This window comes from Phenylobacterium sp. Root700, from assembly GCF_001429025.1.
Taxonomy (GTDB): Bacteria; Pseudomonadota; Alphaproteobacteria; order Caulobacterales; family Caulobacteraceae; genus Phenylobacterium.
The window spans coordinates 36,706-92,688 of the sequence record NZ_LMHT01000032.1; the positions used below are offsets into that span (position 1 = coordinate 36,706).

General features: G+C 67.7%; 54 protein-coding genes and 1 pseudogene. 32 read left to right on the forward strand and 23 right to left on the reverse strand.

The genetic code is table 11. The annotated features are described in order from the left end of the window. Window positions 1–448 (reverse strand): Lrp/AsnC family transcriptional regulator (locus tag ASE02_RS16775; RefSeq protein ID WP_082602162.1); only part of this gene is annotated, 448 nt, incomplete at its 3' end. A 140-nt stretch (window positions 449–588) separates the two neighbouring features. Between ASE02_RS16775 and ASE02_RS16780 the strand changes: the two genes are divergently transcribed. From ASE02_RS16780 to ASE02_RS16790, 4 genes and pseudogenes are all read left to right on the forward strand, one after another. Continuing rightward, window positions 589–1,602 carry an arginine N-succinyltransferase gene (locus tag ASE02_RS16780; RefSeq protein ID WP_056735687.1) on the forward strand — a complete coding sequence of 338 codons (1,014 nt, stop codon included), beginning with the start codon at window positions 589–591 and terminating at the stop codon, window positions 1,600–1,602. Continuing rightward, the coding region (locus ASE02_RS23045; protein WP_235536730.1) for an aldehyde dehydrogenase family protein at window positions 1,589–2,219 on the forward strand (631 nt) is incomplete at its 3' end. The genes ASE02_RS16780 and ASE02_RS23045, both read left to right, overlap by 14 nt. Before the next feature lies 1 nt (window position 2,220). Further along, window positions 2,221–2,935: pseudogene (locus ASE02_RS23050) on the forward strand (aldehyde dehydrogenase family protein); the annotation flags it as partial. Beyond that, the gene (locus tag ASE02_RS16790; RefSeq protein WP_056735689.1) at window positions 2,932–4,212 is read left to right on the forward strand and encodes an N-succinylarginine dihydrolase; all 1,281 of its coding nucleotides are present in this window, start codon (window positions 2,932–2,934) and stop codon (window positions 4,210–4,212) included. The pseudogene ASE02_RS23050 and the gene ASE02_RS16790, both read left to right, overlap by 4 nt. Window positions 4,213–4,487: 275 nt before the next feature. On the opposite strand, the gene ASE02_RS16795 is transcribed toward ASE02_RS16790, so the two are convergent. Then, the gene (locus ASE02_RS16795; protein ID WP_235536731.1) at window positions 4,488–5,495 is read right to left on the reverse strand and encodes a YeiH family protein; all 1,008 of its coding nucleotides are present in this window, start codon (window positions 5,493–5,495) and stop codon (window positions 4,488–4,490) included. Next, window positions 5,492–5,737: a DUF6356 family protein gene (locus tag ASE02_RS16800; protein WP_056735690.1), complete on the reverse strand. Its 246-nt coding sequence runs from the start codon at window positions 5,735–5,737 to the stop codon at window positions 5,492–5,494. Before ASE02_RS16800 ends, ASE02_RS16795 begins: the two co-directional genes overlap by 4 nt. A 120-nt stretch (window positions 5,738–5,857) precedes the next feature. Here ASE02_RS16800 and ASE02_RS16805 point away from each other — a divergent pair, with 120 nt between their 5' ends. Genes ASE02_RS16805 through ASE02_RS16815 form a run of 3 tightly spaced genes read left to right on the forward strand, consistent with a single transcriptional unit; the run spans window position 5,858 to window position 8,684 of the window. Continuing rightward, entirely contained in the window at window positions 5,858–6,322 is a 465-nt protein-coding gene (locus ASE02_RS16805; protein ID WP_056735691.1) for an Lrp/AsnC family transcriptional regulator, read from the forward strand. A 6-nt stretch (window positions 6,323–6,328) separates the two neighbouring features. Beyond that, window positions 6,329–7,723, forward strand: coding sequence for an AMP-binding protein (locus ASE02_RS16810; protein ID WP_056735692.1), 1,395 nt, complete (start codon window positions 6,329–6,331; stop codon window positions 7,721–7,723). 1 nt (window position 7,724) lies between these two features. Next, window positions 7,725–8,684, forward strand: a complete 960-nt coding sequence (locus ASE02_RS16815; protein ID WP_056735693.1) for an ornithine cyclodeaminase family protein — start codon at window positions 7,725–7,727, stop codon at window positions 8,682–8,684. Here ASE02_RS16815 and ASE02_RS16820 read toward each other — a convergent pair. After that, window positions 8,675–9,442: a helix-turn-helix domain-containing protein gene (locus ASE02_RS16820; RefSeq protein ID WP_056735694.1), complete on the reverse strand. Its 768-nt coding sequence runs from the start codon at window positions 9,440–9,442 to the stop codon at window positions 8,675–8,677. The two genes, ASE02_RS16815 and ASE02_RS16820, sit on opposite strands and share 10 nt — an antisense overlap. Before the next feature lie 88 nt (window positions 9,443–9,530). Here ASE02_RS16820 and ASE02_RS16825 point away from each other — a divergent pair, with 88 nt between their 5' ends. Next, the gene (locus tag ASE02_RS16825; RefSeq protein WP_056735695.1) at window positions 9,531–10,784 is read left to right on the forward strand and encodes an MFS transporter; all 1,254 of its coding nucleotides are present in this window, start codon (window positions 9,531–9,533) and stop codon (window positions 10,782–10,784) included. Here the strand turns inward: ASE02_RS16825 and ASE02_RS16830 are convergent. Beyond that, window positions 10,781–11,578: a DUF1295 domain-containing protein gene (locus ASE02_RS16830; protein WP_056735696.1), complete on the reverse strand. Its 798-nt coding sequence runs from the start codon at window positions 11,576–11,578 to the stop codon at window positions 10,781–10,783. The two genes, ASE02_RS16825 and ASE02_RS16830, sit on opposite strands and share 4 nt — an antisense overlap. 119 nt (window positions 11,579–11,697) lie before the next feature. Then, window positions 11,698–12,687 carry an aldo/keto reductase gene (locus ASE02_RS16835; protein WP_056735697.1) on the reverse strand — a complete coding sequence of 330 codons (990 nt, stop codon included), beginning with the start codon at window positions 12,685–12,687 and terminating at the stop codon, window positions 11,698–11,700. A 153-nt stretch (window positions 12,688–12,840) separates the two neighbouring features. Between ASE02_RS16835 and ASE02_RS16840 the strand changes: the two genes are divergently transcribed. Further along, complete coding sequence (locus ASE02_RS16840) at window positions 12,841–13,365, forward strand: GNAT family N-acetyltransferase (protein ID WP_056735758.1); 525 nt, start codon at window positions 12,841–12,843, stop codon at window positions 13,363–13,365. Here the strand turns inward: ASE02_RS16840 and ASE02_RS16845 are convergent. After that, window positions 13,362–14,171: an alpha/beta fold hydrolase gene (locus ASE02_RS16845; protein ID WP_056735698.1), complete on the reverse strand. Its 810-nt coding sequence runs from the start codon at window positions 14,169–14,171 to the stop codon at window positions 13,362–13,364. The genes ASE02_RS16840 and ASE02_RS16845 overlap by 4 nt on opposite strands. A gap of 76 nt (window positions 14,172–14,247) precedes the next feature. Next, the gene (locus ASE02_RS16850; protein WP_156406098.1) at window positions 14,248–14,853 is read right to left on the reverse strand and encodes a TetR/AcrR family transcriptional regulator; all 606 of its coding nucleotides are present in this window, start codon (window positions 14,851–14,853) and stop codon (window positions 14,248–14,250) included. Between the two features lie 72 nt (window positions 14,854–14,925). Here ASE02_RS16850 and ASE02_RS16855 point away from each other — a divergent pair, with 72 nt between their 5' ends. From ASE02_RS16855 to ASE02_RS16870, 4 genes are read left to right on the forward strand one after another with little or no spacing between them, the layout of a single operon-like run. Beyond that, on the forward strand, window positions 14,926–15,696 hold the full coding sequence (locus ASE02_RS16855; RefSeq protein ID WP_056735700.1) for an SDR family NAD(P)-dependent oxidoreductase: 771 nt from the start codon (window positions 14,926–14,928) through the stop codon (window positions 15,694–15,696). Between the two features lie 10 nt (window positions 15,697–15,706). Beyond that, entirely contained in the window at window positions 15,707–16,261 is a 555-nt protein-coding gene (locus ASE02_RS16860; RefSeq protein ID WP_056735701.1) for a hypothetical protein, read from the forward strand. Between the two features lie 52 nt (window positions 16,262–16,313). Next, window positions 16,314–16,604, forward strand: a complete 291-nt coding sequence (locus ASE02_RS16865; RefSeq protein WP_156406099.1) for a 2TM domain-containing protein — start codon at window positions 16,314–16,316, stop codon at window positions 16,602–16,604. A gap of 8 nt (window positions 16,605–16,612) precedes the next feature. Next, window positions 16,613–17,344, forward strand: a complete 732-nt coding sequence (locus ASE02_RS16870; protein ID WP_056735703.1) for a dienelactone hydrolase family protein — start codon at window positions 16,613–16,615, stop codon at window positions 17,342–17,344. 33 nt (window positions 17,345–17,377) lie between these two features. Here ASE02_RS16870 and ASE02_RS16875 read toward each other — a convergent pair whose 3' ends face one another. Both ASE02_RS16875 and ASE02_RS16880 read right to left on the reverse strand, forming a co-directional pair. Further along, window positions 17,378–18,193, reverse strand: a complete 816-nt coding sequence (locus ASE02_RS16875) for a phytanoyl-CoA dioxygenase family protein (protein ID WP_056735704.1) — start codon at window positions 18,191–18,193, stop codon at window positions 17,378–17,380. Window positions 18,194–18,354: 161 nt separating this feature from the next. Beyond that, window positions 18,355–19,611 (reverse strand): cytochrome P450, encoded by a 1,257-nt coding sequence (locus tag ASE02_RS16880; RefSeq protein WP_056735705.1) that lies wholly within the window; start codon window positions 19,609–19,611, stop codon window positions 18,355–18,357. Window positions 19,612–19,792: 181 nt separating this feature from the next. Here ASE02_RS16880 and ASE02_RS16885 point away from each other — a divergent pair, with 181 nt between their 5' ends. The 4 genes from ASE02_RS16885 (at window position 19,793) to ASE02_RS16900 (ending at window position 25,282) form a co-directional block, all read left to right on the forward strand. Then, window positions 19,793–21,142, forward strand: a complete 1,350-nt coding sequence (locus ASE02_RS16885) for an FAD/NAD(P)-binding protein (protein WP_082602163.1) — start codon at window positions 19,793–19,795, stop codon at window positions 21,140–21,142. 66 nt (window positions 21,143–21,208) lie between these two features. Next, the gene (locus tag ASE02_RS16890) at window positions 21,209–22,246 is read left to right on the forward strand and encodes a LacI family DNA-binding transcriptional regulator (protein ID WP_235536732.1); all 1,038 of its coding nucleotides are present in this window, start codon (window positions 21,209–21,211) and stop codon (window positions 22,244–22,246) included. 109 nt (window positions 22,247–22,355) lie between these two features. After that, window positions 22,356–24,476, forward strand: coding sequence for a M13 family metallopeptidase (locus tag ASE02_RS16895; protein ID WP_082602174.1), 2,121 nt, complete (start codon window positions 22,356–22,358; stop codon window positions 24,474–24,476). Between the two features lie 50 nt (window positions 24,477–24,526). Beyond that, on the forward strand, window positions 24,527–25,282 hold the full coding sequence (locus ASE02_RS16900) for an RNA methyltransferase (RefSeq protein WP_235536733.1): 756 nt from the start codon (window positions 24,527–24,529) through the stop codon (window positions 25,280–25,282). Here the strand turns inward: ASE02_RS16900 and ASE02_RS16905 are convergent. The 5 genes from ASE02_RS16905 to ASE02_RS16925 all read right to left on the reverse strand — a co-directional run bounded on the left by ASE02_RS16905 (window position 25,279) and on the right by ASE02_RS16925 (window position 27,856). Further along, complete coding sequence (locus ASE02_RS16905) at window positions 25,279–25,695, reverse strand: helix-turn-helix domain-containing protein (protein ID WP_082602164.1); 417 nt, start codon at window positions 25,693–25,695, stop codon at window positions 25,279–25,281. The two genes, ASE02_RS16900 and ASE02_RS16905, sit on opposite strands and share 4 nt — an antisense overlap. Before the next feature lie 169 nt (window positions 25,696–25,864). Beyond that, complete coding sequence (locus ASE02_RS16910) at window positions 25,865–26,128, reverse strand: hypothetical protein (protein ID WP_056735708.1); 264 nt, start codon at window positions 26,126–26,128, stop codon at window positions 25,865–25,867. Continuing rightward, entirely contained in the window at window positions 26,125–26,667 is a 543-nt protein-coding gene (locus ASE02_RS16915) for an isochorismatase family protein (RefSeq protein WP_056735709.1), read from the reverse strand. Before ASE02_RS16915 ends, ASE02_RS16910 begins: the two co-directional genes overlap by 4 nt. After that, window positions 26,664–27,296 (reverse strand): GNAT family N-acetyltransferase, encoded by a 633-nt coding sequence (locus ASE02_RS16920; RefSeq protein ID WP_200957711.1) that lies wholly within the window; start codon window positions 27,294–27,296, stop codon window positions 26,664–26,666. The genes ASE02_RS16915 and ASE02_RS16920 overlap by 4 nt, the downstream gene beginning before the upstream one ends. Beyond that, window positions 27,296–27,856 carry a hypothetical protein gene (locus tag ASE02_RS16925; RefSeq protein ID WP_156406101.1) on the reverse strand — a complete coding sequence of 187 codons (561 nt, stop codon included), beginning with the start codon at window positions 27,854–27,856 and terminating at the stop codon, window positions 27,296–27,298. Before ASE02_RS16925 ends, ASE02_RS16920 begins: the two co-directional genes overlap by 1 nt. Window positions 27,857–27,958: 102 nt before the next feature. On the opposite strand from ASE02_RS16925, the gene ASE02_RS16930 reads away from it, so the two are divergent. Beyond that, the gene (locus tag ASE02_RS16930) at window positions 27,959–28,936 is read left to right on the forward strand and encodes a LysR family transcriptional regulator (RefSeq protein WP_056735711.1); all 978 of its coding nucleotides are present in this window, start codon (window positions 27,959–27,961) and stop codon (window positions 28,934–28,936) included. A 133-nt stretch (window positions 28,937–29,069) separates the two neighbouring features. Continuing rightward, complete coding sequence (locus ASE02_RS16935) at window positions 29,070–31,448, forward strand: ATP-binding protein (RefSeq protein WP_056735712.1); 2,379 nt, start codon at window positions 29,070–29,072, stop codon at window positions 31,446–31,448. A gap of 139 nt (window positions 31,449–31,587) precedes the next feature. Here ASE02_RS16935 and ASE02_RS16940 read toward each other — a convergent pair whose 3' ends face one another. Next, a complete protein-coding gene (locus ASE02_RS16940; protein ID WP_056735713.1) occupies window positions 31,588–33,045 on the reverse strand; it encodes an NAD(P)/FAD-dependent oxidoreductase in 1,458 nt (485 codons plus the stop codon). A gap of 168 nt (window positions 33,046–33,213) precedes the next feature. On the opposite strand from ASE02_RS16940, the gene ASE02_RS23190 reads away from it, so the two are divergent. From ASE02_RS23190 to ASE02_RS16980, 8 genes are all read left to right on the forward strand, one after another. Beyond that, window positions 33,214–33,339, forward strand: a complete 126-nt coding sequence (locus ASE02_RS23190) for a hypothetical protein (protein ID WP_255354056.1) — start codon at window positions 33,214–33,216, stop codon at window positions 33,337–33,339. Beyond that, window positions 33,339–33,849 (forward strand): TetR/AcrR family transcriptional regulator (locus ASE02_RS23375; RefSeq protein WP_369818582.1); only part of this gene is annotated, 511 nt, incomplete at its 3' end. The genes ASE02_RS23190 and ASE02_RS23375, both read left to right, overlap by 1 nt. A gap of 93 nt (window positions 33,850–33,942) precedes the next feature. After that, window positions 33,943–35,073 (forward strand): ferritin-like domain-containing protein, encoded by a 1,131-nt coding sequence (locus ASE02_RS16955; protein WP_056735716.1) that lies wholly within the window; start codon window positions 33,943–33,945, stop codon window positions 35,071–35,073. Between the two features lie 310 nt (window positions 35,074–35,383). After that, a complete protein-coding gene (locus ASE02_RS16960; RefSeq protein WP_056735717.1) occupies window positions 35,384–36,364 on the forward strand; it encodes an ATP-binding cassette domain-containing protein in 981 nt (326 codons plus the stop codon). Next, a complete protein-coding gene (locus ASE02_RS16965) occupies window positions 36,330–37,169 on the forward strand; it encodes an ABC-2 family transporter protein (RefSeq protein WP_056735718.1) in 840 nt (279 codons plus the stop codon). Before ASE02_RS16960 ends, ASE02_RS16965 begins: the two co-directional genes overlap by 35 nt. After that, the gene (locus tag ASE02_RS16970) at window positions 37,166–37,942 is read left to right on the forward strand and encodes an ABC-2 family transporter protein (protein WP_056735719.1); all 777 of its coding nucleotides are present in this window, start codon (window positions 37,166–37,168) and stop codon (window positions 37,940–37,942) included. The genes ASE02_RS16965 and ASE02_RS16970 overlap by 4 nt, the downstream gene beginning before the upstream one ends. A gap of 75 nt (window positions 37,943–38,017) precedes the next feature. Then, window positions 38,018–39,052 carry an FAD-binding oxidoreductase gene (locus tag ASE02_RS16975; RefSeq protein WP_056735720.1) on the forward strand — a complete coding sequence of 345 codons (1,035 nt, stop codon included), beginning with the start codon at window positions 38,018–38,020 and terminating at the stop codon, window positions 39,050–39,052. 12 nt (window positions 39,053–39,064) lie between these two features. After that, window positions 39,065–40,234 (forward strand): acyl-CoA dehydrogenase family protein, encoded by a 1,170-nt coding sequence (locus ASE02_RS16980; RefSeq protein ID WP_056735721.1) that lies wholly within the window; start codon window positions 39,065–39,067, stop codon window positions 40,232–40,234. A gap of 15 nt (window positions 40,235–40,249) precedes the next feature. Here the strand turns inward: ASE02_RS16980 and ASE02_RS16985 are convergent, their stop codons facing one another. Then, window positions 40,250–40,933, reverse strand: a complete 684-nt coding sequence (locus ASE02_RS16985) for an energy transducer TonB (protein WP_056735722.1) — start codon at window positions 40,931–40,933, stop codon at window positions 40,250–40,252. A 244-nt stretch (window positions 40,934–41,177) separates the two neighbouring features. On the opposite strand from ASE02_RS16985, the gene ASE02_RS16990 reads away from it, so the two are divergent. After that, window positions 41,178–42,923, forward strand: a complete 1,746-nt coding sequence (locus ASE02_RS16990) for an ATP-binding protein (protein WP_235536734.1) — start codon at window positions 41,178–41,180, stop codon at window positions 42,921–42,923. A 20-nt stretch (window positions 42,924–42,943) separates the two neighbouring features. On the opposite strand, the gene ASE02_RS16995 is transcribed toward ASE02_RS16990, so the two are convergent. Then, complete coding sequence (locus ASE02_RS16995) at window positions 42,944–45,367, reverse strand: TonB-dependent receptor (RefSeq protein WP_056735724.1); 2,424 nt, start codon at window positions 45,365–45,367, stop codon at window positions 42,944–42,946. Between the two features lie 279 nt (window positions 45,368–45,646). Here ASE02_RS16995 and ASE02_RS17000 point away from each other — a divergent pair, with 279 nt between their 5' ends. Further along, window positions 45,647–46,471: a transglycosylase SLT domain-containing protein gene (locus ASE02_RS17000; protein ID WP_056735725.1), complete on the forward strand. Its 825-nt coding sequence runs from the start codon at window positions 45,647–45,649 to the stop codon at window positions 46,469–46,471. Here the strand turns inward: ASE02_RS17000 and ASE02_RS17005 are convergent. Continuing rightward, window positions 46,468–47,664: a CaiB/BaiF CoA-transferase family protein gene (locus tag ASE02_RS17005; protein WP_235536735.1), complete on the reverse strand. Its 1,197-nt coding sequence runs from the start codon at window positions 47,662–47,664 to the stop codon at window positions 46,468–46,470. The genes ASE02_RS17000 and ASE02_RS17005 overlap by 4 nt on opposite strands. Before the next feature lie 63 nt (window positions 47,665–47,727). Continuing rightward, a complete protein-coding gene (locus ASE02_RS17010; RefSeq protein ID WP_056735726.1) occupies window positions 47,728–49,533 on the reverse strand; it encodes a hybrid sensor histidine kinase/response regulator in 1,806 nt (601 codons plus the stop codon). Between the two features lie 161 nt (window positions 49,534–49,694). Here ASE02_RS17010 and ASE02_RS17015 point away from each other — a divergent pair, with 161 nt between their 5' ends. From ASE02_RS17015 to ASE02_RS17025, 3 genes are all read left to right on the forward strand, one after another. Then, a complete protein-coding gene (locus tag ASE02_RS17015) occupies window positions 49,695–50,843 on the forward strand; it encodes a DUF2336 domain-containing protein (RefSeq protein ID WP_056735727.1) in 1,149 nt (382 codons plus the stop codon). A 70-nt stretch (window positions 50,844–50,913) separates the two neighbouring features. Next, window positions 50,914–52,533, forward strand: a complete 1,620-nt coding sequence (locus tag ASE02_RS17020; RefSeq protein ID WP_056735728.1) for a hypothetical protein — start codon at window positions 50,914–50,916, stop codon at window positions 52,531–52,533. A gap of 71 nt (window positions 52,534–52,604) precedes the next feature. Next, window positions 52,605–53,375: an NUDIX hydrolase gene (locus ASE02_RS17025; protein ID WP_056735729.1), complete on the forward strand. Its 771-nt coding sequence runs from the start codon at window positions 52,605–52,607 to the stop codon at window positions 53,373–53,375. 4 nt (window positions 53,376–53,379) lie between these two features. On the opposite strand, the gene ASE02_RS17030 is transcribed toward ASE02_RS17025, so the two are convergent. The 3 genes from ASE02_RS17030 to ASE02_RS17040 all read right to left on the reverse strand — a co-directional run bounded on the left by ASE02_RS17030 (window position 53,380) and on the right by ASE02_RS17040 (window position 55,864). After that, on the reverse strand, window positions 53,380–53,850 hold the full coding sequence (locus ASE02_RS17030; protein WP_056735730.1) for a hypothetical protein: 471 nt from the start codon (window positions 53,848–53,850) through the stop codon (window positions 53,380–53,382). A gap of 76 nt (window positions 53,851–53,926) precedes the next feature. Next, window positions 53,927–54,709, reverse strand: a complete 783-nt coding sequence (locus ASE02_RS17035) for an NAD kinase (protein ID WP_056735731.1) — start codon at window positions 54,707–54,709, stop codon at window positions 53,927–53,929. Window positions 54,710–54,742: 33 nt separating this feature from the next. Beyond that, window positions 54,743–55,864, reverse strand: a complete 1,122-nt coding sequence (locus ASE02_RS17040; protein ID WP_235536736.1) for a DUF2336 domain-containing protein — start codon at window positions 55,862–55,864, stop codon at window positions 54,743–54,745. Between the last annotated feature and the right edge of the window lie 119 nt (window positions 55,865–55,983).

The following is a 55,983-nucleotide window of genomic DNA, read 5'->3' on the forward strand; positions in this document are numbered from 1 at the left end:
CGGTCGTCACCGGGGTGCCGCGATACGGTTTGGCGTCCTTCATCAGGATGTGGGACGCGATCTTGTCGACGCCCAAACCCTCCTGCAGCAGGCGGTCGGCCAGGGCGCCCCAGGCGCGGACGTCGGGCGTCACCACCTTGATCAGGTAGTCGAAGGGGCCGGAGACCTGGGCGGCCTCGACGACCTCCGGGATCTCCGACAGCACCGCCTCGAAGGCCGCCAGGTCGGCGGGGCGATGGCTCTTCAGCGTCACCTCGCCATAGATGGTGACGGTCGGGCGGATGCGTTCGATGTCGAGCCGCGCGTGGTAGCCCTGGATCAGGCCGTCGGCTTCCAGGCGTCTCACCCGGGCCAGGCAGGCGCTGGGCGACAGTGCGACCCGCTCGGCCAAGGCCTGGTTCGTGATGCGGCCGTCGACCTGCAGAATTGCCAGGATTTTCAGGTCCATTCGGTCCAGTGCAGAATATCCGTCCAAGGTCTCGTCCCGCCGCAGTTTATGCGGTGAAGGTCACAGTCTTCCGCCGCCTCTTTGGCGAAATCCCTAGCACAATAAGCTTCTAAGGCTTCGATCATTCTGCGGAGGATGTCATGATCGCCATCGGCGTCGTCGTCCGCCCTGCCGGACCCCAAGACCTGGAAGCTTTGCACGCGCTGGCGCTCACCGCTGGCCTGGGCATGACCAATCTGCCGCCTTGCCGCGAACGCTTGACCGCCTTGCTGGCCGCCAGCGCCGCGGCCCTGGCCGGCGTGCGCAAGGCCGGCAGCCAAATCCTGCTGGTCATGGAGGCCGCCGGCGAGGTGGTCGGCACCGGCTGCATCTTCCCCAGCGTCGGCGGCGACTGGCCGTTCTATTCCTACCGGATCGGGCGGCTGCGCCAGACCTCCCAGGCGCTCGGCAAGGTCGCCGAGAACACCATCCTCACCCCCGTGAACGACTATGACGGCTCGGCCGAGGTCGGGGGCCTGTTCGTGCGGCCGGGGCTGCGCGGCATGGCCGGCGGGCGGCTGATGGCGCGTAGCCGCTACCTGTTCATGGCTGAGCATCGCGACTGGTTCGGCGACCGCGTGGTGTCGGAGCTGCGCGGCTATCAGGATGTCGACGGCCGCTCGCCGTTCTGGGAGGCCGTGGGCCGCAAGTTCTACGGCCTGGAGTTCAAGGAAGCTGACCGCATCAGCGTCGGCGAGGGCAAGCAGGTGATCGCTGACCTTGGTCCGAAATACCCGATCTACCTGAACCTGCTGCCGACCGACGCGGCCCTGGCGGTGGGGCAATATCATCCGGACGGCGCGCGGGCGCATGCCTTGCTGACCGAGGAAGGCTTCCGGTTCGAGGGCTGCATCGACATCTTCGACGCCGGCCCGACCATGGTCGCCGACATCGACAGCCTCAAGGCCGTCCGCGACAGCCGGGTCTCGACCGTCACCGCCATCGGTCCCTGCGGGGATGGCCCGGAGGTCCTGGCCTGCACCGGCGCGGTGCAGAGCTTCCGCGCCTCGCGCGGTCAGGTCTGGTGGAACGACGATGAGTTCCGGGTGAGCCCCGAACTGGCCCACGCCCTGATGCTGCAGATCGGAGACCGCGTCCGTCATGTCGAATTCTGAAGTCGTCTCGACCGATCCCTGCACGAACGAGGTGGTGTGGCGCGGCCCGGCGACGTCGGCGTCCGAGTTGGACGCCGTCATGGCGCGCGCGCGCCAGGGGTTTGCGGCCTGGTCGGCCCTGTCGCTGGAGGAGCGCCACCGGATCGCCCGCACCTTCGCCGATCTGGCCAAGGCGCGGCGCGAAACCATCGCCAGGCTGATCAGCCGCGAAACCGGCAAGCCGTTCTGGGAGACCTTGACCGAGGCCGACACCGTCGCCGGCAAGGTCGAGGTGTCGATCCGCGCCCAGGCCGAACGGGCGGGGGAGCGGGTGGGCGAGGCGGCCGGCGCGCGGGCGCGGCTGGCCCACCGCCCGCACGGCGCCGTCGCGGTGATCGGGCCGTTCAATTTCCCCATGCATCTGCCGAACGGTCACATCGCGCCGGCCCTGCTGGCCGGCAATGCGGTGATCTTCAAGCCCAGCGAGAAGACCCCGGCCAGCGGCCTGTATCTGGCTGAGCTTTGGCGCGAGGCCGGCGTGCCGGACAACGTGCTGCAGGTGGTGATCGGCGCCGCTGAGATCGCCCAGGCCCTGGTCGTGCATCCCGAAACCGACGGCGTCTTCTTCACCGGCGGGGNATTGGGCGGCAACAATCCGCTGATCGCCTGGGACGTCGCCGACGCCGAGAGCGCCGCCCACCTGATCGTGCAGTCGGCCTATGTGTCGGCTGGCCAGAGGTGTTCCTGCGCGCGGCGGCTGATCGTGCCGGCTGGCGCGGCGGGCGACCAGATCATCGATGCGCTCGCCGCCCTGATCGACCGCATCAAGGTCGGCGCGCCGTTCGACGAGCCGCAGCCGTTCATGGGGCCGGTGATCGATCTGTCGAGCGCGGCCGGATTGTTGAAGGCCCAGGCTCGCCTGGGTGGACGAGCGATCCGTGAGATGCAACCGCTCAGCCCCGACCGGCCCTATCTGACGCCGGGCCTGGTCGATGTGACCGGGGTCGAGGTGGTCGACAGCGAGAACTTCGGGCCGTTGTTGCAAGTGATCCGGGCGGGCGACTGGGAGAGCGCCGTCACGGCGGCCAACGCCACGCGGTTTGGCCTGGCCGCGGGCCTGCTGTCGGATGACGAGGCGCTCTATCACCGCTTCTGGACCCAGGTCCGGGCCGGGATCGTCAATTGGAACCGGCCGACGACGGGGGCCGCGGGCACCGCGCCGTTCGGCGGGCCGGGCCTGTCGGGCAACCATCGCCCCAGCGCCTACTACGCGGCCGACTATTGCGCCTATCCGGTCGCGAGCCTGGAGGCTGACAGCGCCAGCTTCCGCATCGCCACGGGCTTGGCGGGATGAGCGCGATCGAGGTCAATTTCGACGGCCTGCCGGGACCGACCCACAATTACGCCGGCCTGTCGGTCGGCAATGTCGCGTCGCAATCCAATCTGGGCGAGGTCTCCTATCCCCGCGCGGCGGCCCTGCAAGGGTTGGCGAAGATGCGAGCGGTGATGGAGCTGGGCCTGGTCCAGGGCTTCCTGCCGCCGCCGCTGCGCCCCGCCGCCGCCGCCCTGCGGCCGTTCGGTTTCAAGGGGAGCGACGACGAGGTGCTGGCCGCCGCCGCATCGGAGGATCTGGGCCTGTTCCGCGCGGCCTGCTCGGCCTCGAGCATGTGGCGGGCCAACGCCGCCACGGTTCTAGCGGCTCCCGACACCGCCGACGGCCGCGTGCATCTGGTGAGCGCCAATCTCGCCGGCATGCTGCACCGAAGCTTCGAGGCCGACGAAACCTTCGAACTCCTGCGCCGGGTGTTTCCCGACACTGACCGGTTCTGCGTCCATGGTCCGCTGCCCAGCGCTCGCCACTTCGGCGACGAGGGCGCGGCCAACCATATGCGGCTGGCGGCCAGCCACGGCGCGCCGGGGCTCAACATCTTCGCCCATGGCGAACTTCGGGGCGGCGCCTATCCTGAACGCCAGAGCCGCCGGGCGAGCGAGGCTGTCGCCCGCCTTGCTGGGCTCGACGGCGACCGTACGCTCTACGCCCTACAGAACGAGGCGGCGGTCCAGGCCGGCGCCTTTCACAACGATGTGGTGGCGGTGGCCAACGCCAATGTGCTGCTGGCTCACCCCGAGGCCTTCGCCGATCCGGCCCGGCTCTATGGCGCTCTGCGCGAGCGGCTGCCGAACCTGCACATCGTCGAGACCTTCGGGGTCAGTCTGGCTGACGCGGTCTCGTCCTATCTGTTCAATTCCCAGCTGGTGACCCTGCCGGATGGCCACATGGCGCTGATCCTGCCGTCGGACGTCAAGGACAGCGCCGTGGCCTGGAAGGCCGTGGAGACCGTGCTCGCCGCCGACAATCCGATCAGCGAGGCCGTGGTGGTCGATGTCCGCGAGAGCATGCGCAACGGCGGCGGCCCAGCTTGCCTGCGGCTGCGCGTGCCGGTCGATGGTCCGGCCAGGGCGGGGATCGACCCGCGCTTCCTGCTGACGCCAGAGCGCTGGCAGGCGTTGTCAGCTGTGGTCGAGGCCCATTGGCCGGAGCGTATCTCCCCTGACGATCTCGTTGATCCGCAGCTGTGGGCCCAGGCCCGGGCCGCTCATGCGGCGCTTGAGGCGGTGATCGCGGACTAGCCCCCCTCCGTCGCGCTTCGCGCGCCACCTCCCCCAGCGGGCAGGGGTATTGCATATGGAACGCGCCTATGGCGGGCGCTCGTCAGATAGAGTCAGTCTATGGGAAACAGGCTCTGTCAGCCGCTAAGCCCTGCCAAAGTCGCGTTTTGCGGTAAACGCGAGCGGCGATCACGATCCGTTCTTCCATATGCGATTGCCCTGCCCAGCGGGGGAGGATCTGGGGACTAGATGCTCCCCCGCTGGGGGAGCTGTCGGCGAAGCTGACTGAGGGGGCTCTACGCCACCAACGTCAAACTGGTCACCGCCGCGAGGACGGCGATGACAGCGGTCGCCGCGGCGAGGGTCCAGGCGAGCCTCGGCTCGATCCGCAGCAGGTCGCGCGGAGCGACCTGGGCCGAGATGGCGCAGACGCCGCCCAGCAACAGGATCTGCGAGGCGGTGGCCAGGGCCGGCAGCAGCGTCTCGGGGATCAGGCCAAGGCTGCGGAGCAGCATCAGACCCGCGAACCCCCAGACGAACAGGGGCGGGGCGGGGAACCGCCGGGAGCCGGCCGAGCCGCCGCGCATGGTCAAGGCGATGGTGACGATCACCGGGCCGAGCCAGAGGATGCGCGAGAGCTTGGCGAGCGCGGCGGAGGCCTCCGTCACCGGTGAGACCGAGGATCCGGCCGCCACCACCTGGGCCACGTCATGGATCGACAGCCCCAGGAACACGCCGATCTGGCGAGGGCTGAAGCCCAGCGCCGTGGCCAGGACCGGGTAGGCGACCATGGCGATGGTCGAGAGCAGGTTCACGCCCACCACGACCAGCGCCGTGGTGCGGCGGCTGTTGTCGGTCTCGGGCAGGGCGCTAGCCGCGGCCATCGCGGCCGACGCCCCGCAGATCGAGACCGCGCTGGCGGCGATCAGGGCCTCGACCAGCGGCAGGCCGGCCAGGGTTCCGATCAGCGTGCCGGCCCCCAGGCTGGCCATCACCACGCCGCCGCTGGCGAGCGCCACGGGCAGGCCAAGTGCGGCCAGTTCGGCCCAGGCGATCTGGGCTCCCAGCAGGGCGACGCCGATCTTGAGGCCAGGCTTGGCCCATAGGACGAGGCCCGGCGCCATCTGGCCCGACAGTCCGGCCAAGCCGAGCCCCATGCCGGCCACGGCTGCCAGCACCGGCGCGGGGAAGCCGGTGGAGCGGCCGATCGCCCAGGCGCAGACCGCCAGCACGCCGACGATCATGGCGCTTCGTGCTGGGTGGTGACGGGTGTCGGCGCCCGCCAGGGCCGGCGTCAGGCTCACGCCTGGAGCGCCGTTGGGGCCTGGGTCGGGGGGCTTTCAGTGCGAAGCCGCGCGTTCATGCGGGTGTGGAGCCGCTTGATGCAGTCGCTGGCGGTCTTCTCGAACCAGAAGGGGAAGATCGCGTGGACGATGCAGGCCAGGCCGGCGACGATCATCGTCACGCCGAAGCTGGTCGCATGACCCATGTGCTGGGAATAGCTCTCGCCCACGGCGGTCGGGTGCCGGATGAATGCGTCGAGCATATGCCTCTCCTGTAGATCGCTTGAACCCCAGGATGGCCCGCTTGGTCGAGAAAGACGTTGTCGATCTCGTCGTGTTCGGATCAATATTGCGAACATATTTCTCGATTTCCGGCGAATGAAATGACGAATGTTCTCCTCGACCCGACCGATCGGCGAATCCTGCGCGAGCTCCAGGCCGACGCCACCATCCCGGTCGCCGAGCTGGCTGAGCGGGTCGGGTTGTCGCAAACGCCGTGCTGGAAGCGGGTCAAGCGGCTGACCGACGAGGGGGTCATCGAGCGCAAGGTGGCGCTGCTGGCCCGCGAGAAATTGGATCTGGGGCTGGTGGTCTTCGTCTCCGTCCGTACCAGCCGCCACGACGAGGCCTGGATCGCTGACTTCGCCAAGGGCGCGGCCGCGCTGCCCGAAGTCGTGGAGTTCTATCGGCTGGCGGGCGAGACCGATTACCTGTTGAAGGTGGTGGTTTCCGACATCTCCGCCTACGACCGTTTCTACAAACGCCTGATCGCCACGGCTCCGCTGAACGACGTCTCCTCCGCCTTCGCGATGGAGCAGATCAAGTTCACCACGGCCCTCCCGCTTTGAGACCCGATGAACCTCTACGACCTGCTCTCATCACGCTTTCCGGCCGACCGCTCCAAGCCGGCCTTCCTGCTCTCCGACGGGAGCGCCGTCTCCTATGGTGAGCTTGAGGACGACGTCGCGCGCACCGCCAGCCTGTTGGTCGAGTACGAGGTCGAGCCGGGCGACCGGGTGGCGCTGCAATCGGAGAAGAGCGTCGCGGCGGTGGCGGTCTATCTGGCGACCCTGAAGGTCGGCGCGGTCTTCCTGCCGCTCAACACCGCCTATACCGAGGCCGAGGTCGACTACTTCCTCGAGGACGCCGAGCCGGTGCTGTTCGTAGAGGACGCGCAGGCCCTGGTCGCCGATGCGAGAACCCGGCCGCCACTGGTCGAAACCCTGGCCATGGACGACGACGACCTGGCCTCGATCATCTACACCTCGGGCACGACCGGGCGGTCCAAGGGGGCGATGCTCAGCCACGGGAACCTGGCCGCCAACGCCCAGGCCCTGCACCAGATCTGGGGCTTCACGTCAGACGACGTGCTGCTGCACGCCCTGCCGATCTTCCACGTCCACGGGCTGTTCGTCGGCCTCCATTGCGCCTTCCTGTCGGGCGCGCCGATGGTCTGGCTGCCCAAGTTCGACGACGCCCAGGTGCTGGACGGGCTTTCCAAGGCCACGGTGATGATGGGGGTGCCGACTTTCTACACGCGCCTGCTGGCCAACCCTGGCTTCACACAGGAACGCGCTAGCCACATGCGGCTGTTCATCTCCGGCTCGGCGCCGCTGCTGGAATCGACCTTCGCCGAGTTCGAGGCGCGGACCGGCAAGCGCATCCTTGAGCGCTACGGGATGAGCGAGGCGGTGATCATCACCTCCAATCCGCTGGACGGCGAACGGATCGCCGGCAGCGTCGGCTATCCCTTGCCGGGCGTGGATCTGCGCGTCGCCGGCGGCGAGACCGGGACCATCGAGATCAAGGGGCCGAGCGTCTTCGCCGCCTATTGGCGAATGCCGGAGAAGACCACGGAGGAGTTCACCGCCGACGGCTACTTCATCACCGGCGATGTGGGCCGCCAGGACCCCGACGGCCGGGTGTGGATCTCCGGCCGCGCCAAGGACCTGATCATCTCCGGCGGCTTCAATGTCTATCCCAAGGAGATCGAGTTGATCTTCGACGAACTGCCGGGCGTCAGCGAAAGCGCCGTGATCGGCGTGCCGCACCCGGACTTCGGCGAGGCGGTGGTGGCGGTGGTGATCGGCCAGGGCGACGAGGCGGCGATGATCGCCCAGGCGCGCACTCAGCTGGCGGCCTTCAAGGCGCCCAAGCGGGTGTTCTTCGTCGACGAACTGCCGCGCAACGCCATGGGCAAGGTGCAGAAGAACCTGCTGCGCGAACGCTATGCGGAGACCTTCGCCTGACATGCGCCTGATCGACCGCGAAGAGGTGGCCCGCCGGCTCACCTACGACATGGCCATCCCGATCGTGCGCGAGGCGATGATCGCGCTGTCGGCCGGGACGACGCGCCAGCATCTGCGCTCGATCATCCCGCTGGCCCAGGGCCGGATGTTCGGGATCATGCCCGGCGCGCTGGGCGAAACCGCCCCCTTCGGCGCCAAGCTGATCAGCGTCTTCCCCGACAATTTCGCCAAGGGCGTCCAGTCGCACCAGGGCGTGATCGTGCTGTTTGACCCGCAGACCGGCGCGCCGGTCTGCGTGGTCCATGCGGGCGAGGTCACGGCCATCCGCACCGCAGCGGCCAGCGCCGTCGCGACGCACGCGCTCGCTCGCCCCGAGGCCTCGCGCCTGGCTCTGCTGGGCTATGGCGAGCAGGCGATGACCCATGCGCGCGCCATCGCCAAGGTCCGCAAACTGTCGGCGATCTCGGTCTGGGGCCGCGACGCCGCGCGGAGCCAGGCCTTCGCCCGCAAGCTCGACACCGAGATCGGCGTGCCGGTCGTCACCCATGCCGAGGTCGAGCCGGCGGTCGGTGACGCCGACATCATCTGCACCCTGACCCCCGCCGCCGAACCGATCCTCAAGGGGGCCTGGGTCGCGCCGGGCGCGCACCTCAATCTGGTGGGTTCCAGCTATGCCGGGCCGGTGGAGGTGGACAATGACCTGGTGATCGCAAGCCGCTTCATCGCCGACAGCCGCGAGGGCGTGCTGCGCCAGGGGGCCGAATTCCTGCGCGCCAAGGAAGCTGGGCTGATCGGCGACGACCATATCGTCGCCGAGATCGGCGAAGTGCTGTCGGGCAAGATCGAAGGGCGCCGGTCGGCTGAGGAGATCACCGCCTACAAATCACTCGGCCACGTGGTGCAGGATCTGGCCACCGCCTGGGCGCTCCATGTCGATCACGAGGCCAGTCCTCAGGGCTGATATCGGCTGGGGGCGACGCCGAGCAGGCGCTTGAACATGGTGGCGAAGGCCGCCGGGCTTTCGTAGCCGAGATCGAGAGCGATGGCGGTCACCTGATCGCCGGCCGCCAGCCGGGGCAGGGCCACCAGCACGCAGGCCTGTTGCCGCCATTCGGCGAAGCTCATGCCGGTCTCGCGCCGGAACAACCGGGTGAAGGCGCGCCTGCCCATGCCGAGCGCGTCGCTCCAGCCGTCGATGGTGTCGTGCGGGCTAGGTTGTTCCAGAAAGGCGTGGCACCTGGCGACCAGGGTCGGCGTCATGGGGAAGGGAACGGCCAGCGGGATCACCGGCGCCCGTTCCAGCTCGGTGATCAGCAGCGACATGACCTGGCCGTCGCGCCCATCCAGGTCGTACTCCCGCTCGATGTCGCAGGCCTCGACCAGCAGGCTGCGCAGCAGCGGCGACACCCCGATCACCCGGCTACGGTCGCCGAGCGCCGCGCAGGTTCCAGGGTCGATCAGTACGCTGCGGGTGCTGACCGCCCCGACCATCTTCACCGAATGCGGTACGCCGGCCGGGGTCCAGACGGCGCGCTCGGGCGGGGCCACCCAGGCGCCATGCGGCGTCGACAGCGCGACCACCCCCTTGGCGGCGTAAAGCAGCTGGCCGCGCCGGTGCGAATGCCACTCCAACTCATGCGACGGCGGATAGTCGTTGCCTATGGCGACGATGGGCCGGGGGATGTCCTCATAGTCATTCGGATCGATCCAGGTGGTCATTGTCCCACTCGCGAAACTGAACGACCCATATAGGAATGCGGGCGACCGGCGAAAAGCCTATGCGAGGCCTATCAGTTTGGAGCCTCAGATGAGCGAGCAGATCATTTCCGTGAAACCAGCGACGCAGCCTGTGGCCGGGACCGCCTTCGGCGTCATCCTGGCGATCAGCTTCTGCCACCTGCTCAACGACATGATGCAGTCGCTGCTTCCGGCCATCTATCCGAACCTCAAGGTCGAGTTCGGCTTGACCTTCGGGCAGATCGGGGTGGTCACGCTCGCCTACCAACTCACCGCCTCGATCCTGCAGCCGATGATCGGCCTCTATGCCGACAAGCGGCCGACGCCGATGGCGCTGCCAGCCGGGACGCTGTTCTCGCTGGCCGGGCTGGCGGTGCTGTCGGTGGCGCACTCCTATCCGATGCTGCTGGCCGGGGCCTGCCTGCTGGGCATGGGCTCTTCGGTCTTCCATCCGGAATCCTCCCGCGTCGCGCGGATGGCGGCGGGCGGCCGGTTCGGCCTGGCCCAGTCGCTGTTCCAGGTCGGCGGCAACGCCGGTTCGGCGCTAGGTCCGCTGGCCGCCGCGGTGGTCGTTGTGCGGTGGGGGCAGTCCAGCCTGGCCTTCTTCGCCCTGCTGGCTCTGCTGTCGGGCGGGATTCTGTGGAACGTGGCCAACTGGTATCGCACCCACGGCCTGACGCGCCTGCAAGCCGCCGCCAAGCACGCCGCGGCCGCGGCTCCGCCGACCCGGCAGGCGGTGATCGGCATCGGCATCCTGCTGGCGCTGATCTTCTCGAAATATGTCTATCTGGCCAGCCTGACCAACTACCTGACCTTCTACATGATCGACCGGTTCGGAGCCTCGGTTCAGGCCGCGCAGTTCCACCTGTTCGCCTTCCTGGGCGCGGTGGCGGTCGGCACCGTGGCCGGCGGTCCGCTGGGCGACCGCTTCGGGCGCAAGTACGTGATCTGGTTCTCGATCCTGGGCGTGCTGCCGTTCAGCCTGCTGTTGCCGTTCGCCAACGAGTTCTGGACCCTGCCGCTGACGGTGGTGATCGGGCTGATCCTGGCCTCGGCTTTCCCGGCCATCGTGGTCTACGCCCAGGAACTGGCGCCGGGGAGAGTGGGCATGATCTCGGGTCTGTTCTTTGGCTTCTCGTTCGGCATGGGCGGTATCGGGGCCGCGGTGCTGGGCCTGCTGGCCGACGCCACCAGCATCGAGACGGTCTACCGGGTCTGCGCCTTCCTGCCGGCCATCGGCCTGTTGGCGGGCTTCCTGCCGAAGGTCGAGCAGCATCGCCAACCGCCGCCCACGCCGGGGCTTGAGCCCGAGACCGTGCCCTAGGCGCGCTTCGGCGGCAGCGGGATGAAGCTGGAGGTGCGCTGGATATAGGCCTCGTAGCCTGGCCGCTTGCGGCGCATCCGGCCTTCGATGCTCGGAACCCCGCTCCACCTGGTCAGCAGAAGGGTGACCAAGATGGGGCCGGGGATCGCGGCTATGCCGGCCCAGCCGGTCTCGGCGGCGATCAGGTAGAGGCCCCACCAGACGCAGGCGTCGCCGAAATAGTTCGGGTGCCGGGTGTAGCGCCAGAGGCCGGTGCTGAGCACCTTGCCGGCGTTGGCCGGGTCGGCGCGGAACCTCGCGAGCTGGAAGTCCCCGATGGTCTCGAAACCAATGCCGATCACGGCGACGCCGACGCCGATCCAGGCCAGCGGCCCTAGCGCGCTGGTCGCCGTAACCTGACCGAGTTGCGCCGGCAGGCACACCACGAACTGCACGGGCGCCTGCATGGCGAACACCAGCAACATCGAGGCCTTGGCGAAGCTCCAGCCGCGTTCACTTGCGGCCTTGCCGATCATGACGACGTAACGGCGGTCCGGCCCGTCCTTACGCCAGCGCCACAGGAGGTAGAGGCCGAGCCGCAGGCCCCAGACGGTGCAGAGGAGGGTCAGCGCGCTCGCGTGCGGACCGCGCCCGCCGGTGAAGAGGAACGTTGTCCAGGTGATCGCCACCATGCCCAACGCCCACCAGCTGTCGACGAAGCTGGGATCCTTCAGGCGGATCGAGATCAGCCACAGCACCAGAAAGCAGGCGCCGACGACCGCAGCATTGACGACGAGAATCTGCGTGACGTCCATGAGGGAAGGTTGCCGCCGTTCCGCTAGGGAACGCAATCGGAGCGGCGGCTCCCGACCTTAGGGTTTGTTCTTACGCATTTTCTTCACGCGAACCGGCAGCCACTTCGCTCGAAAATGCTCTAGGCGTCGACCAGGGTCATTCCGCGTTCGTCGTAGCGTTCGCCCTGGACCTTGTCGGCTAGGCCGTCGAGGCTGGCGGTCTCTTCGGCCGTCAGCTTGATGTCGGCCGCCTGGAGGTTGGCTTCGAGGTTGGCCAGCTTGGTGGTGCCGGGGATGGTCACCACGTTCGGCTTGGTGGCCAGCACCCAGGCCAGCGCGATCTGCGAGGGCTGGGCGCCGCGAGCCTTGGCCAGGCGCTCGATCTCTTCGACCAGGTCGATGTTGGCGCCATAGGCCTCGCCCTTGAAGCGCGGGGAGACAACGGCGCGGTAGTCCTGTCCCTCCGGCTTGTGGTCGCGCGTGAAGGCGCCGGTCAGCATGCCGCGGCCCAGCGGCGAGTAGGCGACGACCGTGACCCCGGTGTCCCAGCACAGCGGCAGCACTTCGCGTTCGATGTCGCGGGTGAAGATCGAGTACTCCCACTGCACGGCGGCGATGGGGTGGACAGCCTGGGCCCGGCGCAGGCTGTCGGCGTTGACCTCCGAAAGGCCGATCGCGCCGATCTTGCCTTCCTTCACCAGCTTGGCCATCGCCTCGACGGTCTCCTCGATGGGACGGCCCGGATCCTTGCGGTGGAGGTAGTAGAGATCGACGTGGTCGGTCTTCAGCAGGCGCAGGGACTGTTCGATGGCCCGGCGCATATTGGCTTCCGAGCCGTCGACTCCGCGCACGGTGCGCTCTTTCAGGTCGCCGACCGGACCGAACTTGGTGGCGATGAACGCCTTGTCGCGGCGATCATGGAAGGCCGCGCCCAGCAGTTCTTCGTTGGCGCCGAAGCCATACAGTTCGGCGGTGTCGAAATGGTCGACGCCGCGGTCGAGGGCCGCGTGCAGCAGCTTGACCGCTTCGCCCTGGTCCATCGGCTCGCCATAGGCGATCGACATTCCCATGCAGCCCAGGCCGATGGCGTTCACTTCACGGCCGGTTCGGCCGATTTCCCGACGGATCATGGAGGTCTCCGCAGATTCAGATTGTGGGGGATGTGAGCGCTCACTCACAAGGCGATAAGTAGCTCCCACGCTCAAAAGCGTCAAGGGGAGGGGCTTTGTTCCCGGCGCGATTTTTTGCTTGGCGTTGAACCCGACGTGTGGATTTACGAAACCATGCATCTTTTCCCTGCCGCTCCATCCGACCTGCCTGCTGTCGCCGACATGGTGAACTCCGCCTATCGCGGCGACAGTTCGCGCCAGGGCTGGACCACGGAGGCCGACTATCTGGGTGGTCAGCGCACCGACGCGCAGACCCTGGCGCATGATCTGGCCGCCAACCCCGAGGCCATATTGCTGACGTTGCGGGACGAGGCCGCGGGGCCCTTGCTGGGATGCGCCTGGTTGGAGCCGGCGACTGACGACGCCTGGTACCTGGGCATGCTGACCGTGCGGCCCGATCTGCAGGACCGCAAGCTTGGCCGCACCATGCTGGGCGCCGCTGAGAACCACGCCAAGGAACTGGGCGCAAACCGGATCACCATGACGGTGGTGCAGATCCGCGACACGCTGATCGCCTGGTACGAGCGTCGGGGTTACGTTTCGACTGGCGAAACGCGCCCATTTCCTTATGGCGATCAGCGGTTCGGCGAGCCGATGCGCGACGACCTCAACTTCATCGTGCTTGAGAAGGCGATCTAGCCGCCGACGATCCGGGCTTCGATCAGCGGAACCAGCCAGGCGCCGCGCCGGACGATGCTCATATGCGTCGTGCCAGGCAGCACCGCGAGCTGGGCGTCCGGGATCAGTCTTGCGGCTTCGGCGGCGCGGTCGATCCGCACGAAGTCGTTGTCGCCGATCACCAGCAGGACCGGCGCGGTCAGGGCGGCGATATCCGCGCGCGGCCAGCCGGGCCATTGCGCCAGCATGACGTTGAGCCTGCCGAGGATTTCCTCAAAGGCGTCCGGCTCAGGCGCGCTGCGGCGGAAGCTGTCGGTCCACGCCGCGAATTCGTCGGCGGTCGGCAGCAGGGGGATAAGCTCGGCCGACGGCTCATGGCTGGGATCGCGCTGGAGCTTCACCAGCTCGGGCAGCATGTCGTCGAAGGTGTAGGTCGCCCCGATCGCCGTGATGCTGGCGACCTGGTTGGGATGGCTGATCGCCACGCCGAATGAGACCAGGGCGCCCAGGCTGTGGCCCACGAAGTGAGCGCTGCCGACTTCGAGGTGCGCCAGCACGGCGGAGGCGTCTCGCGCCATCTGCTCCAAGGTGATCGGACCCTGGCGATCGCCGGTGTGGCCGTGACCCTGCATCTCCATGGCGATCACCGGCCGTAGACGGCGCAGCATCGGCAGCAGGTCGTCGGCGAAGGCGGTCTCGATGGTCATCGCCCCGCCGGGCAGCAGCACGAACGGCGGGCGAGCGGAGTCGGGCAGGCCGCCGTGGATCTCGTAATAGACGTCCAGGCCGTCGGTGGTGACGTAACCGCTGCTCGTTTCGCCTTCCATGGCGGGCTCCTTGTCGTGGGTGGCGATCAGAGGACGAACGGCGAGGCCGCTCGCCGACAGGGGGCCCCCAGAAAGGTCAGGCGCGCCAGGAGTCCAGCACGGCCTCGGCCATGGCGTCCAGTTCAGCCTCGCTCCAGCGGCGGCCCTTGAGCTCGCTTTTCAGCATGTAGCCGACCGGAGCGAAGAACAGGTTGGACATCAGGTCGCCGGGCAAGCTCTTGAACAGGCCGCGCTCGACCCCGGCGGCGCGCAGCCGGGTGACCGCGCCGGCGATCGCCTCGTGGGCGGCGCCGCCTTCGCGCTTGGACAGCGCGGATTCTGCGAAGCGTTGGCCGAACATGAAGGCTTCTGAGTCGGCGCGGTAGGTCTCGTAGAGCTTGCGCCACACCCGCTTGACCCGCGCGTCGGGCGCCTCGTCCCCGTGCTCTCCGTCGCTGATCGCTTCGAACACCCCCTGTTTGATCCGGCGATAGACCTCGATCAGCAGGTCGTCCTTGGACGGGAAGTGACGATAGAGCGTGCCCTCGGCCACGCCTGCGGCGCTGGCGATCGCGGCCGTGGTCGCGGCCTCGAAGCCGTCACGGGCGACGATCTCGAGGGCTGCACGCAGCAGCTTGTCCTTGGTTGTGAGGGCCGGGGTGAGCATCTGCTCACAGGTCAGGGGCTGGGCGCGGGATGTCAAGTCTCGGCTTGTGTGGCGCAGCGGCGGAAGGTCGCGCTAGAACATCGCCAACAAGAGATCAGGGAGCCGAACATGGACTTGGGTTTGAAGGGCAAGAAGGCTGTCGTGACCGGCGGCTCGCGGGGCATCGGACGCGCCATCGCCGACCTGCTGGCCGACGAGGGCGCCGACGTCGCGATCTGCGCGCGCAACGCCGAGCAGGTCGCCGCCGCCGTCGAGGCGCTGAAGGCCAAGGGCGTGAACGCCTGGGGCCAGGTGGTCGACATCGCCGACGGTCCGGCCTTGAAGGCCTTCGTGCAGCAGGCCGGCGAGACCCTGGGCGGCATCGACGTCATGGTCTCCAACGCCAGCGCCCTGGTCCAGGGCAATGGCGAGGATGAATGGCAGGCGATGTTCGACATCGACGTCATGGGCGCGGTCCGCACCTTCGAGGCGGCCAAGCCGTTCCTGCTCAAGGCCGGTGAGGCCAACGGCGACGCGGCGTTCCTGATCACCTCGTCGGTCTCGGCCGCTCAGGCCGACAATCCTTCGTCCTACGGCGCCATGAAGGCCGCCCTGATCCACTACGCCAAGGGCGTGGCCCGCGAGAACGCCTCCAAGCACGTGCGTTGCAACGTCATCTCGCCCGGCACGGTGTTCTTCGAGGGCGGCGTCTGGGGCAACGTGAAGGCCGGCATGCCGCAGTTCTTCGAGCAGATGATCAAGCGCAACCCGACCGGCCGGATGGCGACGCCGGAAGAAGTGGCGGCCGCGACCGTGTTCCTGGCCAGCCCGCGCTCGGCCTTCACCACCGGCATCAACATGCTGGTCGACGGCGCGATCTCTTCGCGCGTCAATTTCTAGGGCTAAGGCTTTGGAATACGACTACTTTCAACTCCGACTGGGCCGTGACCGCACGGCCCAGAAGGCGCTCGCCGACCGGCTGCATGCCGCGCCGGACACGGTGGCTGTGTTCGCGCCTCTGCTGGGCTTCGCCTCCAACGAGGCGTTGGTCCTGACGCGGCCAGGGGCCGAACTTGACCTCGACGCCCACAGCGTTGATCGCCTGACCCCGACCTTGCGTCCGACGCAGGACGCGCCACCCGAGCCGGGCGGGATCTATGTCCACAACTGGTTCACTATCGACGGCGATGCGGTGGACGAGTTCGTCCGCCTGTCGGGCGAGGCGTGGCCAGATTTCGAGCGCCGGTTCGAGACCAGGATCTACGGCCTGTTCCTGGCCGCCGAGACCGAAACCGACCGCGCCGATGGCGCGCGCCGGCTGCTGCTGATGACCCGCTATCGCGATCTTGGGGAATGGCAGGTCTCGCGTGATCCGACCTCCGACGCCATGCAGGTGTTCCTGCGCCGCCGGGAGCTGACGCGCGTCTCGCTGGCCCGGGCCTGCATCGTCATGCCGCGAGGCTAGCGGCCGGCGCTCAATTGATGTGAGATCAAGCATCGAAATGGGAGCGGTGGTCATGGCTGACGATGAGGAACTGAGGCTGCGCAAGCTCGCCGAGCGCCGGGCCGATGCGAAGCTGGGCTTTCGAAGTCATCTGCTGGTCTATGGGATCGTCAATGCGGGCCTGGTGGCGATCAACCTGGCGACCTCGCCCGGCTATCTCTGGTTCGTCTGGCCGATGGCCGGCTGGGGGATCGGCCTGCTGGCGCATGGGTTCTCGGTCTACGCCCATGCCGGCGACCAGCGTGAGCGGATGGTCGAGAAGGAACTGACTCGTCTCCGCCGCAACCCGCCGCCGAAACACTAGGACCAGGCATGATCGAACAGACTGTCGAAATCCCCACCCGGGACGGCGCCACCACCACCTTCATCGTCCACCCTGAACGGGGCGGGCCTCATCCGCTGATCCTCTTCTACATGGACGCTCCAGCTATCCGCGAGGAGCTGCGCGATATGGCGCGCAGGCTGGCCAGCTGCGGCTATTACGTGATGCTGCCGAACCTCTACTACCGCGCCGGCGTGCTGGAGATGACGGCTGAGGATCGGGCCGATCCCGAGCACAAGCGGGTGTTCGAGTTGATGAACTCGCTGACCATTCCGCTGGTGATGGCCGACACCGACGCCTTGCTGGTCTATGCTGACAAGGACCCTGCGGCCTCGAAGGGCAAGGCCGGCTGCGTCGGCTACTGCATGAGCGGCCAGTTCGCGATTAACGCGGCGGCGCGTCACCCGGGGCGGATCGCGGCGGCGGCCTCGATCTATGGAACCTTCCTGGTCACCGACAAGGGCGACAGCCCTCATATCGCGGCGCCCAAGGCCAGCGCCGAACTCTACTTCGCCTGCGCCGAGATCGACCGCTGGGCGCCGCTGGAGGTGGTGCAGGCGTTGGACGTCGCCTTGAAGGCCGACCACGTCAACGCCGAGGTCGAGCTCTATCCCGCCGTCCAGCACGGCTTCGCCTTCCCGCAACGCGCCGCCTACGACAAGCCGGCGGCCGAACGGCATTGGGAGCGGCTGATCGCGCTCTATCAGCGGAACCTGGGGTAGCCCTTCGGCCGAGCAGAGGATGACGAGCGAGGGTCAGGGGCGGCGGTCAACCGGTGCGATCCACCCATCCTCGAGGCTCTTGATCGGGTGCGATCCCGTCACCTGGCCCATGAACGGCGGCCAGATGTTGTAGCCGAGCAGGGACTGCAGCCTCGGCGACATGGCCTTGGCCCGCTCGCGCGGCACGCCGAGGAAGAAGTTCTCCTGGGTCCGGCCCCAAGGCTCGCAATACTGGTTGGTGAAGGCCAGCCGCGGCGCCTGGCTGCGGTTGGCGCCGCCACGGTGGAGCAGGGTGCCCTGAAAGACGATGCACCCGCCGGCCGGCATGGTCACCGGGCGCAGCATGGCGGCGACTTCCTCGGGCGCCAGGCTGGAGATCTTCTCGTCGCTCCAGGTGTGGCTGCCGGGAATGATGTCGGTGGCGCCGTTGGTGTCGGTGAACTCGTCGACAGCCCCGATGATCGACAGGCTGATGGCCGGCCGCGGGCGAGGCTGGCGATAGAAGCCGTCGTCGGTATGGACGGCCTGGGCCGCCTCGCCGGGATGGATGCAGATCGCCTGGCTGGCGGTGAGCAGGTAGCCGGGCTGTAGGAAGCGGTCGAGGAGGGCGAGAAGCCGGGGTTCCTCGGTCAGGCGCTCGAAAACCTTTCCCCGCGCGACCAGGGTGTAGACCCGCTCGGTGGCTAGGCCCTCAAAGCTGTTGCGGCCGTGGTGACTGCCAAGGTGCGGCGCGAGCGCTTCCCTGGCCTGAGCCAAGGTGGCGGCGTCGGCGAAGTCCTCGATGATCGTATAGCCGTCCTGCGTCAGGCGCTGGACATGGGCTTCGATGTCGAACGGCGTGGTGGTCATGGCCGCCTCCCAGAGTTTGGGATGAGTCTAGCCGCGTGACGGCAGGGCAAGTCCAGGCCGTTCGTTGTCCCAGATCATCGACGAGCGGGGCGGGCCGAACACGAAAGCGGCGGCGCGAGATAACTCGCGCCGCCGCCAGGTCTACAGAGATCGAAACAGCTCTAGAGCCGCGAGGGGATGATCACTCGCATCGACTCATAGCCCTTCACGAAGGTCGAGAAGACGCGCTTGGGTTCGCTGACCACCTGGATGTCGGGGAAGCGAGCGAGGATCTCTTCCCAGATGATCTTCAGCTGCAGCTCGGCCAGGCGGTTGCCCACGCAGCGGTGGATGCCGAAGCCGAAGGAGATGTGGTTCCGGGGCCGTTCGCGGTCGATGATGTAGTCGTTGGGACGGTCGATGACCTCGTCGTCGCGGTTGCCCGAGACGTACCACATGACGACCTTGTCGCCCTTCTTGATGGTCTTGCCGCCCAGTTCGAAGTCCTGCGTCGCGATGCGGCGCATGTGGGCGAGCGGGGTCTGCCAGCGGATGGTCTCGGAGACCATCGAGGGGATCAGCGAGGGGTTCTCGCGCAGCTTCTTGTACTGGTCGGGGTTCTGGTTCAGCGCCAGGACCGAGCCGGTGATGGTGTTGCGGGTGGTGTCGTTGCCGCCGACCGTCAGCAGCACGATGTTCCCGAAATACTCGCGGGCGGCCATGTTCCGGGTCTCGGCGCCATGGGCCAGCATCGAGATCAGGTCGCCCTTGGGTTCGGCGTTGACCCGCTCGTTCCAAAGGTTGGTGAAGTAGGCGTGGTACTCGACGAAGATCTGCATCTTCTGCTCGAGGGTGTCGATCAGGCCGTGGCCGGGGACGGCGGTGACCACGTCGGACCAGTAGGTCAGCTTGCGGCGGTCTTCCTGCGGCATGTCGAACAGGGTGGCCAGGGTCATGGCCGTCAGTTCCATGGAGACCTTGTCGACCCAGTCGAACTCCTCGCCGATCGGCAGGCTGTCGAGGATCGCCGCGGCGCGCTCGCGGATCAGCGGCTCAAGGATCTGCAGGTTCATCGGCGAGACGGCGGGGCTCACCGTCTTGCGCTGCACGTCGTGCTTGGGCGGGTCCATGGCGATGAACATGGGCAGCGGGCCCTCATCGCCGTCCTGGGTGGCGATGGTGATGCCGCCCTCGGAGGAGAACACCTGGTGGTTCGTGTCGACCGCCATGATGTCGTTGTACTTGGTGATCGACCAGTAGGGGCCGTACTCGCTCTCCGCGACGTAGTGGACCGGGTCTTCCTTGCGGAGACGCTCGAAGTTCCACCACATCTCGTTGGACTGGAAGAGGGCCGGTTGGGCCGGGTCGAGTTTGTCCAGCGGCGTCGCATAGGCTTGCGCGCGGGCGTCCTTGGACAGATCGATATTGCCGTCGCTCATAAGTATCTCCTCCGGTCCGGTAGCGCTCTCGGTCTCCAGCCAAAGATGACGCTGGCGTCAAGTTTAGCGCGCCTTTTGCCGGGCGTCTCCAACTGATCTGCGTTCAGGTGAAGTTTTTCTCTCGTTTCAAATCCGATAAAAATGATAGGAATTAAGCTCGCATATCGACGGAGTATGAGCCATGGCCCAGCGGCCTACAGTTGCGGTGATTGGGGCGGGCTTTTCAGGCCTGCTCACCGCCTTGCACCTGACCGCCGACCCAAACGGGCCGACGGTGCGGCTGATCGAGCGTTCGAGGTCATTCGGCCGTGGCGCGGCCTACTCGACCGGCAATCCCGACCATCTGCTCAACGTCCGGGTGGCCAACATGAGCGCCTATCCGGGCGATCCGGAGCACTTCACCCGCTGGCTCGCCACCCATGAGGGTTGGCGCTCGCATGGCGGCTTCGTCACCCGCGGCGTCTATGGCGACTACCTCCAGGACCTGCTGCGCGAAGCGTTGGAGAACACCGCCGCCGGGCGGCTGCTGCTGGAGCAGGACGAGGCGGTCGATCTACAACGGGCGGGTGAGGGCTGGCGGGTGAGGTTGGCCCTGGGCCGTGAGATCGACGCCCAGGCGGTGGTGCTGGCGCTCGGCGTCCTGCGGCCGGCGCCGCCTGCGGTGGCGACCGAAGCCCTGCTGGGCTCGCCGCGCTACATCGGCGACCCCTGGGATCTCGCCGCGCGCCTGCCTGACGACGCCGACGACGTCCTGCTGACCGGGTCGGGCCTGACCATGATTGATGCGGCGGTCACCCTCTGGCGGCCGGGGCGGCGGTTCTGGGCGATCTCCCGCCGCGGCCTCATTCCCCGCGCTCACGCCCCCGTCGCGGCCAATGTCCCCGAGCTTGAGGCGGCAGGTTCGCCCCGTCAGGTGCTGGCGGCGGTGCGCGAAGCCTCCGGCGACGGCCAATGGCGCGAGGCGATCGACGCGCTTCGCCCACAGGTGCGCGGCATCTGGGAAAGCTGGAGCCAGGCTCAGCGGCGATCCTTCTTGCGCCACCTGCGGCCCTGGTGGGACGTGCACCGCCATCGGCTGGCGCCGAGCGTCGCGCGCCGGGTCGGCCTGTTGATGCGCTCGCGCGAACTGGTGGTGCGGGCTGGCGAGATCACCAGCCTGACGCCCAGCCGCGACAATGTCGAAGTCACCTGGCGGCCGCGCGGGGCCAAGCTGACCAGGCGGCTGAGCGTGGCGGCGGTGGTCAATTGCGCCGGGCTGCTCGGCGACCTCGACCGGGCCAGCGAGCCGTTGCTGCAGCGGCTGCTGGCGCGCGGGCACATTCGGCCAGATCCTTGCCGGCTGGGCGCCGAGGTCGACCCCGCCTCGCGGCTGATCGGAACCGGCGGCGCGCCGGAGCCTGGACTCTATGCCGTGGGGCCGCTGACGCGCGGCGCGTTCTGGGAAATCACCTCGGTGCCGGACATCCGCACCCAGGCCGCCGAGGCCGCCCAGGCGATACTCGGCCGTCTAAGGCGCGCGCAGGCTGCTTAGGCCGCTTGGCGCCGTGATCGGGCGCACGCTATGAACTGAACTGGAGTTCAGCGGGAAACCGACATCGTGACTGCGCGCGACAGGGTTGCGAAGGACGGCCGGCCGACGATCAACGACATCGCCCGGATGGCGGGGGTCTCCAAGAAGACTGTGTCTCGCGTCATCAACGAGAGCCTGTTCGTCAAGGAAGACACCCGCGAGGCCATCCAGTCGATCATCCGCGAGACCGGCTACGTGCCCGATCCGCAGGCCAGGGGCCTAGCGTTCCGGCACTCGTTCCTGGTCGGGCTGATCTACGACAACCCCAACGCCCAGCACACGATCGACCATCAGCAGGGCCTGCTGGAGGCGATGGCCGGAACCGGCTTCGAGTTGGTCGTGCGCCGGGTCGACCGGACCAGCCCGACCTTGGTCGAGGACATGCGGGCCTTCATCGAGCGCCAGAAGCTGTTCGGCGTCGTCCTGCCCTCGCCGGTGTCGGAGGAGGAGCGCCTCGTCGACCTGCTCAAGGAGCTGGACCGCCGATATGTGCGGATCTCCTCCACGCCGCTGGATCAGGCCGATCGCATGGTCGTCAGCCATGACGGGCAGGGGGCGGCCCAGGCGGCGCACCATCTGGCTGGGCTTGGACACACCCGCATCGCCCTGATTTCCGGGCAGCAGGGGCGGCGCTCGTCCAGCGTGCGGATGCAGGGCTTTGAGGAAGGGCTGGCCGAGCACGGCCTGGCCCTCGATCCAGCCCTGGTGCGGCGCGGCGCCTATACCTACGAATCCGGCGTGCAGGCCGCGCGTGAACTGCTGGCGATGGAGCCGCGTCCCACGGCGATCTTCTGCCTGAACGACGAGATGGCGGCCGGCGCCTATCTGGCGGCGCGCGAGCGCGGGCTGGTCGTGGGCGCCGACATTTCCATCGTCGGTTTCGACGACGCGCCGATCGCCGCTCGCCTGTGGCCGACCATGACCTCGGTCAGGCTGCCGCTTCGCCAGATGGGCCGCATCGCCGGCGAGATGCTGACCCCCAGCGCCCTGCGCGAGGCGCCGGCCACGCCACGGGAGATCGTGCCCGAACTGATCGTGCGAAACTCGACGGCGGCGGTCTCTTAGCCCAGATGACGGAAGTTTAATGCGCCGCGCAGCGCCCATGCGCCCGGCCGGTGTATGAAGGGCTCAAACGCCGATGGCGCGCGCGCCGCGCCCGCGCATGGAGCTCTCGATGAAGACCTGGAAATCTCTGCTGCTGGGCGCATGTGCGCCCGTTCTGTTGTCCGCCTGCGCCACCACGACGCCGGTCTTACTCACGGCCGAGACGGCGACTCCGTCGCCGGCCGCCGAGGCCGCCAAGCCTAAGCCGAAATACGGATCCTTCGGGTTCGACACTGCCGGCATGGACCGGACGGTCGCGCCGGGCGACAGCTTCTATGACTACGCCAGCGGCGGCTGGATGAAGACCACCGAGATCCCGGCGGACCGCGGCAGCTACAACACCTTCGGCGTGCTCACCGACGTCGCCGCCGAGCGCACCCGCGCCATCGTCGAGGACTCGGCCAAGGGCGACGCGCCGGCCGGATCCGATGCGCGCAAGATCGGCGACTTCTACGCTAGCTTCATGGACGAGGCGGCCATCGAGGCCGCCGGCCTGACGCCGCTGAAGCCTGAGCTCGCCCGGATCGACGCGATCAAGACCCGCGCCGACCTGTCGCGCGAGCTCGGCGCGACCCTGCGCGCCGACGTCGACGCCCTCAACGCTACCGACTACACGACCGACCGTCTGTTCGGCCTGTGGGTGGCCGAGGACATGAACGACACCAGCAAGTACCGGCCCTACCTGATGCAGGGCGGGCTCGGCATGCCCGACCGCGAGTACTATCTGGACGCAAGTCCGCGGTTCCAGGATCTGCGGGCCAAGTACAAGGCCCACATCGCCAGCATGCTGGAGCTGGCGGGCTATGACGACGCGCAGGCGCGGGCGGGTCGAATCCTGGCGCTGGAGACCGCGATCGCGCGGGCTCACTGGACGGTCGACGCCACCGGCGACATCGCCAAGGCCAACACCGTCTGGAGCCGGGCCGACCTGGCCCGCAAGGCGCCGGGCGTCGACTGGAGCGCCTATCTCCAAGCCGCGGGCATGGGACAGCAGCCGGCCTTCGGGCCCTGGCAGTCGAGTGCGATCACCGCGATCTCCAAGCTCGTCGGCTCGCAGCCGATCGCGACCTGGAAAGACTATCTGGCCTTCCACGCGGTCGAGCGCGGCGCGCCCTTCCTCTCCAAGGCTTTCGTCGACGAGCACTTCGCCTTCAACAGCACGGCGCTGGCTGGGACCCCGCAACAGCGCGAGCGCTGGAAGCGCGGCGTCGACAACACCAGCGGCGCCCTGGGCGAGGCGGTGGGCAAGCTCTATGTCGAGCGCCACTTCACGCCTGAAGCGAAGGCTCAGATGCAGGAGATGGTGAAGAACATTCTCACCGCCTTCGGGGCCCGCATCGACCGCCTGGACTGGATGAGCGCCGACACCAAGGCCAAGGCCCGCGAGAAGCTGGCTAACTTCCGGGTCGGCGTCGGCTATCCCGACAAGTGGCTCGACTATTCGGGTCTGCAGATCGTGCGCGGCGACGCCTACGGCAACTGGGAGCGCGGCGAGCTGTTCAAGTACCGCCGCAACGTCGCCAAGCTGGCCGGGCCGGTCAATCGCGACGAGTGGTGGATGACGCCGCAGACCGTCAACGCCCTGAACCTGCCGATGCAGAACATGATCGTCTTCCCGGCGGCGATCCTCGAGCCGACCTTCTTCGATCCCAATGCGGACGCCGCCGTGAACTACGGCGCCATCGGCGGAGTGATCGGCCACGAGGTGGTGCACGGCTTTGACGACACCGGCGCCCTGTTCGACGCCAAGGGTAATCTTCGCAACTGGTGGACGCCGGCCGACATGGCCCAGTTCAAGACCCGCAGCCAGGCGCTGGCGGCGCAGTACAGCGCCTATGAGCCGCTGCCCGGCCTGCATCTGAATGGCAACCAGGTCCTGGGCGAGAACATCGCCGACCTGGCGGGCTTAGCCAGCGCCTATGACGCCTATTACCTGTCGCTGAATGGCCAGCCGCCGCCGGTGATCGACGGCTTCACCGCCGACCAGCGGTTCTATCTGGGCTGGGCGCAGAACTACCGCTCGAAATTCCGCGAAGCCACCCTGCGCCGTAACGTGCTGTCGGGCGTCCATTCGCCGGGCGAGTACCGCGCCCAGACCGTGCGCAACCAGGACCCGTGGTACCCGGCTTTCGAGGTCAAGGCCGGCCAAGGTCTCTATCTGGCCCCCGACCAGCGGGTGAAGATCTGGTAGTCGCCCGCATCGATGATCCCGCCGACCCGCGCATCGCCGCCTATCGCGATGTGCGCGAACGCGACCTCGTGGGCCGGCAGGGGCTGTTCATCGCCGAGGGCGAGGTGGTCCTGCGGGTGCTGGCGCGTTCGCGCCTGCATCGGCCGGTCTCGCTGCTGATCGCGGAAAAGCGCATCGCGGCGCTCTCGGAGATTATCGAGAGCCTGCCAGGCGACGTGCCGGTCTACGCCGCGGGCCAGGCGGTGCTGGACGCCGTGGTCGGGTTCCCGATCCATCGGGGCATCCTGGCCGTCGGGCGGCGGGTGGCCGAGCCTGATCCCGCCGACCTGTTGGCGAGCCTGCCGGACGACGCCCTGGTGTTGGTGCTGTCAGGGATCGCCAACCACGACAATATGGGCGGGCTGTTCCGAAACGCCGCGGCGTTCGGCGCCGACGCGGTAATCCTGGATTCAGACTGCTGCGATCCGTTGTACCGCAAGGCGATCCGGGTGTCGGTCGGCGCGGCCCTGATCACCCCGTTCGCACGCATGGCGCCGGGCGCTGATATCCTGGGACTGCTCGAAGGGCAGGGGTTCGAGACCGTGGCGCTCAGTCCGCGCGGCCAGGCGGACTTGGCGCAGGCCTCCCGCGCACGGCGGACCGCCGTGGTGCTGGGAACTGAAGGACCGGGTTTGGCTGAGGAGCTGTTGGCCAGGGCGAAAACCGTCCGCATTCCGATGGCGGACGGCTTTGACTCTCTGAACGTGGCGGTGACCGCCGGGGTCGTCCTGCATCACCTCGCCTTCGTGGCGAGGCGCAGCAGTTAGCGGGCGCGCTTGATGCTCAGCGGGCGCTCTTCGGACTCTTCGATGAGCGAGCGGGTCAGGTTCAGGATCGCGGTGCGCATGGCCGGCTGTTGAACGCTGGCGAAGGCTTCCAGGAGCTGCACGGCGCCGGGCACGGCCAGCTTTTCGAACAAGGTTTCGTCGCCGAGCGGGGCGGCGGTCTCGCCGACCAGTTCACCCACCGAGGTGTCGAGTTTCTGAGCGATCCGGACCAGCATCGAGGCGGAAACGCGATTCGCGCCGCGCTCGTACTTCTGGACCTGCTGGAAGCTCACGCCCAGGTGGTCGGCCAGGGTCGACTGGGAAATGCCGAGCCACTTGCGACGGACCCGAATGCGATGGCCAACGGCCACGTCGATGGGGTCAGGACCTTGATCTTCCGAATTCTCGTTCACTGAAACGTCCCTACTGACGGCGCGTCAACACGCACATTTCGCTATCTCGCATAGGCGTATGCCCGGTCGCCACACTTTTATCGAGAAGTGGACGTTGCGTCGCAGCGGAGCGTTAATAATTCAGCTTGGGGGCGAGTACGACAAGTAAACAATGATATCTTGAGAAATCTCAGGCGTCCGGACCCCGATTGTCGAGGATGGCCCGGATCTGATCCAGCACCGCCAGGGCGATTTCCTCCCCGTCGCTTTCACAGATCTCGCCGGTCCGCCGGATGATCTGCGAGAGTGCGGCCAGGTCGCGCGGACCGAGCAGGCTCGCCATGCGCAGGAGCTGCTCGGTGTCGGGGTTCAGGCGGCCCATTTCATCCAGCTCGAACTGGGCGCTTGGGGCCTCGGCCAGGCAGGGTTGGCGCGGAATCTTGATGTGGGTCATGGCGCGTTCGCCGCGGCCAGGGCCACGACATTCTCCTGGAACAGGTCTTTGGATTCGATGATGCGGCACAGCGGCGACAGCGACAGGAGCGGCGCGGTCATGGCTTGGCGCAGGGCGTGTTCGTCGCGGGCGTTGACGGCGACGGCGTCGCGCAGGATCTCGACCGGCAGCTCGCGGTCGACGGCCGCGAACGCGGTCGCCAGGACTGTGTCGCTCAGGGAAAAGCCCATCAGGGCGAGCGGGCCGCCCAAGGCCATGGCCGCTTGAGTGAAGGTCCGGTGCGAGAAGGCCGACGGCCCAGAGCGCATATAGACCGGCTCGCTGGCCAGCGGCTCCAATCCCAGGATCGGCCGTGCGCCGTCGGCGTCGGGTTCGCGGCGGTGGACGTGCAGGATCGGCCAGCGGCGACGGCGCGCCTGCTCCAGAACCCGGCGGCAGGCCTCGGCGGTCCGCGCGACGCTGGCGGGGGAGACGGCATCCTTCATGCGGGCGCGCTGCAGGTCCAGGCAGATGAGGGCGGCCGGAGGCGGGGCTCTCATCGTGAGAGCTCTCCGAGGTTCGACGCCGGGCGCGCGCGGGACCGATCCAGGACGCCGACCTCGTCCCAGGCGCCTTCGGGGCGCAGCAGGACCAGAGGGTCGCTGTCCAGCGTCAGGGCGTCGGCGGGCGGCACGCCTTCCACGACCATCTCCACATAGTCGTGGTCGGAGACGACGAAGCCCTCGCGGCTCTCGCGGATGCGCGCGTTGAAATACTGCTCCCAGAACGGGATCAGCCGGACCTGCCCGTAGCCGAGGATCTGCCGATAGTTCTTCTTCTCGGCCAGCCGCTTGGCGGCGAGGATCAGCATCAGCGTCGCGCGGCCGCGGCGATACTCCTTCCGCACGGCCACCCGTTCGACCTTGGCGAAGTCGGCGAACCAGCGAATGCGCAGGGTGCCGATCGGCTCTCCGTCGCGGCGCAGGATGAGGTGGGTCGCGCCGGCGAAGTCGTTGCCGTCATATTCCTCGTCATAGGGGCAAGCCTGCTCGCCGATATAGACCAGGGTGCGCACCGCCATGGCCTGCATCAGGTCGGGCAGGGTCCGGCAGACGACGACCTCCAGCTGGCCTTCGTCCACCTCGGTGGTGGCCCTGGCCTCCAGGGGCATGCGCACGTTGGCGTTCATCAGGCGACCTTTCGGGCCGGAGCCCAGGGCGGAGCGACCACCAGGCCGCCGGGGCCCGGAACGGCGTGGGCGCCGATCCGTCGAAGCAGGGTCCGCTCGCCGCCAGGCGTCGCCGCACGGCCGTAGAGGGGGATGGTCGGGAAGATCTCGCGATGCAGCTTGACGGCGCCGGCCATGACCGTGGCCCGGCCGCGCCAGGTGGCGCCGGCCATTCCCCAACCATAGAAGGCGATGACCGGGTCGCCGGGGCGGGCGACGACGCCTTCGGGCGGGCAGACCCCGTCGAACACGCCGGCCGCCAATCCGGGCCGGGCCGCCGGCGTCAGCGGGATGACCGCGATGACTCCGGCGATGGTTCCGTCTGGCGCCCTCAAGGTGTACGAAGAAGAGCGGGTCAGGTCCTGAACACGGGCCAGGGTTTCGACCGTAGCGATGTTTGGACTGACTGTTCGCGCCGCCAGAGCGCGGCCTTCAGTAATTTCGTCTTGGTTCGCAAGCGTCATGCCGAGTTCGCCAAGTCCTTGGCGGCAGCGCTCGGCGAAATCGCGAATGAACATCATCTTCTCGCCTTCTTGTGCGAAGATGAGATTTGGTAGAGCGTCAATGTTCGAGCGGGCAGCCCCTAAGTTCGTATGGGGGCGCCACGGTCTTCTAGGTATCTGATGGACAATCGGGACGGCGGCCTAGCCGACTGGGATGATCTAAAGACCTTCGTGGCGGCCGCTCAGGGGGGCAGCTTCGGCGCTGCGGCTCGACGCCTGCGCACCACCCAACCCACGATCACGCGCCGAATTGACGACCTGGAGACCAGGCTCGGGGCGCGGCTCTTCGATCGCGGCTTGCGGGGCGTGACGCTGACCCGTGCGGGCGAGTTGGTCTATGACCGCGCCCTGACCATGCAGCGGGCCTCGATCGACATCGAACGCCTGACCTTCGACAGCGATTCACCCGAGACCGGGGACGTCACGATCGCCGCCCCGGAAGGAATCGGCGGCTATCTGCTCGGGTTTGAAGTCGCTGATTTCATGCGCGAAAATCCTGGAATTCGGCTTGGCATGGACTGCGGCTTCTATCCAGAGAACCCGGTCGACGCCCATATCGACCTGTCGATCCAGCTGACCGACGCCGGCGGAAAGCCCGAACTGGCCGCGACGCCCTTGGCCACGCTGCACTACGCGCTGTTCGCGTCGCAGGACTACCTCGATACGTATGGGACCCCCACGCGGATCGAGGAGGCGGTGGGCCACAGGTTCCTCTACCACTCCGGCCAGGTCAGCGCGCGCGGCAACTGGGCGAAGAAAACCTCGGCCTTCGTCGAGCTCGCGGCCCCCTCGATGGTGGTGAACTCCTCGACGGCCATGCTGCATGCGCTCGAGCGCGGCGCGGGAATCGGCGCCATTCCGACCGCGATCGTCGCGGTCGCACCGCATTTGGTGATGTTGGATATTCCGCCGCTGGCCTCGGCGACGATCTGGCTCTGCCATCACCGCGAGGCCGTGAAGTCGGCGCGGGTGGCGCGGGTCGCCGAGTGGGTGGCCGGGATCTTCGACGCGCGCGAGCGGCCGTGGTTCCGCCCCGACTTCATCCATCCTCGCGAGTTCGCCGGGTGGTCCTGGCCCGCGGCGACGGCGCGCGGTTGAGTCAGCTCGCGGTTACAACCGTCTAAATCGGCTCTTAACCTTAGTCGTTGAACCTCCTCGGGCTGATATCGAACAAAAACAAGAGGGGGGATCGGGCATGGCGGACGGCGTAGGAGAGTCGTGTCCGTTTGGCTTGGATATCTCCCAGGCTGTTTGCGATCGCGCCACGCGGATCGCCAAGACGCTGTTCGGCGCCTTCGACTCCCAGGTCGTGTTCATCAAGGGCGGGCTGGCCTGGCACAGCCGCGATCCCGAAGGCCGCGTCACCCGGGACGCCGCGCCGGTCGCCAGCATGGTCTGCGCCAGCGGCGAGCTGCTCTGGGTGGAGGATGCGCGCCTCGATCCGAAATTCTCCGACAATCCCTCGGTCATCGGCGCGCCCTATCTGCGCCACTACGTCGCCGCGCCGATCCGGCTGGCTGACGGTTCGACGGCGGGGGTGCTGGCGGTCGGCGGCCGGCAGCCCAGGCCATATGACGCGAGCCTCGCAACCCGACTGACCGACCTGGCCGATTTCATCGCCGACGACTGGGACCGCACCCAGGCCGGCAAGGCCCGCGAGCAGAGCCTGCGCGAACGCGACGCCGTGCAAGACACGCTGGGCGCCATTGTCGCGGCCATGCCCGTCGCCCTGGTGCTCACCGACCGGGAAATGCGGGTGCTGGGCGCCAGCCCGCGCTGGATCCGGACGTTGGAGCTGGAGAACCAGGAGGTCTACGGCCGCACGCTCTATGAGCTGGCGCCACGGATGTTCGAACGCTGGCGCGCGGCCCATGCGCGGGTTCTGGCCGGGGAAACCATCAAGGCCGACCGGGTTCCGGGCCCCGAAGGCGAAGCGACTCACCGCTGGTACGGCGCCGAGCTCGCGCCCTGGCGCAACGCCGATGGCGATATCGCCGGCCTGATCATGGCTAGCCATGAGATCACCGACATGGTCGAGGCGCTGGAGGCGACGGAGCGTTCCGAGCAACGCCTGACCCTGGCCATGGAGATCGCCGACATCCATGTCTACGAGATCGACTATGTGCGGCGAGAACTGATCAAGGTCGGGGCGGAAGACACCTTCTTCACCGAACCCAAGACCTTCGAAGAGCTTTACCGGGACATCTACTCCACCGCCGATCCGCGTGACCGCGAGGGGGTGATCGAGGCCTGGCGAAAGCATGTGGAGGAGGGCGCGCCCTACAATCCCGAATACCGCCTGGTGCGGAACGATGACCGCGAGGTCTGGACGGCGGGGACCTGCCGCCTGATCACCGACGAAGAGGGCCGTCCGACCCGCCTGATCGGCGCGCTGCAAAACGTCACCGAGCGCAAGGCCGCCGAGCGCGCCTTGCTGCAGGCCAAGGAAGACGCCGAGACCGCCAACCGGGCCAAGTCGACCTTCCTGGCCACGATGAGCCACGAGATCCGCACGCCGCTGAACGGGGTGCTGGGCATGGCCCAGGCGATGGCGGTGGACAACGGCCTGTCGGAAATCCAGCGCGACCGTCTCGACGTGATCCGTCAGTCCGGTGAGACCCTGCTGGCGATCCTCAACGACGTGCTGGACCTCTCGAAGATCGAGGCTGGCAAGCTGGAGCTGGAGGAGGCGCATTTCGACGTCGCCGAACTGGCGCGCGGCGCACATGCGGCCTTCACGGCCATCGCCAACAAGAAGGGGCTATCCTTCGATCTGGCTATCGAGCCGGGCGCACAGGGCGTCTATCGCGGCGACTCCACGCGGGTGCGGCAGATCCTCTACAATCTGGTCTCCAACGCCCTGAAGTTCACCGAAGAGGGCGAGGTGCGGGTCTGTGTGGCGCGCGACGGGGCCGGGTTGCGGCTGAGCGTCGCCGACACGGGCATCGGTATTCCGCCAGCGCGGCTGGCCGGGCTGTTCCAGAAGTTCGAACAGGCCGACGCCTCGACCACGCGGCGCTACGGGGGAACCGGCCTTGGCCTGGCCATTTGCCGCGAACTCGCCACCCTGATGGGCGGCGCGATCGGGGCGACGAGCGAGTTGAACCAGGGCACGTGTTTCGTGGTCACCCTGCCGCTGGTTTGGGTGAGCGCCAGCGTCGTGCTGCCGACGCCGCCGACCGTGGAGGATCATCACGCCGTGGCCGACACCTCGCCGCTGCGCGTGCTGGCCGCGGAGGACAACACCGTCAACCAGCTGGTGCTGCGCACGCTGCTGCGCCAGATCGGCATCGATCCGTTCATTGTCGAAAATGGCGTCCAGGCTATCGAGGCCTGGGACCTGGAAGCCTGGGACGTGATCTTGATGGACGTCCAGATGCCGGAGATGGACGGCCCGACCGCGACCGGGATCATCCGGGCTCGCGAGGCGGCCGAGGGCCGGCCCCGCACGCCGATCATCGCCCTGACCGCCAACGCCATGGCCCATCAGGTGGCCGAGTATATGGCCGCGGGCATGGACGGTTTCGTGCCCAAGCCGATCGAGGTCGGGCGGCTGTTCGAAGCCCTCCAGCAGGTGCTGGAAGGCTCCGTCGCAAGCCAGGCGGCTTGAGAGGCTAGAAGATCCTCCCCCGCTGGGGGAGGTGGCGCGCGCAGCGCGACGGAGGGGGCTTTTTGAAGGAGTCAAAGTCTCCCTCAGTCAGCCTTTGGCTGACAGCTCCCCCAGAGGGGGAGCATCTCCCTGACGCAAGCTACTCCGCCGGTTCGGCGACCTTCACGGCGTCGTAGGCTTCGATGTCGAACTTGGCCACGGCGTCGGCATAGGCGCGCGCGGTGTCGGGCCAGTTGTTGAGGATCTTGCCGTCGGCGGTCTTGTACCAACTGGTGCAGGTCCCCGCCCAGGGCGTGTGGGCCAGCTGCTGCTGGAGCTCGTCGTTGTAGCGGGCCATCACCTGCGGCTTCACCGAAAGAGCGCGGCCGGCGGCCAGCGCCTGCAGCACGTAATCCACCTGTGCCTCGATCATGTAGATGATCGAGTTGTGGCCGAGATTGGTGTTGGGGCCATACAGCATGAAGAGGTTGGGGAAACCGCTGACCGCCAGGCCCAGATAGGCCTCGGGACCGTCCTGCCAAGCCTGCGCCAGGCTGACGCCGCCCAGGCCGGTGATCGCCGTCTCGCCGGCGAACGACTTGGTCTCGAACCCGGTGGCGTAGATCACCACGTCGGCCTCGTGCAGGCGGCCGGTGGCGTCAACCACGCCCTGCGGCGTCATCCGCGCGATGGCCTCGGTGACCAGTTCGACATTTGGACGGGTGAGGGCGGGGTAGAAGTCGTTGGAGATCAGCACCCGCTTGCAGCCGATCTCGTAATCCGGCGTCAGCTTGGCCCGCAGCGCCGGATCGGCGACCTGGGCGTGGAGGTGGGCCAGCGGGATCGGGACTTCCTCGACCGGCAGGGTTCCGGCCCGTTTGGCGGCCAGCCGGGCCTCCGCCATCTCGAAGATTTCGTTGCGGACCTGCTCCATGGCCGCGGGCTGGGCCTTGAACTGGGCCCTTTCCGCCTCGGTGTAGGGGCGGTTCATGCGTGGCACGATCCAGTTGGGCGAGCGCTGGAACAGGGTCAGGGTTCCGGCGACCTTGGCCACCTGCGGCACGAACTGGATGGCGCTGGCGCCGTTGCCGATCACCGCGACGCGCTTGCCCATCAGGTCGACGGAGGTGTCCCATTGCGCCGAGTGGAAGGCGGGGCCGGCGAAGTCGTCGCGGCCTTCGATCGGCGGCGCCTTGGGTCGGTTAAGCTGACCCCAGGCGGTGATGAAGGTCTGCGCGGTCACGAAGCCGCCGCCGGCCGTGGCGATGCGCCAGAAGCCGCCGGCCTCGTCCCAGGCCGCGCCCGTCACTTCAGAATTGAAGCGGATGTGTTTGGAAAGCTGATGCTTTTCGACCACGCCGTCGATGTAGGCGAGGATGTCGGGCTGGGCGGAATAGACCTCCGGCCAGTCGGGATTGGGCTCGAAGGAATAGGAATAGAGGTGGCTGGGGATGTCGCAGCCGGAGCCGGGATAGACGTTCTCGCGCCAGGTGCCGCCGACCCGGTCAGCCTTCTCCAGGATCACGAAGGAGGTCTCGCCCTTCGCCTGCAGGCGAAGCCCCATGCAGAGGCCGGCGAACCCCGCGCCCAGAATGGCGACCTTGTAGTCAGCGCCCATGCCCTCGTTCCCTCGACTGCTTCTCGTTGCGGAAAGGCTAGCGACCGGCCTATAGGTTATCAACGGTTAGTTTGACGCGGTCGTGAGGAAGCCTTGGGAGGGGCGACCTCGACAAGCCGCGACAAGCTTGGGAACATCACCTGGCGCGTCATCCGAATGGAGTCAGCCATGAGTCGCAGCCTCACCGCCGCGCTTGCCGTCACGGACGCCATGTCCCTGGCTGTCTGGCCGCTGTTCGTCCTGCCCGGCCGGGTCTGTGACCTCGGTTCGAGCGACCGTGAAGGGATCGTCTGATGTCCTGGGGTGTAGGGGAAACCACCCGCAGCCGCCGCCCGTACCACGTGGGCAACCTGCGGGCTCAGTTGCTGGAAGAGGCGCGCGCCCTGCTGGAAAGCGGCGGCCGCTCGGAGCTGAACCTGCGGGGACTGGCGGCGCGGGCCGGCATTGCGGCAGGCTCGGTCTATCACCACTACGCCTCGAAGAGCGCCCTGATGGCGGGGCTGGCCGCCGGTGGTTTCCGTGAACTGGAAGCGGCCCTCAAGGAGGCCGCGGCGACGGCGCCGGACGCGACGCCGATCCGCACCTGCGCGCTGGCCTATTTCGGCTTCGCACGCTCCCAGCCGGCGCTCTACGATCTGATGTTCGACGCCGGCCTGATATCGGAACCGGAGGTGGCCGCCGCGCGCGACAGCGCCTTCGCCGTGCTGGAGAGCGCGATCGCCCAGGCGCGCAGCCAGCAGGACCGCGACGCCGACACCGTCCACAAGGTGGCGCTGGCCGTCTGGGCCTGTGGGCATGGGGCGGNGCTCGAGGCGCTGTTCCGGCGCCGCTGAGGCGGCCCTATCCAAACGGTGTTCACCGGCAAATCCTCCCCGTTGCTGTACCGGGAGGAAACCAATGGCCGACGGCAACATCACCAAAGACGTCATGTATGACGCGGTGGCTCCGGACGACTTCGAGTCGATGCTCGAACTCGATCGCTACAACGCGCGCTCGACCGCTTTCGACAAGATCATCTCGGCGACCCACGACCATTTCTGGGATCCGCTGGACCCGAAGTACATCGACTTCTCCGAGCCGTGGGACATGGAGAACGAGGCGCTGTTGCCCGACGACCAGATCATGTCGCTGGGCGTGCCCTATGTGCTCGAGCATCTCGAGAAGACCGGCCAGAAGGCCAGGTTCATCAACGAGATGGCGCTGTGGAACTTCTCTTCGATCCTGCACGGCGAGCAAGGCGCGCTGAATCTGTCGGCCAGCCTCTGCCACGTGCTGAAGGATCAGGGCGCGCAGGAATACGCCGCCAACCAGACCCGCGAGGAGGCGCGCCACGTCACCGCCTTCGCCAAGTACATCAAGGCCCGTTGGGGCCGGCCACGTCCCTGCGGCGACGTGCTGAAGACGCTGTTGGTCGAGATCATCGAAGCGCCGGAGGTCTATAAGAAGATCATCGGCATGCAGATGTTGGTCGAGGGGCTGGCCATGGGCGCCTTTGCGGCCGGCTTCCAGTACAACCGCGATCCGCTGGCCAAGAAGCTGTTCCAGCTGGTGATGACCGACGAGGCCTTCCACCACAAGTTCGGGAAGATCTGGGCCGACCGCACCATTCCGAAGATGACCCAGGCCGAACGCGACATGGTCGAGGACTGGGCCGCGCACTGCTTCCAGAGCCTGTTGTTCAACATGGGCTCGCCCAACCAGCAGGCCGGGGTCTATGCCGACTTCGGGCTCGATCCCGACCGGGTCCGGGCCGAGTTGGTCATCCTGATCCAGAATGACGAGCGTCGCCGCGAACGCCTGAAGAGCCAGACCAACATCTTCCGCGTGCTCATCAAGACCCTGTTCAATTCGGGCCTGATCACCGAACGGACGCGGGCCTTTTATGCGACCTATGTCGACATGGACGAGCTGAAGGCCGAGGGCGACAAGATGGTCGGCGACGACATCGCCGAGGAGGGGATCAAGTACCTCCAGGCGATCAACTTTAAGGACCGCTCGGCGGCCCCGGTGACCATCGCGGCGGAGTAATATCGCGGCGTCAGATGCTCCCCCGCTGGGGGAGCTCCCGGCCCATTGGCCGGGTGAGGGGGACTGCGACTCCTTCAGTAGANGGGGGAGGATCTTGAACTGCCGGAAAACCGATGGTTGTGCGGTGTCAAAGCCTCGTCTACAGCTACCGTCGTTCCGCGAACATGTTTCGCGGCTGAGTTGGATTTGATCTCGATGACCGGACTGTCCGGACAGATGCGCAATGCTGGTGGGTACGGCCTCCCGTGCCTTTACCCGTTTGCATGCCTGCCTGCCGCCGTCCGAACCCTCTCGAAGATCGAAGTCTCCCATGTCAGCCGTCATCACCATCGCGAACCTTCGGAAGCGCTACAGCTACGCTAAGCGCGGGCGCGGCCTGCTTGGCGGCTTCTCTCCCCAACATGTGAGCATCGACGCCGTCGACGGCGTGTCGTTCGAGGTCGGGCGCGGCGAGCGCGTGGCGGTGATCGGCCCCAACGGCGCGGGCAAGTCCACCACCCTGAAAATCCTGTCGGGCATACTGGAGCCGACCTCCGGCGAGGCCAGCGTGCTGGGCCTGACGCCTTGGCGGGATCGCAAGGCGCTGGCCTACAAGATCGGCGTGGTCTTCGGCCAACGCTCCCAGCTGTGGGGCGAACTGCCGGCCCGCGACAGCTTCAACCAACTCCGCCACATCTACGATCAGGACAAGGCGGTGTTCGAGCGGCGGCTTGGTGAGATGGTCGAGCGCTTCGCCCTGGCTGACCTGCTGGATCAACCGGTGCACCGGATGTCGCTGGGCCAACGGATGCGCTGCGAGATCACCGCCAGCCTGTTGCACGGGCCGGGCCTGTTGTTCCTCGACGAGCCGACCATCGGGCTGGACGTCACCGCCAAGGCCGCGATCCGCGACTTCATTCGCGACCATGCGCGCGATCATGGCCAGACGGTGCTGCTGACCTCGCACGACACCCGCGACATCGAGCTGGTCTGCGACCGGGTGATCGTCGTCAACGCTGGCCAGGTGGTGGTGGACCAGCCGACCGGTCAACTGCGCAAGCGGTTCCTGGGGCGCAAGGTCGTCACGGTGCTGTCGGCCGGTCCGCAGATCGTCGTCGACCTGCCGGGCGTCACGCGCCGGGCCTCGGAGGCGCACGCCGTGGTTCTCGACGTCGACACCCGGTTGATCCGGGTCGAACAGGTCATCACCGCCGCCCTGGCTCAGGGCGGGGTCGAGGACATCACCATCGAAGATCCTCCGATGGAGGACGTGATCCATGACATCTACGCATCTGCACTCGCGGTCCGTTGAGGCGGCGCACGCGGCCAGCGCGCTGCTGTCGGCCTTCCGGCTCGGCGTCGGCCAGACCCTGGCCGGATGGCCGGTGCTGGTCGGCCGCTGCATCTTCTATGTGATCCTGCTGATCGTGCTCTCGGCCCTGTGGGACAAGGTCGCCGCCGAGCGGTTGCCCGGAACCCAGGCCGGCGACCTGCCGCCTGGCGGCCTGGCGCTCTATATCGGCGTGACCGAGTGGATCACCCTGGCGCTGCCGGCCGTGCACTTGAAGCTGGAGGACGATATCCGCTCCGGCGGATTGGAGCCGCACCTGCTGCGGCCCAAGTCGTATCTGGCCCAGACCTTCAGTCAGAGCCTAGGGGCGGCGGCGGTGCGTCTGACCGCCCTGGGCGTGACGGCGCTCGCCCTGCTGGCGGTCACGGGCCGAGAGCCGCCCGCCTTGGAGGCCTTCCCCTACATCGTGGTGTTGGGCGTTCTTGGCGTGGTCGTCGGCGTGTTGCTCTACGCCCTGGCGGGGCTGATGGCCTTCTGGGCGCGGCGGACCTTGCCGTTCCAGCTGGTGATCCAGAAGCTGATGTTCCTGCTGGGCGGGCTCTATGCGCCGGTGACGCTCTATCCCGGGACGCTGGAGGGCGTGGCCAAGGCCTCGCCCTTCGCCGCCCACCTCTATTGGCCCAGCGCCCAGGCGATCGCGGCGTCGTGGCAGGGTTTTTTGACCGGCTTGGCTTGGCAGGGGCTGTGGATCGTCCTGCTGTCGCTGGCCTGCGTGCGGCTGTGGCGGGCTGGGCTGGCCAAGGTGCTGCGGGAGGGCGGGGTATGATCGCGTTTGTGCGGCTCTACGCGCTGCAGGCCGCCGCCGCCGTGCGGATGTCCTTCGCCGACCGCGCCAATTTCGCCCTTCAGGTCGCTGGCATGTTCATCAACAACGCCGTGTTTCTGACGCTGTGGGTGCTGTTCTTCGCCGGCTTCAAGAGCGTCGGCGGCTGGGGGTTCGCCGACCTGGCGCTGCTCCTGGGGCTGATGATGACCATCGTCGGCCTCTGCGGCACGGTGTTCGGCGGCTATCGCGACATGGCGATCTCCGTCCTGCGCGGCGAACTGGACGCGCTGCTCACCCAGCCGAAGGGCCTGATCTCGCGGCTGCTCGCGCGCGAAAGCCTGGCTACGTCGTGGGGCGATCTGGCGGGCGGGATCATCGTCCTTGGCCTGTTCGCTGACCTTAAGCTAGCCGATCTGCCGCTATTGCTGGTCGCGCTGACGGCCGGCCTGACCGTCTACCTGTCGGCGGCGATCTCGTTCGCCAGCCTGGCCTTCTGGGCGTCCGGCGCGCGCAGCTTCGCTCGCGACCTGACCGACTTCACCCTGCTGTTCTCCAGCTATCCGGGATCGATCTACGAGGGGGCGGTCAAGGTGATCGCCTACAGCATCCTGCCCGCCGGCTTCGTGGTGATGGCGCCGGTTGAGATGCTGCGTGAACCGGGCGTTCGCAGCGTTGCGGTGGTGATCAGCGCCGCGTGCGGTTACGCGGCGCTGGCGGCCGGTTTCTTCCACCTGGGCCTCAAGCGTTATCGTCGCGGCGCTTCGGTTGCGTGAACCGGCCGGCGAAATCGGCCGCATCTTTTGTGGTTCCGAGCTTGATTTTGAGCGCGAAGCCCGGTGGTTAGGCTCATGAGAAGAGGCGCCAAGATCACCGTGGCCGGAGCCGGCGCGCTGGGCCTGACGACGGCGCTGGCCCTGGCCGACGCTGGGGCGCAGGTCACGGTCTTCGATCCGGCCGGGCCGGCCGACAACGCCTCGGGCGTGGCGGCGGGCATGCTGGCCCCGGCCTTCGAGGCGGTGCTGGACGCCGCGACCGCCCCGCAGTTCGATCTGCTCGGCGCCGCGCGCGACCTGTGGCCGGCGCTGGAGGCGCGGATCGGCGTGAGGATCGATCGGTCCGGCGCGGTGGCGGTGGGCGAAACCGATTATCTGGCGCGGACCGAGGCGGGCCTGCGGACTCTGGGCCTGCATCCCACCGAACTCGAACGCCGCGCCCTGGACGGTCTTGCTCCGGGCCTGGCGCCGCGCTGGACGCGCGGCTTCCTGGTGCGTGAGGACTGGCGGATTGAGGCGGGCCAGACCCTGGCCGCCCTGCGCCGCGCCGCGCAGGCGGCGGGCGTGGTGTTTCGCCCAGAGCGGGCCACGGGTTTTGAGGGCGGCGAGCGGCTGGTGATCGCTACCGGCAATGGCCGCGACCTGGCGGTGGTGGCGCCGGAGCTGGCCAATCTCTCGCCGATCAAGGGCCACATCCTGCGCGCGCGCGCGGCCCATGACGGCGTCGTCGTGCGCGGGCAGGGCGCCTATGTGACCGGCGCGCCGGGCGACCTGACCATCGGCGCCACCATGCAGGCAGGCCTGGATGACCGCTCCGTCGAGCCGGGCCAGGTCGACGCCTTGCGAGCCGCCGGGACCCGGCTGTTCCCGGCCTTTGCGAGCGCTGACTTCACCGCCGAGACCGGCGTCCGCGCCGCGACGCCGGACGGCTTGCCGATGGTCGGACGCGGACGTCACAACGGCGTCCTGCTGGCGGTCGGCGCGCGCCGCAACGGTTGGCTGCTGGCCCCGCTGGTCGCCAGGCTGATCGTGGCTTGCGTGACGGAGGGGGAAGTTGGCCCCTATGCCGAGCGGCTGAACCCGGCGAGGTTCAACGCCGCCGGCAAGTAGGGGATAGGCGTCATGAGCGGTTTCTGGCTGAGCGACGAACAACAGGCGATCGTCGAGAGCGTCACCCGCCTTTGCGCCGGTTTCGACGCCGAGTACTGGCGCCGGACCGACGAGACCGGCGAATTTCCCGAGGCCTTCGTCGCGGCCATGGCGGCTGGCGGCTGGCTGGGCGCGGCCATGCCGATCAGCCTGGGCGGCGCGGGGCTTGGTTTGACGGAAGCGGCCCTGGTCATGCAGGCGGTCGCCCAGTCCGGCGCGGGGTTTTCCGGGGCCAGCGCCGTCCACCTGAACATCTTCGGCCCCATGCCGATCGCCAAGTTCGGCTCCGAGGCCCTGAAGCAACGGGCGATCCCGCGGCTGATCTCCGGCGAAGACAAGATTTGCATCGGCATCACCGAGCCGGACTCCGGTCTCGACACCACCAGCCTGACCACCAAGGCGGTGCGCACCAACGACGGCTATGTGATCTCGGGCCGCAAGGTGTGGACGACCATGGCCCAGCGCGCGACCAAGATGCTGATCATCGCCCGCACCACGCCAAAGGATCAGGTCAAGAAGTCCACCGAGGGCCTCAGCCTGTTCTACACCGACTTCGACCGCAGCAAGATCTCGGCGACGGTGATCCCGAAGATGGGCCGCAAGGCGGTCGAGTCGAACGCGGTGTTCATCGACAACTTGGAGATCCCGGCTGACGATCTGATCGGCGAGGAGGGGCGGGGCTTCTACTACCTGCTGGAGGGGCTGAACCCCGAACGGGTGCTGTTCGGGGCCGAGGCCGTGGGCCTGGGCCGCGCGGCGCTGGCGCGGGCCACGACCTACGCCAAGGAGCGCGTGGTGTTCGGGCGTCCTATCGGTCAGAACCAGGGCGTCGCCCATCCGCTGGCCAAGGCCTGGGCGGAGCTGGAGGCGGCGAACCTGATGGCCTTCAAGGCCGCGGCGCTCTACGACGCCGGCCGCGAATGTGGGGCCGAGGCCAACGCCGCCAAGTACCTGGGCGGGGAGGCGGGGTTCAACGCCTGCGAAGCCTCGGTGCTGGCGCACGGCGGCATGGGCTACGCCAAGGAGTTCGACGTCGAGCGCTACTTCCGTGAGGCGATGATCGCCCGGATCGCGCCGATCAGCCGCGAGATGGTGATGAACTACATCGCCGAGCGCGTGCTGGGCCTGCCCAAGAGCTACTAAGCAGGCCCCTGCCGCCTAGCCGCCGAGGTTGAAGCGGATCGGGATGCGGACGCTGGCCCCGTCGACGGGCTGGCCGTCCTGCGTCTGCGGGCTCATCTTGAAGTAGGGCGCGAGCCGTAGGGCCGCCTTGCCGAAGCCTTCGCCCTCCGGCGTCTCGCCGACCACGCTGCAGCCGCTGAGCGTGCCCGCGGCGCCGACCGTGCAGGCCAGGACGGCCTGGCCGCCGATCTCACGCCGCAGAGCGCTGTCCGGATAGAAGCGGGCGTATTCGCGTGCGCCGGGCCTGGCCAGCCAGTCGGGCGCGCGGACGACCGGCTTGGCGACAGGCGGCGCCGGCGGCGTGGGGGCGAGGCCGGCGACCGGGCCTTCAGGCGGTGGAGCCGGAACCGGAGCTGGCGCCATGGGGATCGGCGTCGGGATCGGGAAGCTGTCTGTGATCGGGGCCGCCACCCTCGGCGAGACCTTCGGCGTCGGGGTCGGCAAGGGCTCGATCTTCGGCCGAGGCGTGAAGGTCTGCACGTTGATGATCGGGCCTTCGGGCACGACGACCGGCTCCGGCGGGGCCCAGGTCTGCACGGCGAGATAGACGGCCAGGCCGCCATGGACCGCGATCGACGCGATGATGGCGATCTTGACCGCCGGCGAGCGCGGCCGGCGTTCGGGCCTTCCGAAAACAGGCAGGAATTGGCGAATAACCATGGCGACCTCCCTTTCTTTGTTTCGTCACCGAAACAAAGGGTCGCGCCGAGATCGTGGCCGGAGCTTGACCGTGGCGCAGCTGAACCATGGCGAGAGGGCGACCATTCCAAGTGGTATTTTCGTTGGGGCGTTAATCTAGGTTCAACCGCGACGTGCGAGAAGAACCTCCATATTGGGGGAGGGCGCGGTCATTCGCAGGGAACAATCGCGTCAGGACTCCGTCCTGTCTCAGGAACTCGCGGGCGTGTTCGCCCCTATCGTCCAAGGCTTTCTGGGCGTGCTGGGGCTGTACTACTGCGTCGTGACTGTCGCCCATGGGTTCGATGAGCAGGGCTGGAACCTAGCGGTTCTGGCTGGTCTATCGGCTATCACGGCGGTCATGGTGCTTGGCTTTGCGTGGTTGGTGCGGCGCGGCGAGCGACGCCTGACCCGGATCGAGGCCATGGTGCTGGCGGCCAATATCGCCGTCCTGGCCAATGTCGTCGTCTATCTGTCGATCCACTATCAGGAACACAAACTCTCCTATTTCGTGGTGATGTCGCTGGCCTTCGCCACGGCCAGCCCGACCCGGCGGACGGCCTATCCCAGCGTCGCGGCGGCCCTGGCCTGCATGTGGCTGATGGCGACGCAGTCCTCGCCGGAGGTGCGCAACCAGTACACCTTCATCGGTCTGGCGGCGGGGTTCGCGGCCACCGGCATGTCGTCGCTGATGCGCGGCGCGGTGATGCGCGAACTGAAGGCCCGTCTGGCCGCCGAAGCCCTGAACCGCCAGATCGAGCTGGAACTGGCGCGCAACACCGAACTGCGTCGCCACGCCCAGGACCTGGCCGAGCGGGAACAGGCGGCCAATCGCACCAAGAGCGAATTCCTGGCTATGATCACCCACGAACTGCGCACGCCGCTGAACGGCGTGCTGGGCATGGCCCAGGCCATGTCGTTGGATGAGATGAGCGCGGGGCAACGCGCGCGGCTGGAGACGATCCAGGCCTCGGGCCAGGTGCTGCTGTCGACCGTCAACGACGTGCTGGACATCTCCAAGATCGAGACCGGTCAGCTGGAGCTGGAGCCGGGCGCCTTCGACCTGGAGAGCTGGGCCGAAGACCTGGCCGAACTCTATCGCGGCCTGGCCCTGGAGAAGGGCCTGGCGTTCAATTTCGAGATCGCGCCCAGCGCTCGCGGATGGCGGATCGGCGACGCCGCGCGGCTGCGGCAGGTGCTCAACAACCTGTTGTCGAACGCCCTGAAGTTCACTGAACAAGGCGCGATCACCACCCGGATCGACTGCGATGGAGATCTGCTGAGCGTCAGCGTGCTCGACACCGGCATCGGCTTCGCCGCCGTCGACAGCGCCGCGTTGTTCGAGATGTTCGTCCAGGCCGACGCCTCGTCGACCCGGCGGTTCGGCGGGGCCGGCCTGGGCCTGGCGATCTGCCGGGAGATCCTTCATCTGATGGGCGGCCAGATCAGCGCGACCGGCGCGCCTGGCCGCGGCGCCTGCTTCGCCTTCAGCGTCCCCTTGAGGGTGACGTCGGCGCCGGCGGACGCTCAGGCGCGGGCCGAGCCCCAGGGCCTGGACCGCGCAAGGGTGCTGGTCGCCGACGACAATCCGACCAACCGGCTGGTCGCCCAAACGTTGCTGGCTCAGTTCGGCCTCGACGTGTCGGCGGTGGCTTCGGGCGCCGAGGCCCTGGAGGCGTGGGAGACCGCGACCTGGGACGCGATCTTCATGGATATCCACATGCCGGTGATGGACGGCCTGACCGCGGCCACCAAGATCCGCGCGCGGGAGCGGGCCAAGGGGCGAGCGCGAACCCCGATCATCGCCCTGACCGCCAGTGTCCAGGCCTATGAGATCGAGGCCTACTTCTCCGCCGGCATGGACGACTATCTCGCCAAGCCCATCGAGATGGAGCGCCTGCTGGCGGTGCTGCAGGCCGCTCTCGACCCGCAGGCCGAGAGCGCTGAGCTGAAGACGGCCATCGCCAGCTAGCGAGGGCCGTCGCCGGCGTCCTAGTAGGCGAGCCGCAGGGTCATGCCGTAGGTGCGCGGCATGCCGAGGAAGGCGTCGTAGGAGCCGCTCTGGGCGACCGCGTCGAAGCCGACCTGGGTGTAATACTCGTCGAAGATGTTCTGAGCCCAGGCCTCGACCTGCCAGCTCCGGTCGTCCGGGCCGATGCCGATCCGGGCGTTGACCAGGGTGAAGCCGGGCTGGGTCTTCACCGGATCGAGGTTCGAGCCGGTGTTGTAGGACGACTGGTACTTGGCGTTGACGGCCACGCGGCCGACCAGGTTGTCGGTGATCTCATGCTCGTAGGTCGCCGCCAGCGACGCTGACCAGAGCGGCGCCAGCGAGAGGCGCGAACCGGGCAGGCGTTGGTTGCCGGTCGGGTTGGCTGGCGGCGGGGGCGGGCTGCCCAGAACGCTGGCCGTGCTCTTCGGATAGTAGGTTTCGGCGTAGGTGACGCCGCTGTTCACGGTCAGGCCCTTGATCGGCGTGAACCACATGAAGTCGGCGTCGACGCCCTTGGAGATGACGGTCGGGACCGAGGTGACGTTGAAGACCAGTCCGTTGAAGCTGTTGAGCTGGAAGTCCGTGAACTCCTGGTAGAAAATCGTGCCGTTCAGCAGGACAGTGCGGTCGAACAGCGTGTTCTTCATGCCGATTTCGTAGGAATCCACGATCTCGGGTTTGAAGCTGGTGTTGAGGATCGGCGCGGCCGGCTTGCCGCCCGATTGGGTCGGTTGGGCGATCCGGTCGAGGTTGAAGCCGCCGGCCTTGTAGCCCCGCGCGTAGGACGCATAGGCCAGGATCTGCGGGGTGAAGCGGTAGTCAAGCTTGACCGTCCCGGTGGCCTTTTCCTCCCGCAGGCGCTGCGAGTTGGAGCCCAGCTGCGAGAAGGCCGGGTTCTGGAAGGTGCCGCAGATCAGCGCGCCGGGCGCGCCCAGGGTGGGGACCCGCGAGAGGGCCGTAAGGCAACCGATCCCGCCGTCGGTGTTGTTCCAGACGGTGTCGAGGTCCTTCTTTTCCCAGGTGTAGCGCGCGCCGCCGGTCAGGGTCAGCTTGTCGGTGATCTTGAAGCTGTTGTTGGTGAAGATCGCCGCGCCTTTTTCCTCCTGCTTGTAGGTGTCGTTCTGGCCGTGGCCGGCCACGAAGGTCGAGCCGTTGGCCGGCCGGCCGGTGAACAGCGGCAGGGCGCCGCCGAACAGGCCGTTGGCGTAGTTCTCGAACTGGGTCCCGTAGACCAGGCGAACGTGCTGGGTCAGCTTCTCGTTGGTGAAGAAGGCGCCGACCAGCCAGTTGAGCCGTTCGGTGTCGCCGGCCAGGCGGAATTCCTGGCTGAACTGGCGGAACTGGACCGAGCCTGGATTGCTGCTGTCCACGGCCGGGCCGTAGAGCACGTCGACCAGGGTGCCGTCGGTGTCGCCGCCGCCTTGGCTCTTCCAGTCGCGCAGCGCGGTGATCGAGGTGAACCGGGCGCCGCCGAGCCATGGGGTGGTCCAGTCGAGCGTCGCCGAAACGCCCTTGTCCACAACGTGTTTGAGATCGTCATGCGTGCCGTAGGCGGTGAAGGCCTTGGGGTTCGGCGGATTGGCGATCGCGCCCGGGACGATCGAGTTCAGGACCGCCGTGGGGCCGGCGGCGTTCTTGATCTGGACGGCGCCGCAGCAGCGCTCGTTCTTGTCCGTGTAGTCGGCGACGAAATTGACCTCGGCGTCGTCGTTCAGCCGGACCAGGATCTGGCCGCGGGCGGTGTAGAAGTTCTGGTCGTTGGTGGGGACGCCGCCGACCACGTCGTAGAACCCGTCGCGCGAGCGCCCGGCCAGGAACAGCCGCCCGGCCACCTTCTCCGCGACGATGGGGCCGGTCAGGGACAGCGCCGCGCCGAAGGCGCTGAAGTTGCCGACCGTGACCTCGCTGTTGGCGCCGACCTGGAATTCCGGGCGCTTGGTCAGGATGTTGATGACGCCGGCCGAGGTGTTCTTGCCGAACAGGGTGCCCTGCGGCCCTTTCAGCACCTCGATGCGTTCGAGATCGCCGAGATCGCCGAACGCCACGCCGTTACGGGGGCGATAGACCCCGTCGATCACCACGCCGACGGACGACTCCAGGCCGACGTTGTCGCCGACGGTGCCGATGCCGCGGATCCGCGCGGTGGTGGAGGTGTTGCTGCCGGTGGTGGTGACGGTCAGGCCCGGGGTCACCACGGTCAGGTCCTTGATGTCCCGCACGCCGGCGTCTTGCAGTTGCTGGGCGTTGACCGCCGTCACGACGATGGGGACGTCCTGCAGACTCTGTGTTCGCTTCTGTGCGGTGACGACGATCTCATCGACCGTTCGGGGGGCGTCGGCGGCGGCGGTCTGGGCATGGGCCTCTAGGCCGATGAAGAGCAGGGCGAACGCGCTCGAACTTGCCAGCAAATTTTTGACAGACATGATGAAAACTCCCCGAAGCTATTCTTATGAGCCGAAGTGTTGGCCCGGCTTTACGGAACGGCAAGTCGATAAAACTGACTGATATGAGATTTTTGGCGGCTGTGACTTCTGGCGCAGGTCGGCCTGCGCATGAATGTTTTGGCGGTGAAGTCAAAAATGATCTCGAGGCGTCGAACATAGGCCAATGCTAAGGTTGGCTTAGGTCATGACCTTCCAACAGCGCGCGAGCGGTGAGATATGGTTAGCGCCGCGTTAACCATGACCGGGCAGATATTGCCCATGGCCATCCATGGAATCAGGGGAGTCGTCGAAGCCGCGATCCAGCGCGCGTCCAACGCCACAGGCGTGGATTTCAGCTTCCTCATGGGCACGGCCGCTCGCGAGAGCGGATATGATCCCAAGGCCAAGGCCCCGACATCCTCGGCGGCGGGCCTGTTCCAGTTTGTCGAACAGACCTGGCTCTCCACCCTGAAGCAGCACGGGGCCAAGTACGGCTACGCGCGCTACGCCGAACTGATCACCAAGGGGGCCGACGGTCGCTACCGGGTGAGCGGGGCCGAGGCGCGCAAGGCGGTCATGGACCTGCGGCTCGACCCGCACGCGGCCTCGTTGATGGCCGGCGAACTGACCTCCGATCACGCGTCCTATCTGAAGGGGCGGGTGGGGCGAGCGCCGACGGCGGGCGAGCTCTACGCCGCCCACTTCCTTGGCCCGCAGGGGTCGGCCAGGCTGATCGAGGCCGTCCAGACGAGGCCCGGCGCCAGCGCCGCCAGCATTTTTCCCGACGCGGCCAGCGCCAACCGGTCGATCTTCTACCGCGACGGCCGGGCGGCCACGGTGGCCGAGGTCTACGCCAACCTGACCAAGACCGGCGGGGCGGGCCATGCGACCACCGCCCCGCGCGCCGCGCCGGTCGACGGCTTCATCCAGTACGCCTCGGCCCGTCAGCGGACCTTGCAGGACGGGCAGGACGCCATGGTCGACATCATCCTGCGCGGCTCGCAATCCGACGACGACGCCAGTTCGGGCGTGCGGATGACCGGGTCGCTGTTCACCAGTGAAATGCTGCGTGTGCTGGCCGAGGCCCGCGACAAGTCCAACTAGGCCGCGGCGCCGGCCGCGAGCATGGCTTCGATCTCCGCGCCGGAGTAACCGATCTCGACCAGGACTTCCCGGGTGTGTTGGCCAAGACCAGGCGCGGCCGGCCGCACCGTGGCGTCGGCGCCTGGGAAGCGCGCCGGCGCGGCGGGCGAGCGGTAGGTTCCGCCTTGTCCGTCCTCGACCTCCAGCAACGCCCCGGCGGCGGCCACCTGCGGATCATCGACGACCTGAGCCGGGGTCTGCACCGGCGCCCAGACCAGATCGACCTCGTCCAGGCGGCGCGCGATCTCGGCGAAATCGATGGCGCTGAACGCCTGGTCCAACTCGGCGACCAGGGCGGCGCTGTTATCCTTGCGCAGCCGTCCAGTGAGGAAGCGTTCGTCGTCTGGAAGGTCGGGGCGGTCGCAGGCGGCCGCCAGCAGCTGCCAATCCTTGCTGGCGCCGCGCGGATTGACCACGAACCACTGGCCGTCGCGGCTCTTGTAGAAGTTGGCCACCGGATCGAAGGGCGCGCTGCGGGGTCGGTTCGAGGCGAGCTTGCCGAACGCCAACTGCACGGCGAGATCGGAGCTTACTGCATAGACGCCGGTGGCCAGCAGCGAGGTCTGAACAAGTCGCCCAACGCCGGTCTTCTCGCGCTCATAGACCGCCGCCAGGATCGCCGAGACGGTGGCCAGAGAGGTCATGTGGTCGCCGACCCCGGTGCGCAGGATGAACGGGTCGGTTCCCTTCGGCGCGTGCATGTGGGCCACGCCGGCGCGTGACCAGAAGGCGGTGACGTCGAAGCCGGGCTTGCCGGCGTCAGGTCCCTCCAAGCCGTATCCGGTCACCACGGCGTAGATCAGGCGCGGATTGATCGCCCGCAGGGTCTCGTCGTCAAGGCCCGCGCGCTTCAGGGAGGCGGGGCGGACATTGGTGAGGAAGATGTCGGCCCCCGTCGCCAATCGGGTGAGGGCCTCGCGTCCCTCAGACTTGGAGATGTCGAGCACGACGGCGCGCTTGCCGCGGTTGTCGAGGCCGAAGGTGGGATTGCCCGACAGGGTGCTCCTGGCGTCGCCAAAGACCTGGCGCATCGGATCGCCCTCGGGCCGTTCGACCTTGATCACCTCCGCGCCCCAGTCGGCCAGGACGCCGCCGGCGCCCGGCGCGGCGATATAGGAGGCGAATTCGACGACCTTCAAACCCTGCAGCAGCACGCGACGCACCTCCCTTATTGTTGGAGGTATCCTGACGGGCGACGGCTAAGGCGTCGAGGGCGCTTAGGCGACCGAGCGGATCAGCTGTTCGTCGCGCTCGACGGCGATGGCGTCGGCCACGGCGCGCGCCACGGCCGCGACGCTGACCGGCTTGCGCAGTACGGCGTCGGCCCCGGCGTCGACGCATTCCTTGGCCTCGTCGGCGTCGCCGCCGATGACGGCGACGATCGGAACCCTGGCCATCTCGGTGTCCAGGGCGCGGATCGCGGCGATGGCGGCGGGGCCGTCCATGTTCGGCATCCGGCCGTCGATCATCAGCAGGTCGAACTCGCAGACCTTGGCCAGGTCGACGGCGCGGCGCCCGTCGGCGGCGTGGACGACCTGGTGGCCCAACTGTTCGATCACGGCGCGCAGCATGGCGGCGTTGAGGGCGTCGTCCTCGGCGATCAGCACCCGAAGGGGGCGATTGAGGGGCAGGGCGGCGCCGGCCGATTCACTCGACTGTTCGAGGTCCCGCTCGGGCATGGCCGTTTCGTCATAGGGCAGTTCCAAGCGGAAGCAGGAGCCGACGCCCATGGCGCTGTGGGCCAGGAGTTCGCCGCCCATCAGCCGGGCGAGCTGACGCGAGAGCGAGAGGCCAAGCCCCGCGCCGGAGGTCCCGGCGCTGGTGCGGGCGATGCGGCTGAAGGGCTCGAAGGCGTCCTCCAGCTCCTCGGCCGCCAGGCCCGGCCCGGTGTCGGCGATCTCGATGGCCAGGCGGCCGGGACCGCAGCGCTCGATACGGGCCTCGACCCGGCCGCGGACCGTAAATTTCAAGGCGTTGCCCAGCAGATTGACTAGGATCTGGCGCACCCGGTGGACGTCGGCGATGGTCGCGCCACAGTCCTGGGTCGAGAGTTCCGAGGCGACGTGCAGGGTGAGCTCCAGCCCCTTGGCCGCGGCGTTGGGGCGGTTCAGCAGGACCAGGTCGCGGATCAGGGCGATGGTGTCGAAGGGCTGGGTCTCGACCTCGAGCCGGCCGGCCTCGGCCGTTTCGGAATCGAGCGTGGTGTTCAGGACCGCGATCAGGTCGTTGGCGGCGTCGAGCGCGGCCGAAAGCTGCTCACGCGAAGGCGCCGAGCGTCCGTTGTGGCCGACCGCGGCGGTCAGGACGTGGGCGACGCCGGTCAGGCCGTTGCGGATCTCGTGGCTCAGGGTGGCGACAAGGTCGGACTTGGATTGGGCGAGGCGACGCGACTCCTCCATCTTGCCGGCGCGATCGGCGATCAGGATCTCTCGCTCGGCCGCCAGGGCGAACTGCCGCCGCAGGATGCGGTTGAGGATCAGCGACAGGGCCATGGCCAGCGCGATTCCGCCCCAGGCCAGGTTGGCCATGGCCTGACTTTCAGGGTCGCGGAACAGGAAGAACAGCGGCCCGGCGGCGGCGGCGGAGCCGACGATCAGCAGGCTGGGCAACCAGGAGGAGGCGAAGAATATCACCACGGTGGCCGCCGCCACGGCGATCATCATCAGCGGTTCGCGGGCGACGCCGGCGCCGTCGGCGAAGGCGGCGATCTGCGCCACCGCCGCGGCCCAGATCAGGCCGCCCAGCACGTGCATCCGGCCGCGCTTCTCCAGGTCGGTCCGGGCCCCAGGACGCTTCAGCCAGTTCACCATCACGTAGAACAGCGCCCAGGCCGCGGAGAAGATCGCGAAGGTTCCGGTCATCCAGACAGCGTTGGCTGCATGCGATCCGGCCCACACATAGACAGGCAGGCTGATCGTAAACACGGCCAGGGCGTAGGGCAGCAGGGCGGTCTGGGTGTCGAGGGCTTGTTGGGTGACCGAAAGCCCGCCACGGGCCTCGATTTTATCGGTCTCAACCAACATGAATGGATCCCTCGGCGGCAAGAATCGAAACTATCGCAGCAGGGTTGGCGAGCGGTTACGCGACAAGGTAAATCCACAGTCCTGAAGGCAACCGATCATTAAGCTTAACCGCTGATGATGCCTGTTCGGGATCTTCGGTTCCGATTGGGGGCTAGGCCGGAATGGCGACCACGCGCGCGGCGCTGACCGATGGGGACATCCGCACCTTGGTGAAGGGCGCGACGCCCGATGAGCGCGCCGCCGCCGCCCATAAGATCTGCCGCGCGCTGGAGATCGCGCCGCTGGCCGAGGAGGATCGCGCGCGGGCGCAGGAGATCCTGCGGGTGATGGCGCAGGACGCCGCCGAACTGGTGCGCAGGGCCTTGGCCGTCACCCTGAAGAACTCGCCGCTGGTGCCGCGCGACGTGGCCCTTCGGCTGGCCAAGGACGTCGAGAGCATCGCGCTGCCGATCCTGGGCGCATCGCCGGTCTTCACCGACGCCGACCTGGCCGAGATCGTCCGGTTGGGCGGACCGGTGCGTCAGGTGGTGATCGCCAAGCGGCCGCGTCTGTCCCAGACGGTGACCGGAGCCATCGCCGAATATGGCGTCGAGCGGGCGGTCGAGGCGGCCTGCGCCAACGACAACGCCGACTTCGCCGAGCAGGCCCTGCAGGCCGTGGTCAAACGGTTCGAGCAGTCTGAGCGGGTGCTTTCGGCCGTCGCCTATCGCGACGCCCTGCCGCTGTCGGTGACCGAGAAGTTGGTGCACATGGTCGGCGACGCCGTTCGCGATCATCTGCTGGATCATCATGCGGTTTCGGCCGAGCTGGCGCTGGAGATCGCCACCGGCGCCACCGAGCGCGCGACCATCGATCTGGTCGATCAGGTCGGGCGCACCGCCGATGTGAAGGGCTTCGTCGCCCACTTGCACAAGAACGACCGCCTGACCGCCTCGCTGCTGCTGCGGGGCCTGGCCCATGGCCACATGACGTTTCTGGAGTGGGGGCTGTCGGAGCTGGCCAGCGTTCCGCATCATCGCACCTGGCTGATGATCCACGACGCCGGGCCCTTGGGCCTGAAGGCCATCTATGATCGCGCGGGGCTTCCGGCGCGGCTCTACGGCGCGTTCCGGGCCGGGGTCGACACCTATCACTCGATGGAATTCGACGGCGGAACCCGTGATCGCGAACGGTTCCAGGAGCGAATGCTGCAGCGGTTCCTGACCCAGCCGACGCTCGGCGGTCGTGAGGACATGGATTACCTGCTCGACAAGATGGACAAGGTTTCCAGCGCCGCGCGCAAGACCTGCCAGGCGAGGGCGCAGGCCTAGGCCAAGATCGCCCTCGGGCGAACTTCAACAAACGCCGTTACGCGAGTGCCGAATTTCGGTATGGTTGTGCATGGCGAACGGCTTTCCAGCGGCGGTTCTTCTCCTGGCTGCGGCGTACGGCGGCGACGCCAGCGGCGGCGCGCCTTCCGGCGTTACGATCGCGACCACCTGCAGCGCGGAGGCCCAGGCGCGGTTCGATCAGGGCCTCTTTCTCCTGCACAGCATGATGTACACGGAGGCCCGGACGGAGTTCGCGGCCGCCGCCAAGGTCGATGACAGGTGCGCGATGCCCCAGTGGGGAATCGCGATGACCTGGTTCCAGCCCCTCTGGTCCGGGCAGCCCACGCCGCAGGCGTTGCAGACCGGGTCCGACGCGATCGAGAAGGCCAAGTCGCTCGCCGTCAGCGAGCGCGACCGGGCCTACGTCCTGGCCGCGGCGGGCTACTATCGTGAGTGGCCGGCGACAGGCACGCCCATCCGTCTGCGCAACTGGGAAGCCAGCCAGCGGGAGCTTGCCGTCCGCTACCCAGGCGATGTCGAGGCCCAGGCGTTCTGGGCGCTGTCGCGACTGGCGGCCGCCGACAAGTACGACAGGACCTATGCGCAGCAGCAATCGGCCGCCCAAGCCCTCGAGAAGTTGCTGGAGCAAAGGCCGGAGCATCCGGGCCTGATGCATTATCTGATCCACGCCTATGACAACCCGGCGCACGCCCATGACGCCACGCATCTGGCCAAGGCGTATGAGGGTGTCGCCCCCAACGCTCCGCATGCGCTTCACATGCCAAGCCACATCTATGTCCGTCTCGGCGCCTGGCCCCAGGTGGTCGAGTGGAACATCAAGTCGGCGGCGACGGCCAAGGCGCAGCCCGCGGAGGGCGATCGGGTCTCGCGCGACTATCTGCACGCCCTCGATTACATGGCCTACGGCTACCTGCAGATGGGCGACGATCGGAGCGCGAAAGGGGTCCTGGAGCAGATCGATCCGAAGGTTCTCTACCAGTTGGGCTTTGGTCCTGCGGCCTACGCCCTGGCGGCCGTGCCGGCGCGCTTGGCGCTTGAGCGGGGCGAGTGGAAGCAGGCGGCGGGGCTTCGGGCACGCTGGGTCGACTACAACTGGGACCAGTTCCCGTGGGCTGAGGCCGTCACCTACGCGGCGCGAGGCCTGGGCGCGGCGCGGACCGGCGATACGAAGGCGGCGAACGAGGCGATCACGGAGCTCGAACGGCTCAGCGCGCGGGTCGATCTGTCTTGGTGGAAGGACCGGGTCGCGATCGACCGGGACGTCATCCTGGCCTGGTTGGCCTACGACCGGCAGGACACCAAGCAGGCGGTTGACCTGCTCTCCGCCGCGGCGACCAGGGAGATCGCTGCTGGAAAGGACCCGGCCGAGCCCGGCCATGTGATCTGCGCCATCGAGCAACTGGGGTTCCTGTTGCTTGAACTTAAGCGCCCGCAGGAGGCGCTGGCGGCCTTCGAGGCCTCGCTCAAGGATTCGCCCAAGCGGTTCAATTCGCTCAGCGGCGCGGCCCGAGCGGCGCAGGCGGCGAAGCTGACCGAGAAGGCGAGGAGCTACTATTCGGAGCTGGTGGAGATCAGCGCCCCGGATACCGACCGGCAGGCCTACAAGGACGCAAAGGCCTATCTGTCCTCAAGTCGGGCGTCAGCCGCTCTGGCGCTCCCCGGCCATTGAAGCGCGCCATGGGGGGAGCCTGCCCTCGCGTCATGCTTGCGTGAGCGTGTTCATGCTCCCAAGCTGACGTCATGAACTCAGACATCAAGCCCGCCGCCACCATCCTGCTGCTGCGCGATGCGCCGGCGTTCGAGGTGTTGATGGTCAAGCGCCATCACCAGATCGACTTCGCATCGGGCGCCCTGGTGTTTCCAGGCGGCAAGAGTCATGCGGGGGACCATGACCCCGCATGGGCCGACCATGCCCTGGGCTGGTCGGGGTTCGACGCCGAGCAGCGGGGCTTGCGGATCGCCGCCATTCGCGAGGTGTTCGAGGAGGCCGGCGTGTTGCTGGGGCAGCGTCTGGACGGCTCGCCGATCGGCGGGGAGGCCTGCCCGCTGGAGGTCCGCAAGGCGGTCGACGCCGGGACCATCGCGTTTCTTGATGTCGTGCGCGATCTTGGCGTGCGGATCGACCTTGGCGCCCTGACGGTCTTCGCGCGCTGGATCACGCCGCCGCTGACGCCCAAGCGGTTCGACACCTGGTTCTATGTGGCTGATGCGCCGGACGATCAGCTGGCCGCCTGCGACGGGCGCGAGACGGTCGACGCTGAATGGATCGAGCCCAAGGAGGTCCTGCGCATGGCGCAGGCCGGTGAGCGCAAGGTGATCTTCCCGACCCGAATGAACGTGCAGCTGTTGGCCGAGGCGTCCAGCGCCCAGGACTGCATCGACCGCGCGGCCGCCAGGACGCTGGTCACCGTCGAGCCGCAGATCCAGGCGCGTGACCACGGCAAGGTGCTGGTCCTGCCGCCGAACGCCGGTTACGGCGTGGTCGAGGAACCGCTCGAGAATGTGATGTAGCGGCTCAGGCCGCCGCGGTGACCTTGCGTTCCAGTTCCTCGATCAGCACGCGGCCGACGGGATGGTCGTCAGTCTTGATGTTGTCGCGGACCGCGGCCTTGATGCCGTCGATGTGAGCATCGACCAGGGCCATGGAGACGGTCAGGCGCTTGTCCTTGTCGTCGATCAGGCGGCAGAGCGAGGCGCCGATGCGGGTGATCAACGGAAACTCGTAGGTGGTTCCAAGGCCCTTCAGGTCATGGGCGCGCAGGTAGAGGGTTTCCATGGTCTCGGCGGTGACGCCTTCGTCATGGACCCGCTGGCGAGCAGCGTCGAGCTTGAGCACTTCGTCGGCCAACCACTGCGAGAAGTTGCCGGAGAGGCTCTTCAGCGCGGCTTCCGCCTTGGCGATCGCGCTAGGGTCGATCGCGCCGAACCGGCCGCCGACCTTCAAACGCAGGCTGGGGGGGTGGGTGACCGGGTTTTGCTGGCTCACAACGCTCTCCTGGAACAGTCGAGCGTCAGATTAGGTCGGATGCGTTAACAACGAATGAGCCGGGAACCCACGGTAATCATACGGAAAACTGCTCGGCGAGCACGCGTTCCTCGAGACTGCGGCCCGCGTCGAACAGCATATGAAGGGCCAGGGTGCGGTCCTCGGCGATGTGAACTTCCATCACGTCGCGGACCTCAAAATTGTCGGCCACGGCGCTGACCGGGCGCTTGTCGGCCTCGAGGATCTCGAAGGTGACGCGGGCGGTGTGGGCGAGCAGGGCGCCGCGCCAGCGCCGGGGCCGGAAGGCGCTGATCGGGGTCAGCGCCAGCACCTTGGCGTCGAGAGGGATGATCGGGCCGTGGGCCGAGAGGTTGTAGGCGGTCGACCCGGCTGGGGTCGCCACCAGGGCGCCGTCGCAGGAGAGCTCGCCCAGCCGCACCTTGCCGTCGATGGAGATGCGGAGCTTGGCGGTCTGGCGGGTCTGACGCAGCAGCGAGACCTCGTTCATGGCGATGGCGCGGTGCTCGTGTCCGTGAATGTCGAGCGCGGACATCGAGAGCGGATGGATCACGGCGCGTTCGGCGGCGTTGATCCGCTCCAGCAGGGCGTCCTCGCTGTACTCGTTCATCAGGAAGCCGACCGAGCCGCGGTTCATGCCGTAGATCGGCCGCTCGTCGCCCAGGTTCTCGTGCAGGGTCTCGAGCATGAAGCCGTCCCCGCCGAGGGCGACGACGACCTGCGCGTCGGCCAGCTTGGCCTGGCCATAGCGCGCGATGAGGGCGTCCTTGGCCTCCTGGGCCTCGGGGCGGTCGCTGGCCACGAAGGCGAGGCGGGTCACGAAGGGCTCAGGCTTGAACATCGCCCGGCAGAAGCCCGTGAAACGGTCGATCCGTCAACCAGGGTTCAGCGCCTGACGAAATGCGGCGCCGGCGATGTTCGGCTCGAAGGGCCCAAAAGCGCCGCGCGCGCGGCGTGCGCCCTCGGGGCCGCCGCCCGGCTTTCCGCCGTTCAACTCCCGCACCAGGTCAAGGATGGTGGGGAACACGCTGCGGTCGATTCCGACCGAGGCGCAGGCCAGGGCCAGGAGTTCGGGGTGCTCGGAGCCGACCGCTGAGCGCACCTGGCTCGGTTCAAAGCGGCCTAGCGTGGCCAGGCCGGCGACAAACAGCGACAGCTTCCGCTCCTTCAGCGCCCGCAGCAGGTAGCCGGGGCGGAGCTGGCCGGACATGTCGAGCTTGGCGATCAGCCGTCGCTCCATCTCCTCGCGTTCGCCGATGCGAACCTCGGTGACGCCGGCTTCGGTCTCGATCGCCCCGCCATGGGCTTCCTGCACCGAGGCGCCGAGCGCGGCGTCCAGGGCCGCCGAATCCAGCCGGAATCTGCCGATCAGCGATTGCCGCAGGGCCTGGCCGACCCAGACATAGAGCTCGCGGGCCAGGTCGTCGGTCAGGCCGGGATGGCGGGTCAGCGGCGAGCGCATCGCCGCGACGCGCTCTGAGGCCTTCACCAGCACGGCCAGATCGTGCGCGCCGACCGCGGCGGTGTCGTTGCCGGCCAGGGCGGTCAGCACCGCCGGCTCGTTCTGCTGAAGAATGGCGGCGACCACGGGCGGGCCGATGTGCGGACGGCGGGCGACCTCGATCTGATGCTCGATGGTGGCCTCGACCAGAAGGCGGATCAGGTCGTGATCCTTCAGCACCGGACTGGCGGCGATGATCGGGCGGGCGATCTCGATGTCGTCCAGCGCCAACACATTGACCAGGGCCGAGGGCGCCCAGGCGGCGTGGGAGAGCTTTTCGGAGAGCCGGCGGCGGATATCGCGCTCGGCCTCGACCACCAGGCTCATGAAGATGGAGTTCAACAGGGCCTGGATCGGCCCCGACGACATCAGGCTGTTGGCGCTTTCGCCGGCGTCGCACAGGTCGACGATGGACAGCAGCAGACGTTCGCGATCAGCCGGCGCGCGGCTGCGGGCCAGGTTCAACAGTTCGTCAGCCTTGGCGGTCGCGCTCAAACTGGCATCCCCAACAGGCGAAGCGCCTAGCTTCGAATCTGCGCCTGACCGATGAAAACATGGTTAGTAGCTGTTGACCATGTGACGCAAAGAGCCGCAGTCGCTTGCGGAACAAGGGG

Coding starts and splice junctions, on each gene's coding strand:
- ASE02_RS16780 (WP_056735687.1), top strand. CDS start 589: ATGATCGCCATCGGCGTCGTCGTCCGCCCTGCCGGACCCCAAGACCTG.
- ASE02_RS16790 (WP_056735689.1), top strand. CDS start 2,932: ATGAGCGCGATCGAGGTCAATTTCGACGGCCTGCCGGGACCGACCCAC.
- ASE02_RS16800 (WP_056735690.1), bottom strand. CDS start 5,737: ATGCTCGACGCATTCATCCGGCACCCGACCGCCGTGGGCGAGAGCTAT.
- ASE02_RS16805 (WP_056735691.1), top strand. CDS start 5,858: ATGACGAATGTTCTCCTCGACCCGACCGATCGGCGAATCCTGCGCGAG.
- ASE02_RS16810 (WP_056735692.1), top strand. CDS start 6,329: ATGAACCTCTACGACCTGCTCTCATCACGCTTTCCGGCCGACCGCTCC.
- ASE02_RS16815 (WP_056735693.1), top strand. CDS start 7,725: ATGCGCCTGATCGACCGCGAAGAGGTGGCCCGCCGGCTCACCTACGAC.
- ASE02_RS16820 (WP_056735694.1), bottom strand. CDS start 9,442: ATGACCACCTGGATCGATCCGAATGACTATGAGGACATCCCCCGGCCC.
- ASE02_RS16825 (WP_056735695.1), top strand. CDS start 9,531: ATGAGCGAGCAGATCATTTCCGTGAAACCAGCGACGCAGCCTGTGGCC.
- ASE02_RS16830 (WP_056735696.1), bottom strand. CDS start 11,578: ATGGACGTCACGCAGATTCTCGTCGTCAATGCTGCGGTCGTCGGCGCC.
- ASE02_RS16835 (WP_056735697.1), bottom strand. CDS start 12,687: ATGATCCGTCGGGAAATCGGCCGAACCGGCCGTGAAGTGAACGCCATC.
- ASE02_RS16840 (WP_056735758.1), top strand. CDS start 12,841: ATGCATCTTTTCCCTGCCGCTCCATCCGACCTGCCTGCTGTCGCCGAC.
- ASE02_RS16845 (WP_056735698.1), bottom strand. CDS start 14,171: ATGGAAGGCGAAACGAGCAGCGGTTACGTCACCACCGACGGCCTGGAC.
- ASE02_RS16855 (WP_056735700.1), top strand. CDS start 14,926: ATGGACTTGGGTTTGAAGGGCAAGAAGGCTGTCGTGACCGGCGGCTCG.
- ASE02_RS16865 (WP_156406099.1), top strand. CDS start 16,314: ATGGCTGACGATGAGGAACTGAGGCTGCGCAAGCTCGCCGAGCGCCGG.
- ASE02_RS16870 (WP_056735703.1), top strand. CDS start 16,613: ATGATCGAACAGACTGTCGAAATCCCCACCCGGGACGGCGCCACCACC.
- ASE02_RS16875 (WP_056735704.1), bottom strand. CDS start 18,193: ATGACCACCACGCCGTTCGACATCGAAGCCCATGTCCAGCGCCTGACG.
- ASE02_RS16880 (WP_056735705.1), bottom strand. CDS start 19,611: ATGAGCGACGGCAATATCGATCTGTCCAAGGACGCCCGCGCGCAAGCC.
- ASE02_RS16885 (WP_082602163.1), top strand. CDS start 19,793: ATGGCCCAGCGGCCTACAGTTGCGGTGATTGGGGCGGGCTTTTCAGGC.
- ASE02_RS16895 (WP_082602174.1), top strand. CDS start 22,356: ATGAAGACCTGGAAATCTCTGCTGCTGGGCGCATGTGCGCCCGTTCTG.
- ASE02_RS16910 (WP_056735708.1), bottom strand. CDS start 26,128: ATGACCCACATCAAGATTCCGCGCCAACCCTGCCTGGCCGAGGCCCCA.
- ASE02_RS16915 (WP_056735709.1), bottom strand. CDS start 26,667: ATGAGAGCCCCGCCTCCGGCCGCCCTCATCTGCCTGGACCTGCAGCGC.
- ASE02_RS16920 (WP_200957711.1), bottom strand. CDS start 27,296: ATGAACGCCAACGTGCGCATGCCCCTGGAGGCCAGGGCCACCACCGAG.
- ASE02_RS16925 (WP_156406101.1), bottom strand. CDS start 27,856: ATGATGTTCATTCGCGATTTCGCCGAGCGCTGCCGCCAAGGACTTGGC.
- ASE02_RS16930 (WP_056735711.1), top strand. CDS start 27,959: ATGGACAATCGGGACGGCGGCCTAGCCGACTGGGATGATCTAAAGACC.
- ASE02_RS16940 (WP_056735713.1), bottom strand. CDS start 33,045: ATGGGCGCTGACTACAAGGTCGCCATTCTGGGCGCGGGGTTCGCCGGC.
- ASE02_RS23190 (WP_255354056.1), top strand. CDS start 33,214: ATGAGTCGCAGCCTCACCGCCGCGCTTGCCGTCACGGACGCCATGTCC.
- ASE02_RS16955 (WP_056735716.1), top strand. CDS start 33,943: ATGGCCGACGGCAACATCACCAAAGACGTCATGTATGACGCGGTGGCT.
- ASE02_RS16960 (WP_056735717.1), top strand. CDS start 35,384: ATGTCAGCCGTCATCACCATCGCGAACCTTCGGAAGCGCTACAGCTAC.
- ASE02_RS16965 (WP_056735718.1), top strand. CDS start 36,330: ATGACATCTACGCATCTGCACTCGCGGTCCGTTGAGGCGGCGCACGCG.
- ASE02_RS16970 (WP_056735719.1), top strand. CDS start 37,166: ATGATCGCGTTTGTGCGGCTCTACGCGCTGCAGGCCGCCGCCGCCGTG.
- ASE02_RS16975 (WP_056735720.1), top strand. CDS start 38,018: ATGAGAAGAGGCGCCAAGATCACCGTGGCCGGAGCCGGCGCGCTGGGC.
- ASE02_RS16980 (WP_056735721.1), top strand. CDS start 39,065: ATGAGCGGTTTCTGGCTGAGCGACGAACAACAGGCGATCGTCGAGAGC.
- ASE02_RS16985 (WP_056735722.1), bottom strand. CDS start 40,933: ATGGTTATTCGCCAATTCCTGCCTGTTTTCGGAAGGCCCGAACGCCGG.
- ASE02_RS16995 (WP_056735724.1), bottom strand. CDS start 45,367: ATGTCTGTCAAAAATTTGCTGGCAAGTTCGAGCGCGTTCGCCCTGCTC.
- ASE02_RS17000 (WP_056735725.1), top strand. CDS start 45,647: ATGGCCATCCATGGAATCAGGGGAGTCGTCGAAGCCGCGATCCAGCGC.
- ASE02_RS17010 (WP_056735726.1), bottom strand. CDS start 49,533: ATGTTGGTTGAGACCGATAAAATCGAGGCCCGTGGCGGGCTTTCGGTC.
- ASE02_RS17015 (WP_056735727.1), top strand. CDS start 49,695: ATGGCGACCACGCGCGCGGCGCTGACCGATGGGGACATCCGCACCTTG.
- ASE02_RS17020 (WP_056735728.1), top strand. CDS start 50,914: ATGGCGAACGGCTTTCCAGCGGCGGTTCTTCTCCTGGCTGCGGCGTAC.
- ASE02_RS17025 (WP_056735729.1), top strand. CDS start 52,605: ATGAACTCAGACATCAAGCCCGCCGCCACCATCCTGCTGCTGCGCGAT.
- ASE02_RS17035 (WP_056735731.1), bottom strand. CDS start 54,709: ATGTTCAAGCCTGAGCCCTTCGTGACCCGCCTCGCCTTCGTGGCCAGC.